At 52.9% G+C, this 57,384-nt stretch carries 55 protein-coding genes and 1 rRNA gene (1 of these 56 only partly in view); 40 read left to right on the top strand and 16 right to left on the bottom strand.

Annotated features, from left to right (window positions below):
- Both ftsX and rpoH read left to right on the top strand, forming a co-directional pair.
- Positions 1-908, top strand: the 3' portion of a protein-coding gene (gene ftsX, locus EX31_RS14820; RefSeq protein ID WP_013577471.1) for a permease-like cell division protein FtsX. The gene continues 73 nt to the left of window position 1, outside the view; 908 of the gene's 981 nt are visible here — the last part of the coding sequence; its start codon lies beyond the left edge, outside the window; it ends in the stop codon at positions 906-908.
- A gap of 317 nt (positions 909-1,225) precedes the next feature.
- Entirely contained in the window at positions 1,226-2,083 is an 858-nt protein-coding gene (rpoH, locus tag EX31_RS14815) for an RNA polymerase sigma factor RpoH (RefSeq protein WP_013577470.1), read from the top strand.
- Between the two features lie 77 nt (positions 2,084-2,160).
- Here the strand turns inward: rpoH and panM are convergent, their stop codons facing one another.
- Entirely contained in the window at positions 2,161-2,541 is a 381-nt protein-coding gene (gene panM / locus EX31_RS14810) for an aspartate 1-decarboxylase autocleavage activator PanM (protein ID WP_013577469.1), read from the bottom strand.
- Positions 2,542-2,944: 403 nt separating this feature from the next.
- On the opposite strand from panM, the gene EX31_RS14805 reads away from it, so the two are divergent.
- From EX31_RS14805 to ugpQ, 14 genes are all read left to right on the top strand, one after another.
- Positions 2,945-4,057: a branched-chain amino acid ABC transporter substrate-binding protein gene (locus EX31_RS14805; RefSeq protein WP_013577468.1), complete on the top strand. Its 1,113-nt coding sequence runs from the start codon at positions 2,945-2,947 to the stop codon at positions 4,055-4,057.
- 161 nt (positions 4,058-4,218) lie between these two features.
- A complete protein-coding gene (gene livH / locus EX31_RS14800; protein ID WP_037035405.1) occupies positions 4,219-5,145 on the top strand; it encodes a high-affinity branched-chain amino acid ABC transporter permease LivH in 927 nt (308 codons plus the stop codon).
- A complete protein-coding gene (locus tag EX31_RS14795) occupies positions 5,142-6,431 on the top strand; it encodes a high-affinity branched-chain amino acid ABC transporter permease LivM (RefSeq protein ID WP_037035404.1) in 1,290 nt (429 codons plus the stop codon). The genes livH and EX31_RS14795 overlap by 4 nt, the downstream gene beginning before the upstream one ends.
- Entirely contained in the window at positions 6,428-7,198 is a 771-nt protein-coding gene (gene livG, locus EX31_RS14790) for a high-affinity branched-chain amino acid ABC transporter ATP-binding protein LivG (RefSeq protein ID WP_013577465.1), read from the top strand. The genes EX31_RS14795 and livG overlap by 4 nt, the downstream gene beginning before the upstream one ends.
- A 27-nt stretch (positions 7,199-7,225) precedes the next feature.
- Positions 7,226-7,927 carry a high-affinity branched-chain amino acid ABC transporter ATP-binding protein LivF gene (gene livF / locus EX31_RS14785; protein ID WP_013577464.1) on the top strand — a complete coding sequence of 234 codons (702 nt, stop codon included), beginning with the start codon at positions 7,226-7,228 and terminating at the stop codon, positions 7,925-7,927.
- Positions 7,928-8,058: 131 nt separating this feature from the next.
- Complete coding sequence (locus tag EX31_RS14780) at positions 8,059-9,246, top strand: aminotransferase-like domain-containing protein (protein ID WP_037035403.1); 1,188 nt, start codon at positions 8,059-8,061, stop codon at positions 9,244-9,246.
- Between the two features lie 344 nt (positions 9,247-9,590).
- The gene (locus EX31_RS14775) at positions 9,591-10,205 is read left to right on the top strand and encodes a hypothetical protein (protein ID WP_072012278.1); all 615 of its coding nucleotides are present in this window, start codon (positions 9,591-9,593) and stop codon (positions 10,203-10,205) included.
- Positions 10,192-10,452, top strand: a complete 261-nt coding sequence (locus EX31_RS14770; protein ID WP_037035401.1) for a hypothetical protein — start codon at positions 10,192-10,194, stop codon at positions 10,450-10,452. Before EX31_RS14775 ends, EX31_RS14770 begins: the two co-directional genes overlap by 14 nt.
- Before the next feature lie 2 nt (positions 10,453-10,454).
- Positions 10,455-10,934: an Hcp family type VI secretion system effector gene (locus EX31_RS14765; RefSeq protein WP_013577460.1), complete on the top strand. Its 480-nt coding sequence runs from the start codon at positions 10,455-10,457 to the stop codon at positions 10,932-10,934.
- A gap of 202 nt (positions 10,935-11,136) precedes the next feature.
- Entirely contained in the window at positions 11,137-12,450 is a 1,314-nt protein-coding gene (ugpB, locus tag EX31_RS14760; RefSeq protein WP_013577459.1) for a sn-glycerol-3-phosphate ABC transporter substrate-binding protein UgpB, read from the top strand.
- A 182-nt stretch (positions 12,451-12,632) separates the two neighbouring features.
- Positions 12,633-13,520: a sn-glycerol-3-phosphate ABC transporter permease UgpA gene (gene ugpA / locus EX31_RS14755; protein ID WP_013577458.1), complete on the top strand. Its 888-nt coding sequence runs from the start codon at positions 12,633-12,635 to the stop codon at positions 13,518-13,520.
- The gene (gene ugpE / locus EX31_RS14750; protein ID WP_013577457.1) at positions 13,517-14,362 is read left to right on the top strand and encodes a sn-glycerol-3-phosphate ABC transporter permease UgpE; all 846 of its coding nucleotides are present in this window, start codon (positions 13,517-13,519) and stop codon (positions 14,360-14,362) included. Before ugpA ends, ugpE begins: the two co-directional genes overlap by 4 nt.
- Positions 14,363-14,368: 6 nt before the next feature.
- Positions 14,369-15,442, top strand: a complete 1,074-nt coding sequence (locus EX31_RS14745; protein ID WP_037035400.1) for a sn-glycerol-3-phosphate import ATP-binding protein UgpC — start codon at positions 14,369-14,371, stop codon at positions 15,440-15,442.
- 2 nt (positions 15,443-15,444) lie between these two features.
- On the top strand, positions 15,445-16,185 hold the full coding sequence (gene ugpQ / locus EX31_RS14740; RefSeq protein WP_037035399.1) for a glycerophosphodiester phosphodiesterase: 741 nt from the start codon (positions 15,445-15,447) through the stop codon (positions 16,183-16,185).
- A gap of 51 nt (positions 16,186-16,236) precedes the next feature.
- On the opposite strand, the gene EX31_RS14735 is transcribed toward ugpQ, so the two are convergent.
- Positions 16,237-16,911: a hypothetical protein gene (locus EX31_RS14735; protein WP_013577454.1), complete on the bottom strand. Its 675-nt coding sequence runs from the start codon at positions 16,909-16,911 to the stop codon at positions 16,237-16,239.
- 253 nt (positions 16,912-17,164) lie between these two features.
- Complete coding sequence (locus EX31_RS14730; RefSeq protein ID WP_037035398.1) at positions 17,165-17,467, bottom strand: DUF2756 domain-containing protein; 303 nt, start codon at positions 17,465-17,467, stop codon at positions 17,165-17,167.
- Between the two features lie 213 nt (positions 17,468-17,680).
- On the opposite strand from EX31_RS14730, the gene EX31_RS14725 reads away from it, so the two are divergent.
- Positions 17,681-18,580 carry a carboxylate/amino acid/amine transporter gene (locus tag EX31_RS14725; RefSeq protein WP_013577452.1) on the top strand — a complete coding sequence of 300 codons (900 nt, stop codon included), beginning with the start codon at positions 17,681-17,683 and terminating at the stop codon, positions 18,578-18,580.
- Here the strand turns inward: EX31_RS14725 and metR are convergent.
- On the bottom strand, positions 18,486-19,421 hold the full coding sequence (gene metR / locus EX31_RS25370; protein WP_072012277.1) for an HTH-type transcriptional regulator MetR: 936 nt from the start codon (positions 19,419-19,421) through the stop codon (positions 18,486-18,488). The genes EX31_RS14725 and metR overlap by 95 nt on opposite strands.
- A gap of 104 nt (positions 19,422-19,525) precedes the next feature.
- Between metR and metE the strand changes: the two genes are divergently transcribed.
- Positions 19,526-21,805: a 5-methyltetrahydropteroyltriglutamate--homocysteine S-methyltransferase gene (gene metE / locus EX31_RS14710; RefSeq protein ID WP_037035396.1), complete on the top strand. Its 2,280-nt coding sequence runs from the start codon at positions 19,526-19,528 to the stop codon at positions 21,803-21,805.
- Between the two features lie 66 nt (positions 21,806-21,871).
- Here the strand turns inward: metE and EX31_RS14705 are convergent, their stop codons facing one another.
- Genes EX31_RS14705 through EX31_RS14695 form a run of 3 tightly spaced genes read right to left on the bottom strand, consistent with a single transcriptional unit; the run spans position 21,872 to position 23,126 of the window.
- Positions 21,872-22,174, bottom strand: coding sequence for a hypothetical protein (locus EX31_RS14705; RefSeq protein WP_051931038.1), 303 nt, complete (start codon positions 22,172-22,174; stop codon positions 21,872-21,874).
- Positions 22,171-22,623: a hypothetical protein gene (locus EX31_RS14700; protein WP_051931036.1), complete on the bottom strand. Its 453-nt coding sequence runs from the start codon at positions 22,621-22,623 to the stop codon at positions 22,171-22,173. Before EX31_RS14700 ends, EX31_RS14705 begins: the two co-directional genes overlap by 4 nt.
- Complete coding sequence (locus EX31_RS14695) at positions 22,620-23,126, bottom strand: lysozyme (protein ID WP_051931034.1); 507 nt, start codon at positions 23,124-23,126, stop codon at positions 22,620-22,622. Before EX31_RS14695 ends, EX31_RS14700 begins: the two co-directional genes overlap by 4 nt.
- A gap of 255 nt (positions 23,127-23,381) precedes the next feature.
- Between EX31_RS14695 and EX31_RS14690 the strand changes: the two genes are divergently transcribed.
- Positions 23,382-24,245, top strand: coding sequence for an AraC family transcriptional regulator (locus EX31_RS14690; protein WP_037035424.1), 864 nt, complete (start codon positions 23,382-23,384; stop codon positions 24,243-24,245).
- A gap of 3 nt (positions 24,246-24,248) precedes the next feature.
- Here the strand turns inward: EX31_RS14690 and EX31_RS14685 are convergent, their stop codons facing one another.
- The 5 genes from EX31_RS14685 to EX31_RS14665 are packed head-to-tail and all read right to left on the bottom strand — an operon-like array spanning position 24,249 to position 29,211.
- Entirely contained in the window at positions 24,249-24,593 is a 345-nt protein-coding gene (locus EX31_RS14685; RefSeq protein ID WP_013577448.1) for a PTS fructose-like transporter subunit IIB, read from the bottom strand.
- Between the two features lie 24 nt (positions 24,594-24,617).
- The gene (locus EX31_RS14680) at positions 24,618-25,505 is read right to left on the bottom strand and encodes a [formate-C-acetyltransferase]-activating enzyme (RefSeq protein WP_037035395.1); all 888 of its coding nucleotides are present in this window, start codon (positions 25,503-25,505) and stop codon (positions 24,618-24,620) included.
- The gene (locus tag EX31_RS14675; RefSeq protein ID WP_037035393.1) at positions 25,471-27,768 is read right to left on the bottom strand and encodes a formate C-acetyltransferase; all 2,298 of its coding nucleotides are present in this window, start codon (positions 27,766-27,768) and stop codon (positions 25,471-25,473) included. The genes EX31_RS14680 and EX31_RS14675 overlap by 35 nt, the downstream gene beginning before the upstream one ends.
- A 16-nt stretch (positions 27,769-27,784) precedes the next feature.
- On the bottom strand, positions 27,785-28,114 hold the full coding sequence (locus EX31_RS14670) for a PTS fructose-like transporter subunit IIB (protein ID WP_013577445.1): 330 nt from the start codon (positions 28,112-28,114) through the stop codon (positions 27,785-27,787).
- 17 nt (positions 28,115-28,131) lie between these two features.
- On the bottom strand, positions 28,132-29,211 hold the full coding sequence (locus EX31_RS14665) for a PTS fructose transporter subunit EIIC (protein ID WP_037035392.1): 1,080 nt from the start codon (positions 29,209-29,211) through the stop codon (positions 28,132-28,134).
- Between the two features lie 366 nt (positions 29,212-29,577).
- On the opposite strand from EX31_RS14665, the gene ptsP reads away from it, so the two are divergent.
- Positions 29,578-32,082: a phosphoenolpyruvate--protein phosphotransferase gene (gene ptsP, locus EX31_RS14660; RefSeq protein WP_037035391.1), complete on the top strand. Its 2,505-nt coding sequence runs from the start codon at positions 29,578-29,580 to the stop codon at positions 32,080-32,082.
- Positions 32,083-32,093: 11 nt separating this feature from the next.
- Positions 32,094-32,756, top strand: a complete 663-nt coding sequence (fsa, locus tag EX31_RS14655; RefSeq protein WP_037035390.1) for a fructose-6-phosphate aldolase — start codon at positions 32,094-32,096, stop codon at positions 32,754-32,756.
- Positions 32,757-32,846: 90 nt separating this feature from the next.
- Here fsa and EX31_RS14650 read toward each other — a convergent pair whose 3' ends face one another.
- Complete coding sequence (locus EX31_RS14650) at positions 32,847-33,677, bottom strand: dienelactone hydrolase family protein (RefSeq protein WP_037035389.1); 831 nt, start codon at positions 33,675-33,677, stop codon at positions 32,847-32,849.
- A 183-nt stretch (positions 33,678-33,860) separates the two neighbouring features.
- Here EX31_RS14650 and katE point away from each other — a divergent pair, with 183 nt between their 5' ends.
- The 11 genes from katE (at position 33,861) to tatD (ending at position 45,280) form a co-directional block, all read left to right on the top strand.
- Positions 33,861-36,143, top strand: a complete 2,283-nt coding sequence (katE, locus tag EX31_RS14645) for a catalase HPII (RefSeq protein ID WP_197060731.1) — start codon at positions 33,861-33,863, stop codon at positions 36,141-36,143.
- A 223-nt stretch (positions 36,144-36,366) separates the two neighbouring features.
- The gene (gene udp, locus EX31_RS14640) at positions 36,367-37,128 is read left to right on the top strand and encodes a uridine phosphorylase (protein ID WP_013577439.1); all 762 of its coding nucleotides are present in this window, start codon (positions 36,367-36,369) and stop codon (positions 37,126-37,128) included.
- Between the two features lie 165 nt (positions 37,129-37,293).
- A complete protein-coding gene (locus EX31_RS14635) occupies positions 37,294-37,821 on the top strand; it encodes a DedA family protein (RefSeq protein ID WP_013577438.1) in 528 nt (175 codons plus the stop codon).
- 157 nt (positions 37,822-37,978) lie between these two features.
- Positions 37,979-39,520 carry a DNA recombination protein RmuC gene (gene rmuC, locus EX31_RS14630; protein WP_037035386.1) on the top strand — a complete coding sequence of 514 codons (1,542 nt, stop codon included), beginning with the start codon at positions 37,979-37,981 and terminating at the stop codon, positions 39,518-39,520.
- Between the two features lie 141 nt (positions 39,521-39,661).
- Complete coding sequence (ubiE, locus tag EX31_RS14625) at positions 39,662-40,417, top strand: bifunctional demethylmenaquinone methyltransferase/2-methoxy-6-polyprenyl-1,4-benzoquinol methylase UbiE (protein ID WP_013577436.1); 756 nt, start codon at positions 39,662-39,664, stop codon at positions 40,415-40,417.
- A gap of 13 nt (positions 40,418-40,430) precedes the next feature.
- Positions 40,431-41,039 (top strand): ubiquinone biosynthesis protein UbiJ, encoded by a 609-nt coding sequence (locus tag EX31_RS14620; RefSeq protein WP_013577435.1) that lies wholly within the window; start codon positions 40,431-40,433, stop codon positions 41,037-41,039.
- A complete protein-coding gene (gene ubiB / locus EX31_RS14615) occupies positions 41,036-42,667 on the top strand; it encodes a ubiquinone biosynthesis regulatory protein kinase UbiB (RefSeq protein ID WP_013577434.1) in 1,632 nt (543 codons plus the stop codon). Before EX31_RS14620 ends, ubiB begins: the two co-directional genes overlap by 4 nt.
- A 73-nt stretch (positions 42,668-42,740) precedes the next feature.
- On the top strand, positions 42,741-43,007 hold the full coding sequence (tatE, locus tag EX31_RS14610) for a twin-arginine translocase subunit TatE (RefSeq protein ID WP_013577433.1): 267 nt from the start codon (positions 42,741-42,743) through the stop codon (positions 43,005-43,007).
- A 3-nt stretch (positions 43,008-43,010) separates the two neighbouring features.
- Positions 43,011-43,658, top strand: a complete 648-nt coding sequence (gene tatB / locus EX31_RS14605) for a Sec-independent protein translocase protein TatB (RefSeq protein WP_013577432.1) — start codon at positions 43,011-43,013, stop codon at positions 43,656-43,658.
- Between the two features lie 2 nt (positions 43,659-43,660).
- The gene (tatC, locus tag EX31_RS14600) at positions 43,661-44,428 is read left to right on the top strand and encodes a Sec-independent protein translocase subunit TatC (protein WP_013577431.1); all 768 of its coding nucleotides are present in this window, start codon (positions 43,661-43,663) and stop codon (positions 44,426-44,428) included.
- A 60-nt stretch (positions 44,429-44,488) separates the two neighbouring features.
- Complete coding sequence (tatD, locus tag EX31_RS14595) at positions 44,489-45,280, top strand: 3'-5' ssDNA/RNA exonuclease TatD (RefSeq protein WP_037035383.1); 792 nt, start codon at positions 44,489-44,491, stop codon at positions 45,278-45,280.
- Positions 45,281-45,341: 61 nt separating this feature from the next.
- Here tatD and rfaH read toward each other — a convergent pair whose 3' ends face one another.
- A complete protein-coding gene (rfaH, locus tag EX31_RS14590; RefSeq protein ID WP_015690568.1) occupies positions 45,342-45,830 on the bottom strand; it encodes a transcription/translation regulatory transformer protein RfaH in 489 nt (162 codons plus the stop codon).
- A 172-nt stretch (positions 45,831-46,002) separates the two neighbouring features.
- On the opposite strand from rfaH, the gene pepE reads away from it, so the two are divergent.
- From pepE to fre, 3 genes are all read left to right on the top strand, one after another.
- Positions 46,003-46,728, top strand: a complete 726-nt coding sequence (gene pepE, locus EX31_RS14585) for a dipeptidase PepE (RefSeq protein WP_037035380.1) — start codon at positions 46,003-46,005, stop codon at positions 46,726-46,728.
- A gap of 194 nt (positions 46,729-46,922) precedes the next feature.
- Positions 46,923-48,413, top strand: coding sequence for a 4-hydroxy-3-polyprenylbenzoate decarboxylase (gene ubiD, locus EX31_RS14580; protein ID WP_037035378.1), 1,491 nt, complete (start codon positions 46,923-46,925; stop codon positions 48,411-48,413).
- 48 nt (positions 48,414-48,461) lie between these two features.
- The gene (gene fre, locus EX31_RS14575; protein ID WP_013577426.1) at positions 48,462-49,163 is read left to right on the top strand and encodes an NAD(P)H-flavin reductase; all 702 of its coding nucleotides are present in this window, start codon (positions 48,462-48,464) and stop codon (positions 49,161-49,163) included.
- A gap of 116 nt (positions 49,164-49,279) precedes the next feature.
- Here fre and fadA read toward each other — a convergent pair whose 3' ends face one another.
- Both fadA and fadB read right to left on the bottom strand, forming a co-directional pair.
- A complete protein-coding gene (gene fadA, locus EX31_RS14570; protein ID WP_037035376.1) occupies positions 49,280-50,443 on the bottom strand; it encodes an acetyl-CoA C-acyltransferase FadA in 1,164 nt (387 codons plus the stop codon).
- 11 nt (positions 50,444-50,454) lie between these two features.
- A complete protein-coding gene (gene fadB, locus EX31_RS14565; RefSeq protein ID WP_037035373.1) occupies positions 50,455-52,647 on the bottom strand; it encodes a fatty acid oxidation complex subunit alpha FadB in 2,193 nt (730 codons plus the stop codon).
- A gap of 189 nt (positions 52,648-52,836) precedes the next feature.
- Here fadB and pepQ point away from each other — a divergent pair, with 189 nt between their 5' ends.
- The 5 genes from pepQ to EX31_RS14540 all read left to right on the top strand — a co-directional run.
- Positions 52,837-54,168, top strand: coding sequence for a Xaa-Pro dipeptidase (pepQ, locus tag EX31_RS14560; protein ID WP_013577423.1), 1,332 nt, complete (start codon positions 52,837-52,839; stop codon positions 54,166-54,168).
- Complete coding sequence (locus EX31_RS14555) at positions 54,168-54,779, top strand: IMPACT family protein (protein WP_037035370.1); 612 nt, start codon at positions 54,168-54,170, stop codon at positions 54,777-54,779. The genes pepQ and EX31_RS14555 overlap by 1 nt, the downstream gene beginning before the upstream one ends.
- Positions 54,780-54,816: 37 nt before the next feature.
- Positions 54,817-56,268: a Trk system potassium transporter TrkH gene (gene trkH / locus EX31_RS14550; protein WP_037035367.1), complete on the top strand. Its 1,452-nt coding sequence runs from the start codon at positions 54,817-54,819 to the stop codon at positions 56,266-56,268.
- 22 nt (positions 56,269-56,290) lie between these two features.
- The gene (gene hemG / locus EX31_RS14545; RefSeq protein ID WP_037035365.1) at positions 56,291-56,830 is read left to right on the top strand and encodes a menaquinone-dependent protoporphyrinogen IX dehydrogenase; all 540 of its coding nucleotides are present in this window, start codon (positions 56,291-56,293) and stop codon (positions 56,828-56,830) included.
- A gap of 432 nt (positions 56,831-57,262) precedes the next feature.
- Positions 57,263-57,384: ribosomal RNA gene (locus EX31_RS14540) — 16S ribosomal RNA — on the top strand; the annotation flags it as partial.

Raw genomic sequence — 57,384 nt, 5'->3', positions numbered from 1 at the left:
GCTGGCGCGAACAGTGGCGCTATGCCTGGATGAACGCGCTGGCTGACATGCTGCGTCAGCCACTGGCAACGCTGCTGACGGTGATGGTAATCGCCATTTCCCTGACGCTGCCGAGCGTGTGTTATCTGGTGTGGAAAAACGTCAGTACGGCGGCGGAGCAGTGGTATCCGACGCCACAACTGACCGTTTATCTCGATAAAGCGCTGGATGATGACGCCGCAGAAAACGTGGTCAAAACCCTGAAAACCGAAGCGGGCGTGGATAAAGTTAATTATCTGTCCCGTGAAGAGGCGATGGGTGAATTCCGCAACTGGTCAGGCTTTGGCGGCGCAATGGATATGCTGGAGCAAAACCCGTTGCCAGCGGTGGCGATCATCACGCCTAAAATGAATTTCCAGGACTCTGCGACACTCAGCACGTTGCGTGACCGCGTGGCGGCTGTACATGGCGTTGATGAAGTGCGGATGGACGACAGTTGGTTTGCCCGTCTTGCGGCGCTGACCGGTCTGGTCGGGCAGATTGCGGCGATGATCGGCATTCTGATGGTGATCGCCGTCTTCCTCGTTATTGGTAACAGTGTGCGACTGAGCATCTTCAGCCGCCGCGATACCATTAACGTGATGAAGCTAATTGGCGCGACCGATGGCTTTATTTTGCGGCCGTTCCTCAACGGTGGCGCGATGCTCGGTTTCACCGGTGCATTGTTATCACTCATCCTCTCGGAAGTGCTGGTGTTGCGGCTTGAGAGCGTGGTGACGCAGGTTGCGCAAGTCTTCGGCACCACCTTTGACCTGCACGGTCTGGGCTGGGACGAAAGCCTGTTACTGCTGATCGTTTCCGCGATGATTGGCTGGATTGCCGCCTGGCTGGCGACGGTTCAACATTTACGGCGATTTACACCACAGTAGTGAGAATTTGCTATAATGTCCCCCTGCGGCTCAGTAATTGTGTCTCAGGGGGAAGCTGTTTCAGGTCAGCCCGCCACATCATTTTCCTGCTTTCCCCGTAATGGCACAAATTCACTATCCAATAGTCAGTCTGTCACTTACAGTCTTCAGACTGTTGATTCTTTCCGTGAACTTTATGTAAAATTCGTGGTCGTAGAGCAGCGAATATGAAGGGCTCGGCGTTGCTTTGTTGTCGCCTTTAAGGCCAGCAATGTCGCGGTATCATCCCGCAGCAACGTGGTATAAAACCTGCATTACGTCATACATGAGAGGCTTTAATGACCAAAGAAATGCGCACTTTAGCATTAGTACCCCAAGGTAGCCTGGAAGCCTATGTTCGGGCGGCCAATGCCTATCCTATGCTCACCGCAGAGGAAGAACGGGCGCTGGCTGAACGGCTGCATTACAACGGTGATCTGGAAGCAGCGAAAGAGCTGATCCTGTCTCACCTGCGCTTTGTTGCTCACATTGCCCGCAACTATTCAGGCTACGGTTTGCCTCAGGCAGACCTTATCCAGGAAGGGAATATCGGCCTGATGAAAGCGGTTCGCCGTTTTAATCCGGAAGTCGGTGTCCGTCTGGTATCCTTTGCTGTGCATTGGATCAAAGCGGAAATTCACGAATATGTGCTGCGTAACTGGCGCATCGTGAAAGTCGCTACCACCAAAGCGCAGCGTAAGCTGTTCTTCAACCTGCGTAAGAACAAACAGCGTCTGGGCTGGTTCAGCCACGACGAAGTCGAGCACGTCGCCCGCGAACTGGGTGTGACGAGCAAAGATGTGCTGGAAATGGAATCACGCATGGCCGCACAGGACATGACGTTTGATCCGACGCCGGATGATGAACCACGCGACGGCGCAGCGATGGCACCGATGCTGTATCTGCAAGACAAGAGTTCTGACTTTGCAGAAACTATCGAAGAAGATAACTGGGATCAGGATGCCACCGACAAACTTTCCTCTGCAATGGAAGGTCTGGACGAACGCAGTCAGGATATCATTCGTGCCCGCTGGTTAGACGACGAAAACAAATCGACCCTGCAGGAGCTTGCCGATAAATACGGTGTGTCTGCAGAACGTGTTCGTCAGCTGGAAAAGAACGCGATGAAAAAACTGCGTATGGCGATCGAAGCCTGATCCCCGCAACGCAAAACGAAAAAGCGACCTTCGGGTCGCTTTTTTTATGACTGAAAATCCGCGCGGGCAGGCTGTGCTCAGGATTTTTTCCAGACATTGCCTTCACGTACAAAACCGCACGCCAGCATAAATGCATCCAGCACGGGCTCCGGATCCGCTTTCATCGTCCAGCTTTCCACCTGCGGCAGTTGCGCCTGTACATCTTCCATCAGATACAATCCGACACCGCGACGGCGCGTGACTTCGCGCACCAGCAAATCACTCAGTTCAGCCTGATTACCGTCGAGCCTGATTTTCACTGCGCCCAGAATGCGTTCATTAAACACCGCAGCGAACAGCGCACGGTTATTTTGCAGGCTGGCTTGCCAGTCACTTTCAGTTTGCTCCGGCCAGATTTTTGCCAGGTCGATCAGGTCCTGCACGCTGAGCGACGTCAGTTTTTGGATAGTTAATTTCATGATGCGCAAGGTCAGAAAAAGGGAGCGTCAGTGTAGCGGAATCCACTAGAAATCGGGCGTAACTTTTTTTGTACAGTAACAGGTCGAAAAGTTTTTTAGTGATCTCTGCATAAGCGATAAATGTTGGCTTTAATCAATAAAGCCAGTGTTAACGACTGATTGTTTAAATCTACACCGCCTTTTCAGCCAAATAAAATTCTGTTTACACCTCATATTTCTGATTGTGCTATTTGATTTGCAGAAGAAAATTCCTGTTTAATGATATGAATTATAAAGTCTTATTCGAAAATAAGACGAAATAAGCCGGTAACTCGTTATTACTTATACTAAATTTCCAAAGTGATGATGTTTTGAACAGGCAACAAAGAGCAAACCACAACACACACATGAACGGGGTAATCGGATGAAAGTAACAAAGGGTAAGATCTGGCTGGCAGGGTGTATTGCATTAGCAATGAGTCAGGCGGCGTTCGCAAAAGACATCAAAGTCGCCATTGTCGGTGCTATGTCAGGTCCGGTCGCCCAGTACGGTGACATGGAGTTTACGGGGGCAAAACAAGCGATCGCTGATATCAATGCCAAAGGCGGCGTGAAGGGCGATAAACTGGTTGGCGTGGAATATGACGATGCCTGTGATCCGAAACAAGCCGTTGCGGTTGCCAACAAAGTGATCAACGACGGTATTCGTTACGTGATCGGCCACCTGTGTTCTTCTTCTACTCAGCCTGCTTCCGACATCTATGAAGATGAAGGCGTGCTGATGATCACCCCGGCGGCGACTAACGCTGACCTGACCACCCGTGGTTATAAAATGGTGATGCGCACTACTGGCCTGGATTCTGATCAAGGCCCGACCGCAGCGAAATACATCCTCGACACTATCAAACCAAAACGTATCGCCGTGGTGCATGATAAACAGCAATACGGTGAAGGCCTGGCCCGTTCTGTACAGGATGCACTGAAAAAAGGCGGCGGCAACGTTGTCCTGTTTGAAGGCGTGACCGCAGGCGACAAAGACTTCTCCACACTGGTGGCGCGTCTGAAGAAAGAAAACGTCGATTTCGTTTATTTCGGCGGCTATTACCCGGAAATGGGGCAGATCCTGCGTCAGTCAAAACAAGCCGGTCTGGCAGCTAAATTCATGGGCCCGGAAGGTGTGGGCAACTCCTCACTGTCTAACATTGCCGGTGATGCTTCTGAAGGCATGCTGGTGACCCTGCCAAAACGTTATGATCAGGTGCCGGCTAACCAGCCAATTGTGGATGCCCTGAAAGCCAAGAAACTGGATCCAACCGGTCCGTTCGTCTGGACGACTTACGCCGCATTGCAGGCGCTGACTACCGGTATGGAACGCAGCGGCAGCATGGAACCGGCAGATATCGCCAAAAACCTGAAATCAGCGCCAGTGGATACCGTGATGGGCCCGCTGAGCTGGGATGCAAAAGGTGACCTGAAAGGATTCGAATTCGGTATTTTCGAGTGGCATAAAGACGGCACGTCTACCCCAATCAAATAAAACCGCACCAAAGTGGTTCTCCGCTCCCTCCCCTGCGAAGGGGAGGGCTGGGGTGGGGTATTAATGGCAACGGCGTTGTTTGCAAAACCCCCTCCCAACCTCCCCTTCGCAGGGGGGGGAGTAGCACAAGTTATCAAACCCTTGATTAATAAGGATAGGGTATGTCAGAGCAGCTCCTCTATTTCATTCAGCAAATGTTCAACGGTGTCACGTTGGGCAGCACTTATGCGCTGATCGCCATTGGTTACACCATGGTTTACGGCATTATCGGCATGATCAACTTCGCCCACGGCGAGGTGTATATGATCGGCAGTTATGTCTCCTTTATCGTTATCGCCGCCCTGATGATGATGGGTATCGACGCCAGCTGGTTGCTGATCGGTGCCGGTTTTATCGCCGCGATTGTAATTTCCAGTGCCTATGGCTGGAGTATTGAACGCGTGGCGTATAAGCCGGTGCGTAACTCCAAGCGTCTGATTGCACTGATTTCTGCCATCGGGATGTCAATTTTTCTGCAAAACTACGTCAGCCTCACGCAGGGCTCACGCGATCTCGCCTTACCGAGTCTGGTGACCGGCCAGTGGAAACTGGGTGAAACCAACGGCTTTGCGGCGACCATCAGCACCATGCAGCTGATTATCTGGGTCGTCACGTTTGTCGCGATGCTGGCGCTGACGCTGTTCATCCGTTATTCGCGTATGGGTCGCGCCTGTCGTGCCTGCGCCGAAGACCTCAAAATGGCCAGCCTGCTGGGGATCAGCACTGACCGCGTGATTTCGCTAACCTTCGTCATTGGCGCGTTAATGGCGGCCGTAGCGGGTGTTCTGCTCGGTCAGTTCTACGGCGTAATCAATCCGTATATCGGCTTCATGGCCGGTATGAAAGCTTTCACCGCCGCGGTTCTTGGTGGGATCGGCAGTATTCCGGGGGCGATGATCGGTGGCCTGATTCTGGGCGTGGCTGAAGCGCTGACCTCAGCGTATCTGAGCACCGAATACAAAGACGTGGTTTCCTTTGCACTGCTGATCGTCGTGTTGCTGGTGCTGCCGACCGGTATTCTGGGTCGTCCGGAGGTTGAGAAAGTATGAAGCGCCTGAATCTGTTAAATGCGCTGGTCTCCGCTTTCGTCCTGCTGGTGCTGGCAGCATTCATCATGGGATTGCAACTGAGCCTCGACGGCACAAAACTGGTGGTCAACGGCGCCGGTGAAGTGCGCTGGACGTGGATTGCCATCGGCTGCGCCATCGTGTTCGTATTCCAGCTATTCCGCCCGATGGTCAGCAGCGGCCTGAAAAAGGTCTCGGGTCCGGGCTGGGTTTTGCCGAGCTTTGATGGCTCGACGCCGAAACAAAAACTGCTGGCGCTGGTGCTGATTATCGCCGCTATCGCCTGGCCGTTTATCGTCTCGCGCGGCACGGTGGATATCGCCACGCTGACGCTCATCTACATCATGCTCGGTCTGGGGCTGAACGTGGTAGTCGGATTGTCCGGCCTGCTGGTGCTGGGTTACGGCGGCTTTTATGCCATCGGCGCTTACACCTACGCGCTGCTCAATCACTATTACGGCATCGGATTCTGGGAAGCCTTACCGCTGGCTGGTCTGGTATCGGCGGCGTTTGGTTTCCTGCTTGGCTTCCCGGTTCTGCGGCTGCGTGGTGACTATCTGGCGATTGTGACGCTGGGCTTTGGGGAAATCGTCCGCATCCTGCTGCTCAATAATACCGAACTGACCGGCGGACCGAACGGCATCAGCCAGATCCCGAAACCGACGCTGTTCGGGCTGGAATTCAGCCGTACACCGCGCGACGGCGGCTGGGATACCTTCAGCAACTTCTTTAATGTTACGTATGATCCCAGCGACCGCATTATCTTCCTGTACATGGTGGCACTGCTGCTGGTGATCGCCACATTGTTCATCATCAACCGTTTGCTGCGTATGCCGCTCGGCCGTGCATGGGAAGCCTTGCGTGAAGATGAAATTGCCTGCCGTTCACTGGGCCTGAACCCGACCCGCATCAAACTGACCGCGTTCACCATCAGCGCTGCGTTTGCCGGTTTCGCCGGTACGCTGTTTGCGGCGCGTCAGGGCTTTGTCAGCCCGGAATCCTTCACCTTTGCGGAATCCGCCTTCGTGCTGGCTATCGTCGTGCTCGGCGGGATGGGCTCGCAGTTTGCAGTCATTCTGGCGGCTATTTTGCTGGTGGTGTCCCGCGAACTGATGCGTGATCTCAACGAGTACAGCATGTTGCTGCTCGGCGCATTAATGGTGCTGATGATGATCTGGCGTCCGCAGGGATTACTGCCGATGAAGCGCCCGCAACTGAAACTGAAGCTGTCTAAGCAACAAATCGCGGATCAGGGGGAAAAGGCATGAGTACGCAACCTCTGTTAGCGGTTGAAGGGTTGATGATGCGTTTTGGCGGCCTGCTGGCGGTCAACAACGTGGCACTGAATCTCAATCAGGGCGAAATTGTTTCGCTGATCGGCCCGAACGGTGCCGGTAAAACCACGGTATTTAACTGCCTGACCGGTTTCTACAAACCGAGCGGCGGCACCATTAAACTGCGTGATCAGCATCTGGAAGGTTTACCGGGGCAGAAAATTGCCCGCATGGGCGTGGTACGTACTTTCCAGCACGTGCGTCTGTTCCGTGAAATGACGGTGATCGAAAACCTGCTGGTCGCGCAGCATCAGCACCTGAAAAGCGGCGTGCTGGCTGGGCTGTTCAAAACGCCGGGCTTTCGTCGCGCTGAAGCCGATGCTTTGGATCGCGCTGCTGACTGGCTGGAACGTGTCGGATTGCTCGAGCTGGCAAACCGTCAGGCGGGTAATCTGGCTTACGGCCAGCAACGCCGGCTGGAAATTGTCCGCTGCATGGTGACGCGTCCTGAAATCCTGATGCTCGACGAACCGGCGGCCGGTCTTAATCCGCGTGAAACCGAAGAGCTTAACCAGCTGATTGCCGAATTGCGTAACCAGCACAACGTGTCTGTTCTGCTGATTGAGCACGACATGAAACTGGTAATGGGTATTTCCGACCGCATCTACGTGGTGAATCAGGGCACGCCGCTGGCACAAGGCACACCGGCTGAAATTCGTAATAATCCTGACGTGATCCGCGCCTATTTAGGCGAAGGTTAATGGGCGAAGGCTAAGGGACAGAACAAGATGTTGTCATTTAATCAGGTATCCGCCCATTACGGCAAAATTCAGGCGCTGCATGAAGTCAGCCTGAGTATTAATAAAGGGGAAATCGTCACGCTGATCGGCGCGAACGGCGCGGGTAAAACCACACTACTTGGCAGTTTATGTGGCGAACCACGTGCGACGAATGGCTCGATTATTTTCGAAGGAAAAGACATCACGCAGTGGCAGACCGCCAAAATCATGCGTGGCGATATCGCGATTGTGCCGGAAGGCCGCCGCGTGTTCTCACGCATGACGGTGGAAGAGAATCTGGCGATGGGCGGTTTCTTTGCCACACGCGATCAGTATCAGGAACGGCTGGAGCGCGTGTTTACGTTGTTCCCGCGCCTGAAAGAGCGTCGTGTGCAGCGGTCAGGCACCATGTCCGGCGGTGAGCAACAGATGCTGGCGATTGGCCGTGCGCTGATGAGCCAGCCACGTTTGCTGCTGCTCGATGAGCCGTCGCTGGGGCTGGCGCCCATCATCATCCAGCAGATTTTCGATACTATCCAGCAATTGCGCGAAGAAGGAATGACCATCTTCCTGGTCGAGCAAAACGCCAATCAGGCGCTGAAACTCGCTGATCGTGGTTACGTTCTGGAGAATGGTCATGTGGTGCTGGAAGATACCGGTGCGGCATTGCTGGCGAACGAAGCGGTGCGTGCGGCCTATCTCGGCGCATAAATTGGCTTCGTATTTTAAAAATCTGTGTTAAATCTAACAAACCGCACGGCAAGCGCTTTGCGGTTTTTATTTTGTCTATAAATTAACATCTCTTACATTCGTATAACTTTGCACATCATCAGGAACATGTCATGAACACAGAAGGTTTACTCGCCGCCCGTATGGTCAGGCTTAAAAGTTCAGCCATCCGGGAATTGCTGAAACATAGCAAGATGGAAGGCGTTATTTCGCTGGCGGGTGGTATTCCTTCTTCGGCGCTTTTTGATTTCGACGGCCTGCGTGAAGCCACACAGCTGGCCATTACTGAACAGCCGGAACATGCGTTCCAGTATGGTCTGACCGAAGGCAGTTATACGCTGCGTGAGCGTATTGCTGAGCTTTGTCAGGAGCGTGGTGTGGTTGCGCAGCCTGAAGATATCGTGGTCACTGCAGGCTCCCAGCAGGCGCTGGATTTGGTGATGCGCGCCGTGGTGAACCCCGATGATGTTTTCGTGGTGGAGCGCCCGACCTATCTGGCGGCGTTACAAACCCTGGAACTGGCCGAAGCTAAACTGCTGTCCGTCGGTTCTGACGGCGACGGCATGATTGTTGATGAGCTGGCGGAACGGCTAAAAACGCAGAAGATTAAAGGCGTGTATCTGGTGCCAACGTTCGGAAACCCGAGCGGCGTAACCCTGAGCCGTGCCCGTCGTGAGCAACTGGTGAAACTGGCAGCACAGCACGAATTCCTGATTGTAGAAGATGACCCGTACGGCGAACTGCGTTTCACCGACGAACGCCAGCCGACGCTGTTTGAGCTGTCGAAAGCGATGTTTGGTCACGCGGATAACATCATCTATACCTCAACGTTTTCCAAAATTCTGGCACCGGGCCTGCGTCTGGGCTGGGTGATTATGCCTGACTGGCTGCTGCACAAAGTTGCCATCATCAAACAGGCCGCCGATCTGCACGCCAGCGCGCTGTCGCAGAGCATTGCGGAATACTATCTCGGCCTGGGTCGTCTGCCGAAGCAGATCGAAACCATCCGTGCGGCGTATAAAAATAAATGCGAGATCATGGCCGGACTACTGGAACGCGAGCTGGGCGATGTGCTGACGTTTGAATATCCGAAAGGCGGCATGTTCCTGTGGGCGCGTTTCCGCGAGCCGCGTAACTGCGCTGACTGGATGAAAAAGACGCTGGAGCAGGGCGTGGTGTTTGTCCCGGGTGAATTCTTCTATGCAGATAATCCGGATCACTCGACCTTCCGTCTGTCATTCGCCACCGCGACCGAGGAGCAAATGCACGAGGCAGTCGCCCGCCTGAAACGCGCCCTGTAATTTTCCCGTATTTCTCATCTAAGGCGCTTTGTTTATACAAGGCGCTTTATTTTTGCTCCGTCGCTCTGGCGCCAGAAAAAGTGGGGTCGTTTAAGGGTAAACCTCTATCTGCCAGACAGCCAGGGTCAGTTGCTGGCAAGTACAGTACCTCATTCATATTGCTCCCTGATATTCCGCGGTATACCCCACATTTAATAGAAAAATTGAATTTATAACACTTGTTCATTTAACCCTTAATGTATTAAGGTCATATCAACACGAAATCAGGGAGGTTTATCGTGGCAGATATCGATAACATTTCAAGTGATATAGATGATGTTGCAAATAGAATTTCAGATATCATAATGTCCCCAGCCACAATTACCGGATTAATAAATGGTGCGCTTACCGTTCCTTTAGATATGGGTTACCTGGCCATAGGATATTTTGATACAGATTCCCGTTTTGCACATCAGACACAGCGTTTTCGTATGGCTGAAGCAATACATAATGACATACTCAATTACAAGCATATAACAAATGCGGTAGAGATCATATTTAAAGAATTCGATAAATATGCTTCAGTGACCAAACAAAATAATGTCTATCGTGGCGTGGTATCCTCGATTGCCGGGCGTTTACTTACCGCGAAACTTATTGCGGTGATTGGTGCTGCTGTGCTGGCGAGAGTGTCATTTATCGGTGCACAAAGTGCCAAAAACTGGATTGGCAGGGTGACGATGATTTTGCTTATAGGGGGAATGAGTGAGCGCTCAATAAGAAAATCAGAAAGCCTTGCCATCGAAGCACCGGAGATTTACTGGCTCCTTCGACCCCATGATTATGACCTTACCTACTTTCTTTTTGAACCCGCTGTTAAGCCGTTCATTGATGCGGTGCACATAGGTGCTACGCGCGGACAGCCTGCGTTTGACAGGATAATCGATGCTGTAGGGCGAAAACTGCATGTCACACAATAAACCGCTTCTTGTTGTCGCAAAAGGCGCAGCGAAATGGGTGATATTTGCCGTCGTCAACGTATGGGATTTTTTTGAATCTGTGCTTTTTGTTGGCGGGTTAATCGGAAGCCTTATGCTGCCAGTTGTGTGGCCTATGAAATTCGTTTATGCCGCAGGATGGCTGGTTTGTTTCTTCTGTGTATCAAAGTGCATCGGAAAAATAGAAGGCTATAGGAAAAAAAGCCGAAACATTAAATTAAGGAAATAAAAATGTCTAATCCTGCTTATTTGTGGTTAACGGATGAAAATGGTTCTCCTGTTATCGGAAGTTGTAATGTTCACGGGCGTGTGGGTTCTATTGAAGTGAAATCACTTTCACACCACCTGACAGTTCCGACGGATAGAAATACTGGGAAATTGACAGGTACGCGTATTCATACACCGATATTATTTCAAAAGGAATTTGATCGCACGACGCCAATACTTTACCGTACGATTAGTCAGGGAATTACGCTTAAATCCGCTGAGTTTAAGATGTATCACATATTAGACGCGGGTGTAGAAGCAGAGTATTTCAACATTCGCATGGAAAATGTGAAGATCACCGGAATTACTCCTAGCCTTCATCCCGGTTCGGGAACAGGAACGCATCTGGAAAATATTGAAATGCGCTATGAGTCAATTCAATGGAAATATGTCGATGGGAACATAATATTTAAAGACAGTTGGAATGAACGCACCGTAGCATAAATCTAATAAGATAAGCCGTCCTGCGGACGGTTTTTCCTAACGTTTAACCGGCATGAACCTAATTTTTTGCCATCTGCCTGTCATCCCCGCTTAACTTTCCCGTAACCTTATTGTCATTTTTCCGTGTCATTTTACCTCCCGACTCTACCCGGCATACTTCAGGCTGCACTTGCAGCACACCAGCAGAATTCAGGAGACAGGCATGTTCATCAACCTCAAAAAAACGGTCATTGGCACCGCGCTGACGCTGGCTTTCAGCGCCAATGCCTTCGCTGTGACAGAAATCCCTTTCTGGCACTCTATGGACGGCGAGTTAGGCAAAGAAGTGAACTCGCTGGCCGACCGTTTTAACCAGACGCACCCTGATGTCAAAATCATGCCTGTCTACAAAGGCAAATACGATGAAAGCCTGGCGGCCGGTATTGCCGCGTACCGCACCGGTAATGCGCCTGCGATTTTGCAGGTTTACGAAGTTGGCACCGCGACCATGATGGCCAGCAAAGCCATCAAACCGGTTTACGAAGTGTTCAGCGATGCGGGCATTAAAGAAGACGTTTCCCAGTTCGTGCCGACCGTTTCCGGTTATTACTCCGATTCCAAAGGCCGTCTGCTGTCCCAGCCTTTCAACAGCTCCACGCCGGTGCTGTATTACAACAAAGATGCCTTTAAGAAAGCCGGTCTGAACCCGGATCAGCCGCCGAAAACCTGGCAGGATATGGCTGCGTACACCGAGAAATTGCGTGAAGCGGGCATGAAATGTGGTTACGCCAGCGGCTGGCAGGGTTGGATCCAGATTGAGAACTTCAGCGCCTGGCACGGTCTGCCAATCGCCACCAAAAACAACGGCTTCGATGGCACCGATGCGGTTCTGGAATTCAACAAACCCGAGCAAATCAAACACATCCAGATGCTTGAAGATATGAACAAGAAAGGTGATTTCACCTATTTTGGTCGTAAAGACGAATCCACCGCCAAGTTCTATAACGGCGATTGCGCGATGACTACCGCGTCTTCCGGTTCACTGGCTGACATCCGTCAGTATTCTAAATTCAACTACGGCGTAGGCATGATGCCTTACGACGCAGACATCAAAGGCGCACCGCAAAACGCCATCATCGGCGGTGCAAGCCTGTGGGTGATGAACGGCAAAGACAAAGACACCTACAAAGGCGTTGCCGAATTCCTGCAATTCCTGACCACGCCGGAAATCGCAGCCGAATGGCATCAGAAAACCGGTTATCTGCCGGTGACGACTGCCGCGTATGAGCTGACCAGGAAAGAAGGCTTCTACGAGAAGAACCCGGGTTCTGACGTCGCCACCCGCCAGATGCTGAACAAGCCACCGTTGCCGTTCACCAAAGGTCTGCGTCTGGGCAACATGCCTCAGATCCGTACCATCCTGGATGAAGAGCTGGAAAGCGTATGGAGCGGCAAGAAAACGGCCAAAGAAGCGTTAGACACTGCAGTACAGCGCGGGAACTTACTGTTACGTCGCTTCGAAGCTTCTACTAAGTAATCCAGTTTTGCTCCCTCCCCTGCGAAGGGGAGGGCTGGGGTGGGGTATTAAAGACAACTCAGTCGCTTGCCAAACCCCCTCCCAACCTCCCCCTTCGCAGGGGGGGGGGGCAAAAGCCAAATTCAAAACCAACCTGGTTTGCTCCCTTTCGGGGAGTCTTTTATATCAACGAGTAAACCATCATGAGTTCACACCGTCCCGGTTTTGGTTGCAGCTGGTTGCCCTACGCGCTGGTTTTGCCGCAGCTGTTAATCACCGCGATATTCTTCCTGTGGCCTGCCGGTCAGGCGCTGTGGTATTCGGTGCAGACGCTGGATCCGTTCGGCTTATCCAGTACCTTTGCCGGTCTGACTAACTTCGTGCAGCTTTTTCAGGACTCGTACTATCTCGATTCTTTCTACACCACGCTGAAATTCAGTTTTATGGTGGCGTTTATCGGGCTGGCCGTTTCGCTGTTTTTCGCGGCACTGGTCGATCACGTTGTGCGCGGCAGCCGGATTTATCAGACGCTGATGATCCTGCCATACGCCGTTGCGCCTGCGGTGGCCGCCGTCTTGTGGATGTTCTTGTTCAGCCCCGGTCTGGGCCTGATTACTCATTTCCTCGGCTCGATAGGCTACAACTGGAACCACGCGCAAAACAGCGGTCAGGCGATGTTCCTGGTGGTACTGGCATCGGTCTGGAAGCAAGTCAGCTACAACTTCCTGTTCTTCCTGGCGGCGTTGCAGTCGATTCCTAAATCGCTGGTGGAAGCAGCGGCTATCGATGGCGCAGGCCCGGTTCGCCGTTTCTTCAATCTGGTATTGCCGCTGATTTCGCCGGTCAGTTTCTTCCTGCTGGTGGTCAATCTGGTGTACGCCTTCTTCGATACTTTCCCGGTGATTGATGCTGCGACGGCCGGTGGCCCGATGCAGGCGACCACTACCCTGATTTACAAAGTGTATCGCGAAGGTTTCTCCGGTCTGGACTTGTCCAGTTCTGCCGCCCAGTCCGTGATTCTGATGCTGCTGGTTTGCGGCCTGACGTTCATTCAGTTCCGCTTTGTCGAGCGTAAGGTGCGTTATCAATGATTGAAAACCGCAGAGGGCTGGATATCTTCAGCCACATCATGCTGCTGCTCGGCGTGCTGGTGATTCTCTTTCCGCTGTACGTCGCGTTTGTGGCAGCGTCGCTGGACAATAAACAGATTTTTGACGTGCCGATGACGCTGATCCCGGGCACGCACTTGTGGGAAAACATCACCACGATCTGGACGCAGGGGGCGGGTAACAGCAGTCCGGCATTCGGACGGATGCTGATCAACAGTTTCATCATGGCGATGGTCATCACCGTCGGTAAAATTTCGGTGTCGATGCTCTCGGCTTACGCCATTGTCTACTTCCGATTTCCGCTGCGTAACCTGTTCTTCTGGCTGATTTTCATGACGCTGATGCTGCCGGTGGAAGTGCGTATTTTCCCGACCGTCCAGGTGATCGCCAATCTGCATATGCTCGACAGTTACACCGGCCTGACGTTGCCGCTGATGGCCTCGGCGACCGCCACCTTCCTGTTCCGCCAGTTCTTTATGACCTTACCGGATGAGCTGCTGGAGGCGGCGCGTATCGACGGCGCGGGCGCGATGCGCTTCTTCTGGGACATTGTGCTGCCGCTGTCGAAAACCAATCTTGCGGCACTGTTCGTCATTACCTTCATCTATGGCTGGAACCAATATTTGTGGCCGATCCTGATCACCAGCGATGTCTCGATGGGCACGGCGGTGGCGGGGATTAAAAGCATGATTTCCTCCGGCGACGGCTCGACCCAATGGAATCAGGTGATGGCGGCCATGATCCTGACCTTATTGCCACCGCTGGCGGTGGTGCTCCTGATGCAGCGCTGGTTTGTGCGCGGTCTGGTAGACAGTGAGAAGTAAACTGAAATGGCAAATTTGAAATTACAGGCAGTGACCAAATCCTACGACGGCAAAAACCAGATTATCCAGAGTATTGATCTGGATGTCGCCGACGGCGAATTCATCGTGATGGTCGGGCCGTCGGGCTGCGGAAAATCCACCCTGCTGCGTATGGTGGCCGGGCTGGAGCGCACTACCTCCGGTGATATCTATATCAACGACCAGCGCGTCACCGAACTGGAACCGAAAGATCGCGGTATTGCGATGGTGTTCCAGAACTATGCGCTGTATCCGCATATGAGCGTGTTCGACAACATGGCATATGGCCTGAAAATTCGCGGCTTCGGTAAAGCGCAGATCCTCGCCCGCGTCGAGGAAGCGGCCCGCATTCTTGAACTCGGCCCGTTGCTGAAACGCAAACCGCGTGAGCTTTCCGGCGGGCAGCGTCAGCGTGTAGCGATGGGACGCGCTATCGTGCGTGAACCGGCGGTATTCCTGTTTGATGAACCGCTGTCCAATCTCGACGCTAAACTGCGTGTGCAGATGCGCCTTGAACTGCAACAGCTTCACCGCCGTTTGCGTACCACCAGTTTGTACGTCACGCACGATCAGGTCGAAGCTATGACGCTGGCGGAGCGCGTGATCGTGATGAACAAAGGCATTGCCGAACAAATCGGTACGCCGTCTGAAGTTTACCGCCGTCCGGCAAGTCTGTTTGTCGCCAGCTTTATCGGCTCTCCGGCCATGAATTTATTGCCGGGCCAACTGACCACTGACGGTACATCGCTGGTAATGGAAGGCGGATTCGAACTGCCGCTGCCGGTTCCACGCCCGGAATGGGGAGGACGCGAACTGACAGTGGGCATCCGTCCTGAACATATTCATCTGACTGATGATTCGCAGAAGGGGATCCCGATGGTGTTGAATACGCTGGAACTGCTGGGCGCGGATAATCTGGCGCACGGCAAACTGGCGGACAGCGGTGTCGTGGTGCGTTTGTCGCATGAAGTGTTCCCGACAGCAGGCTCGTTGTTGCGCTTGGATTTCCCGGCGAAAGCGTTACACTTTTTCGATACTCACAGCGGATTACGGATGGAATAAACATGAAAGCCTGGCCATATCCTCGCATTGTGGCACACCGTGGTGGCGGCGCACTGGCACCGGAAAATACACTGGTAGCCATCGACACGGGCGCCAGATACGGTCACACCATGATCGAATTTGACGCCAAACTGGCGCAAGGCGGGGAAATCTTCCTGTTGCATGACGATACCCTGAACCGCACCAGCAACGGCTGGGGCGTGGCCGGTGAATTGCCGTGGGAAAAACTCGAAAAGCTCGATGCCGGTAACTGGTACAGCGCCGCTTTTAAAGGCGAGAAATTACCGCTGCTGGCGCAGGTAGCCGAACGCTGTGCGCGCCATCACATGATGGTGAATATTGAGATCAAACCCACCACCGGAACCGATGAGAAAACCGGCACCGATATCGCGCTGGCCGCCCGGGAGTTGTGGAAAGATCAGGCCGTTCCGCCGTTGCTTTCCTCGTTTGAATTCGACGCGCTGGTTGCCGCCAAAAAAGCCGCACCGGAATTACCGCGTGGCTTGCTGATCGACGAATGGCACGAAAACTGGAAAGCGCTGACTGACGAACTGGAATGCGTTTCCCTGCATCTTAATCACAAATTGCTCAACGAAGAACGCGTTAAAGCCATCAAAGACGCCGGGCTGCATATTCTGGTGTACACGGTGAATAATCCGGCGCGTGCCCGCGAATTGCTGGGCTGGGGCGTGGACTGTATTTGTACCGATAAGATTGATGTGATCGGGCCGGATTTTATCTGACAGGAATAAGGCGCGGATCCCGCGCCTTAATTATTTTACCGCTGAGAATACTCAGTGTTTGAGCAGGCGCGGGAGTTGGTTATCCAGTTCCAGCAGGCAGGAATCCATATATTTCTCTGTGGTTTTGGTGACCAGCGCATAGTTATTTGCCTGCCAGTCAGCAAGCGGGGCGGTCACGACAGTTGGCGTACATTCTGCAATAACCCATGCGGAGAACATATTCGCATCTTCAGGCTTTTTATAGAATTTAATGGTGTAACGCAACTCGTAGTCCGAGTTGGCGCTGGAGAGGTCTTTATAAACCAGTAACCACTGTGCAGCCACAATATTCAGATTGTTTTTATACTGATAGCCGTTGCCATTTTTTTGCAGCCAGTTTGTGATGAGCGGCCTGGCCCGGGGTGTCAGATAGTTTTTCGTCGGTTCAGGCAGGGTTTTGATTTCAGACCCTTTCAGGTTTTCCTTACTGAAAGTATTCACGGCAATACCGCCGGCAAGCACAGAAGTCAGGACATTAAGTCCAACGCCCGCAGCGGTGTAAGAGGGCGTGACTTCACGCAAATACACATCAGGCGAGCGGTTATTATTCATATCTGCGGAGGCAAAACCTGAGTACAGGCCAATAGTGCTGCCATTAGCGGCAGAGATCTTTTCAGATTGGGTCGTCGCACAGGCGGATAATAATAAACTGGCAGCCACTACGGTAATCCCTGTTGAAACTTTCATGCAATAATTTCCCTTTTAATTTTATAAAACACTATTAATGCGTCTTCAGGTGCGGATCCTGTTTTATTAGCCGCGCTGATTCAGGGGCAGAAAGACTTTATTCTTATCGGTCGGGAATAATAAAAGCATTAATAATAAATGCAAGGGGAGGGATATTTTTATTGTTTCTGGTGGTGATATTACCGGAGGTAAATAGTCAGTGCAGCATTACGGCGATGAGGAATTTAAGAGGCACTGAGTGCCTCCCGGAATATTAAGGTGTCTGATTCAGCTTCTGCCCCAGCGTCTGGTTATTCTGCTGGATCTGCAATCGTTGCTGATTGCTCTGGATTTGCGACTTCAGCTTGAGCTGCTGTTGCTGCTGGCTGTTGCGTAAATCCTGCTCCTGCTGACGTTTCTGCATTTGCTGATTGTTTTGCTGTTGTTGTTGCATGCGCTGTTGCGACGGATTGGTCAGCAACGGATCGTTAGGGTTCGGCACCTTTTCGACTGCACTGGCGGTCTGAACGGCAAACAGCAGCGGCAGCGCGGCGAGCATTCCATATAAACATTTCATCAGTTCATCCTCCGTTTCCAGTCATACGTTAAGTGTATGCCATCATGCCCCCGGACGGGGTATTTGAGCGCACGTTTCCCTCAAAGCGTGGCATTGCTCTCGTTTGCTCTATAATTGAACAAATGTAAACCACCTTCACACTTCGTGGTTTTCCCCATTCCGTTACAATCGTGCATCTTTCACACTTATCACTGACAACAGGGCTCAATTGCCGTGCCTTTACTCATAATCACCACTATTTTGTGGGCTTTTTCCTTCAGCCTGATTGGCGTGTATCTGGCCGGACAGGTCGACAGCGTATTTTCTGTGTTAGTCCGTTTAGGGCTGGCGGCGCTGGTTTTCCTGCCGTTTCTGCGCTGGAAAGGCCATCAGCTTACGACCATTCTGTTGTATATGGCGGTGGGGGCAATGCAGCTCGGGATCATGTATCTCATCAGCTTCGAGGCGTACCTGTATCTGTCGGTGCCGGAATTCCTGCTGTTTACGGTCATGACGCCGCTGTACGTCACGCTGATTTATGACCTGATCAGTGGCCGCAAAATCCGTATCGGTTATGCGCTCAGTGCGTTACTGGCGGTGGCGGGTGCAGCGATTATCCGTTACGACCACATCAGCGAACATTTCATTATTGGCTTATTACTGGTGCAGGCGGCGAATATCTGTTTTGCCATCGGACAGGTGGGCTATAAACGCCTGATGGAAACCCGGCCGATGCCACAGCACACGGCGTTTTCCTGGTTCTATATCGGCGCGTTGCTTTGCGCGGTGGTGGCGTGGTTCCTGTGGGGCAATCCGCAAAAACTGCCGACCACTGACCTGCAATGGGGCATTCTGGTGTGGCTGGGGATCGGCGCTTCAGGGCTGGGATATTTCATGTGGAACTACGGTGCGACGCAGGTCGATGCGGGAACGCTGGGGATTATGAACAACTTTCACGTCCCGGCCGGGCTGCTGGTTAACCTGGCCATCTGGCAACAGCAGCCGCACTGGCCGAGCTTTATTATCGGTGCCGCTGTGATTATGTCCTCACTGTGGGTACACCGGCGTTGGGTCGTGCCGCGTCGCGCACAAACGGCAGATGATCGCACGCGTGCTGCCGCGCCGAACGAATAAAGGCTTCCGTCACCGGCTGGCGCTGTTCACCGTCACGTACGGCGGCGTACAGGCGGCTCCATAAGCCATCGCCCAGGGTTTTGGTTACCACCAGACCCTGGCGCTCAAAACTCTCTACTACCCAGTGCGGTAACGCCGCAATTCCCATTCTCGCCGACACCATCTGAATTAATAACAACGTGTTATCGACACTTTTCAGTGACGGGCTGACGCCTGCCGGTTGCAGGAAATGACGCCAGATATCCAGACGCTGGCGTTGCACCGGATAAATCATCAGCGTTTCAGTGCTGAGATCTTCCGGCGTGATCACCGTTTTGGTCGCCAGCGGATGATCCGGTGCCAGCACCAGACGCACTTCAAAATCGAACATCGGGGAATAGTGCAAACCGCTGCGCGGCAGGATGTCAGAGGTTAATACGATGTCCAGCTCGCCCTGTTGCAGGGAGGGCTGCGGGTCGAACGTCACGCCGGATTTGAAATCCATTAACACCTGCGGCCAGTTCTGATGGAAGTTATCCAGTGCAGGCGTCAGCCACTGAATACAACTGTGGCATTCAATCGCGATACGCAGTGAAGTCTGGTGCGGCTCATTGCATGCCTGCAATGCCTGTTGAATTTGCGGCAGCACCTGTTCTGCCAGATTCAGCATGATTTCGCCCTGCGGGGTAAAACGCAGAGGCTGACTTTTTCGCACGAACAACCTGAAACCGAGGCGTTGCTCAAGGTCACTGAACTGGTGCGACAGGGCCGATTGGGTCTGATGAAGCTGCGAGGCGGCTGCGGCCAGTGACCCGGTGTTGCGCAGTGCTTGCAACGTTCGCAGGTGTTTCAGTTCGATCATGAGAGTCCTTCACTGTGTCATGAATAATTTGCGCTTGTGGAATATACACTACCTGCGGATTATGGATGTGTAAACATCTGGATGGCTAAACAGGAATTTAAAAGATGACGATACTGAATCACACTCTGGGTTTTCCACGCGTTGGTCTGCGTCGTGAACTTAAAAAAGCACAAGAAAGCTACTGGGCAGGCAATTCCACTCAGGAAGAACTGCTGGCAACCGGACGTGAACTTCGCGCCCGTCACTGGAAGCAACAAGCTGAAGCAGGCGTGGATTTGGTGCCGGTGGGCGATTTCGCCTGGTACGATCACGTACTGACCACCAGCCTGTTGCTGGGCAACGTACCGGCCCGTCATCAGAATGCCGACGGCTCTGTTGATCTCGATACTTTATTCCGCCTTGGCCGTGGCCGTGCACCGACCGGTAAACCGGCTGCCGCGGCGGAAATGACCAAATGGTTTAACACCAACTATCACTACATGGTACCGGAGTTCGTGAAAGGTCAGAAATTCAAACTGGCCTGGACACAACTGCTGGAAGAAGTGGACGAAGCGCTGGCGCTCGGCCACAAAGTGAAACCTGTTCTGCTGGGGCCGCTGACCTATATGTGGCTCGGCAAAGTGAAGGGCGAACAGTTTGACCGTCTTTCCCTGCTCAACGATATTCTGCCTGTATATCAGCAGGTTCTGGCTGAACTGGCAAAACGCGACATCGAATGGGTGCAGATTGACGAACCGGCTCTGGTTCTGGAACTGCCGCAGGAATGGCTGGATGCGTACAAACCGGCTTACACCGCGCTGGAACAGAGCAAAACTAAACTGCTGCTGACCACTTATTTCGACAGCGTCGGGCACAACCTCGACACCCTTCGCCAGTTACCGGTTCAGGGGCTGCATATTGATGCTGTTGCCGGTCGTGACGATCTGCAAACCGTCATCAACGCGCTGCCAAAAGACTGGCTGATTTCTCTGGGGGTCATCAATGGCCGTAACGTCTGGCGCGCGGATCTCAGTACCTGGTTTGACCGTCTGAAGCCACTGGTTGAAGACCGTAAAATCTGGATTGGCAGTTCCTGTTCACTGCTGCACAGCCCGATCGACTTAAGCGTCGAAAGCCGTCTGGATGAAGAAGTGAAAAGCTGGTTCGCCTTCGCCCTGCAAAAATGTGCCGAACTGGCGTTGCTGACCGCTGCCCTGAACAATCCCACCGCCGAAGCGCAGCAAAAACTGGCGGAATACAGCGCGCCAATCCGCGCCCGTCGTGAATCCACCCGAGTAAACAATGCGGCCGTCGGTAAACGTGTTGCCGCGATTACTGCTGCGGATATTGAGCGTCAGCATGTTTACACCGAACGCGCCAAAGCGCAGCGTGCCCGTTTCAACCTGCCGGCATGGCCGACCACAACCATCGGTTCATTCCCGCAAACCACGGAAATCCGCGGCCTGCGTCTGGACTTTAAACAAGGCCGTCTGGATAACACTAAATACCGTACCGGTATCAGTGAGCATATTAAGCAAGCCATCAAAGAACAGGAACGTCTGGGTATCGACGTGCTGGTTCACGGCGAAGCTGAACGTAACGACATGGTGGAATACTTCGGTGAACATCTGGACGGTTTTGTATTCACGCAAAACGGCTGGGTACAGAGCTACGGTTCACGTTGTGTGAAACCTCCGGTCATTATCGGCGACGTCAGCCGCCCGGAAGCGATCACCGTAGAGTGGGCGAAGTACGCGCAGTCTCTGACCGAAAAACCGGTGAAAGGCATGCTGACCGGCCCGCTTACGATCCTGTGCTGGTCCTTCCCGCGTGAAGATGTCAGCCGCGAAACGATCGCCAAACAAATCGCGCTGGCACTGCGTGATGAAGTCGAAGATCTGGAAAAAGCCGGTATCGGCATCATCCAGATTGACGAACCGGCACTGCGTGAGGGCCTGCCACTGCGTCGGTCTGAATGGAATGCGTACCTGCGCTGGGCAGTGGATGCGTTCAAACTCAATGCCGCAATTGCCCGTGACGACACGCAGATCCATACCCACATGTGTTACTGCGAGTTCAACGACATCATGGATTCCATCGCCGCGCTGGATGCTGACGTGATCACCATCGAAACCTCGCGTTCCGATATGGACTTGCTGGAGTCGTTTAAAGATTTCGAATATCCGAACGAAATCGGGCCGGGCGTTTACGACATTCACTCGCCAAATGTGCCCAGTGTGGAATGGATTGAAGACCTGCTGCGTAAAGCTGCAGATCGTATTCCGGCAGAACGCCTGTGGGTCAACCCGGACTGCGGCCTGAAAACCCGTGGCTGGCCGGAAACCCGCGAGTCGCTGGAAAACATGGTGAAAGCCGCCAGGCGTCTGCGTGCTGAGAAAGCCTGAGTGAACGCTCTCTAGATTTACGTTGTGTTGTTGCTGAAACGTTTGGGGCACTCCGGTGCCCCCTTTTTATTTCAGTTTTTTGCGTCCCCGGATGATCTGCCAAAAATAATGCGTCGCTACCAGGGTGATGCCGATATCTTTCAACCCCCGGAAAAACAGCTGATGGGTATCCATGACGGTGCCATTGCTCAGGTAATATAGACCCGAGGCGCTTTGTGCGGCAAAGCCCAGTGCAGCGGCGATCAAACCCGCCCGATACCACACCGGCATCAGCAGCATCCGCTTATTGAAAGCACAGATAAAAATGACGCTGACGGTGAGCATATCCATCACGGTCAGCGCCAGCAGGCCGATCCATTCCACCGTCATGGTTTATCTCCTGTGTCGGGTTTCATGCGGGTCCGGGAACGAGGCTTTTTCAGTGGCGTGTGCTGATGCTTTTTATTGAAGCCAAAAGCAGCACGTTGAAGTTCCTCGGCAATCTCCAGAATGTCGTCGTCTTCCCGGCGGTTGAAGAAATTCGCCAGCCAGGCAATCATGCCGACGCTGACGACGCCAAGCCCGTACCCCAGCCCCATCGCATTCACCGCCTGATTAAAATTCATCCCCAGCCAGCCGGAAACCAGCCCGCCCAGTGCAAATGCTGCACCTACGCTGATACTGCTGATGATGACACCAGCCGACACCGGGCCATGCTGATGCAGCCTTTTAGGTTGCCAGAAAAAAGAGAGACTTAGTCCGCCGAACAGACCGGCGAAAGAGGCCAGGATCTGGCTGAGCAGAAAGCTTTCTGTGGTTTCAAATACGATGGGTGTCATGTTGATACCCCCTTAAACCAGTTCCAGAGCTTGCAGATGATGCCTGTCGCTGGCGAGTCCGAATCCATGAACAGATCACGTTCCGCTTCGCGACGGACCAGCAATCCATGATCCGGGAGATCGCCCACTTTGTCCCAGTTCAGAAACTCACCAGCGGCCTGCTGAAACTGACCTTCGTTGAGATATTTCAGCAGGTGAGAGCTTTCCAGCGAGCCGACGCCAAGGTTGTAGGTAAACGACACCAGCGCATCAAATTGATTTTGTGTCAGTTCAACGGTCACCAGGTTATTCACGCCTTTTTCACTGATCCCAACATCGTTACGCAACAGCGCTATGGCTTTCGCCTGCGTGATGCCATGAGGAAATGCTTCATTCGGGAGGATCAGGTGCCCGTAACCAATGGTCAGCCTGTTTGCCTGATCCCGATATTCGTTTAAACGTAGCCCTTCGAACTTTTCAATCAGCCCGAGTTCGTTCTGACTTACCGACATTGATTCACGCATTGGTTGTGCCCTCAGTGGATACCTGCAGGTTCTGACCCGGCGTCCCCGTGCCATTGCCGCATCAGTCCGTCCTCTGAAAGTGACACATGCCCGTGACGCTTTACAGGTGGAACCCTTCCGCCTGAAGGCTGCACCGGATGTGCAACGCCTGGCGGGGCGGAATTTCCATCTTCTTCCGCAAATTTTGGTCTTGTTTTTCTTTCTCCGGCGCAGATTCGCTATCATGGTGTGATTCTGCTGAAAGGTAGCCTGACCATGACCCATCTGCTTTTTCCCCTTTTAACGCCAGTACTTGAACATCCGCACGGTATCCGCCAGGTGTATTTTGCCGGTGCTCAGCATTCCGTGCCTGAACTGTCCTATCAGGTCGATTTCCCCCGGCTGGAACTGATTCTGGAAGGGGAGCAGATGATGAAATGCGAGGACGAACAGGGGAACAATCAGGATGTCCGCATGCTGGCGGGCGATGTGTTGTTCATTCCCGCTAAAGGCTGGAACAGCCCGCAATGGCAAGAACCGGTACGCACGCTGACTCTGTTATTTGGCAAGCAGCAACTGGGCTTTAGTCTGCTGAACTGGGATGGCGCGCAGTTTACGTCCGGCGAAAAAGGCAATGTGGGCAGACGCGGGCCGCGCGTGGGGGCGTTTATGTTGCAGGCATTAAACGAACTGGCCTGGCACCGCAGCGATCAGACTACGGCGCAGTTTCTGGTGAAAGGGTTGTTGAGCCACGCGCTGGACTTGTTCAGTTCCTTTGTGAAAACTGCCTCGCGCAGTCAGGCGCTTTTTGAGGCCGTTCGCCAGTATATCGAAGAACATTACCGCGAGCCGCTGACCCGCGATTCTGTCGCTAAGGCTTTCTATATTTCGCCAAATTACCTGTCGCATTTATTCCAGAAAAGCGGCGGTATCGGGCTGAACGAATACCTGAATTATGTCCGCCTTGAACAGGCGAAGAACTTGTTGAAAGGCTACGACATGAAAGTGAGGGAAGTGGCGCACGCCTGTGGCTTTGTCGACAGTAACTATTTTTGCCGCCAGTTCAGGAAAAGCACTGAGCGTTCTCCGTCAGAATACCGGCGGCAATACCGTAGCCAGTTGGAAAATAGGACGTCGTAATCGTCAGGGCAGAACGATTTTCGTTCCCTGAGGCGAGGTGGCGAGTTTCTTTACGGCAGCCATCACTTTCTCCGGCGTGCGTAAAAAGGTGTGGATGCCGGTCTGGACGCAACGGCTGTGCGCAAATCGCTCACCGTTTTCCAGTTGAATTTCAGTGACTAAAAGCACAACATCGGCCTGAGCAATGTCGGTTTCTGACAGTGCATTTTCGAGGCCCAGCGCACCCTGAGTTTCAACTTTTACCGGCCATTTTTCGTGCTGACACAGTTTTTCCAGCTTTTCTGCCGCCATATAAGTATGCGCCACACCGCTGATACAGGCGGTTACTGCGACCAGTTTGAGCGACATAGTGTTTCCCCTGATTAAGAAAATTTATCCACCGAGCGTCACGGTATAACCGTATTTTTCGGCCATCGCATAAAACGGCGCAATAGCTGCGGCATCCGGTGCCGTCGTCTTATACATTGAATACGCTTTATCCAGTAACGGATACTTCGCTTCGCCGTATTTGTGAAAGGGCAGCAGATGGATTTCAGTTAAATTGAAGGGCTGCAGGAAATCCAGAATTTGTTGCATATTTTCAAGAGTTAACGTGAAACCGGGGATCAACGGCAGGCGGGGCAGCAGCTTAACGCCGCGTCGTGCCAGCGCCGTGAAATTCTGCAACACACGCGGCTGATCCATATTGAGCACTGCTCGTGCCTGAGCGGGATCCATTATCTTGAAGTCATACAATACCTGATCGCAGTGATCGGCGAGCGCCAACAGGTGGCCCAGCGGTGCATCGCCCGCCGTTTCGATCGCTGTCGGAATGCCTAAGGCCTGCAATTCCCTGAGCAACTCACCGGCAAATGTGTATTGCATCAGCACTTCGCCGCCGGAAAGCGTGACACCACCGCCCGACGAGCGGAAAAAAATCTCATCCTTGAGCAGGCGCGTCATTAAGTCCGGCAGCGTAATATCTTCGCCGACATACTCCATTGCACCACTCGGACATTCGTTCGGATCCTGCAAACAGGTGCGGCAGTTCAGGCATTTTGCCTGCCTTTTGATGACCTGAATGCGTGGTGACATCGATTCAGGGTTGGCGCACCACGGACAGCGGTGGGGGCAACCTTTGAAGAAAACCAGGGTACGGATACCCTGGCCATCATTGAGTGAAAAACGCTGAATGTTGAAGATGCGCCCGCGTCTTTCCGTTGCTTCCATAACAGGGATCCGCAGGTCAGAGCTGGTGCGCGGTGCGGCCGATAATGTCATCCTGGATCTCCTTTGACAGCTCAACAAAGAACGCGCTGTATCCCGCCACCCTGACGACCAGCCCCGCAAAATCCTGTGGACGTTTTTGCGCTTCGCGAAGCTGCTCAGCATTCACCACGTTGAACTGAACATGCTGCAACTTCAGACGGGTGAACGCACCGAGGAAATCGGCCAGTTTATTCAGCCCCTGCGGGCCTTCAAGCGTTGATGGCGTGAACTTCACATTCAGCAGCGTACCGTTGGAGAGCAGTGTATTGTCGAGTTTACTGACGGATTTCAGTACCGCCGTTGGCCCCTGATGATCCTGGCCCAACATTGGCGAAAGTCCGCCATCTGCCAGTTGTTCACCGGCAAAACGGCCATCCGGCGTTGCACCGACTACCGCACCTAAAGGTACGTGTGCGGAAACAGTATAAGAACCCGGCGTAAACTGACCACCGCGTGGATTGCGATACTGCTCGACTTCCTTACAGTAAAAACGCAGCAAATCTGCACTGATCAAATCGACTTCATCAATGTCGTTGCCATACTTCTCAAAGCGGTTGATCAGACGGGCACGAATGGCGCGGCCTTCCTCGCTGGCAAAATTCTCTTTCAGCGAAGCCAGTAATTCATCAAAGGTCAGGCGTTGCTGATCAAACACCATGCCTTTCAGCGCATGCAGGGAATCGCTGAGGTTGGCGATGCCGATGCCCTGAACACCGGAAAAATTATAACGTGCGCCGCCAGCGGTAATGTCTTTGCCGCTGTCCAGACAACCTGTAATAAAGGAGGACAGCAGCGGAACCGGTGCCCAGTCGCGGTGGCCGATATCGCAGATATTGCTGCCCTGCGCCATCAGCCTGACGTAATGGCTGATTTTCCGGCGGATCTGTTCCACCAGCTCAGGATAAGTAATCGCGGTGTTTCCTTCATTTTCATGCAGCGTCAGTTCCATGACTTTCAACAGGTTAAACATGGCAATATCGTGCAGCCCGTAGGTTTTGCCAGGGATGGATAATTCCACGCAGCCTACTACCGCATAATCCCGCGCATCCTCGAGGCGCACGCCACGATTGAGAAATGCCGGAACCACCACTTCATCATTAAAAATTTGTGGAATGCCGGTGCCGAGGCGGATTGTTTCGGCGGTTTTCAGCAGGAACGGGCGGTCGATCAGTTCATTGACTCTCACGCCAAGGTTGGGCTGTGGCAGACAAATACTCTGATAGGCATCCAGGCACAGGAACGACAGCACATTGACGGCGCTGCGTCCGGTGTCGGTCAGACCGCCGAGTAAAATGGTGTAACCCGTCGGGAATCCGGCGAAGTAACGTGCGCTGGACGACGAGCGCAGCAGCACGATGTCGTTGCATTTAACCCACAGGCTTTCCAGCAGTTCTTTAAGAAACGCCGGGGATTCGCCGTGGGACAGCGAGTGCTGATAGAACGGCAGCATGTACTGATCGAAGCGCCCGAGGGACAGCGAACTGGCATTGGATTCGTATTGCAAAATGATATTCATATACCAGAACAGCTGGCAGGCCTGATAGAAATCCTGCGGCTTATGGCCGGAAATATGTCGCGAAATGCGGGCAATACGCGCCAGTTCTTGTTTTCTTGAGTCGTTCTGACAGACTTCTGCTAACTCTTCTGCCAGCGCGGCGTAGCGCAAAATATGCCGCTGTGCTGCCTGCAGTGTAATCAGCGCTGCCTGATAAAAGGCATTATCCGGTGCGCCGGCAACGTGTTGCTGAAGTTCTGAAACTAAGTTATCCAGGCCCGAATTCAGCAGACGGGGATAATCGATAATGATGTGCCCCTGACCTTTGTCAGTCTGGTTGATACTGAAAATCTGCGTCTGAGTGGCCGCTTTCACTTCTTCCGGCATCTGGCTGTTAATGAAATCCTTCATCGAATGCGATTCCCAGTAAGGGAAAAGCTGCCTGCGGTAAATCTGTTTATCCTGCTCAGAAATGTTGAAACGGTCCTGCGGACGGGTGGGAAACGTGTCCAGCTCTTTCAGCAGCCAGCAGGGGTCCATTTCAGGGGAGATGATCCCCGCACGTGGTTTGACCGTACGGTTACCGACAATCAGCTCGTCTTCACGCAAGGCAATCTCAATGTTATCCAGAATGTATGCCGTGGCTTTCGCGCGGCGCAAAAGCGTGGGTTCGCCTTCTGTGCTGCGGTGACTTTCGGTATACAGCAGGGCACGTTCCAGCGAGATTTCACGCGGGCTGGCGAAAAGTGCGGCTTTAAGACGTTCTGTGCGGGAAGTCATCTCGTTCTCCTTGGGATCAATCCGTGACAGCAGCTTTGGCGAGATGCGCTGCGATTTTTTCCATGATGGCATCTGCGCGTTTTACAGCATCGCTGATGGCCACGCGCACCGTCACTTTGCCTTTGAAACGCTCTTCCTGTTTGATACCGATGTCTTTGGTCAGGATCACGATGTCGGCGGCCGCCACATCTTCCGGCGTCAGTTCGTTTTCCAGACCGATTGAACCCTGCGTTTCAACTTTGCATTCCCAGCCTTTAGCTTTTGCCGCACGTTCAATCGCTTCAGCCGCCATATAAGTATGAGCAACACCGGACGGGCACGCGGTGACAGCAATAATGTGAGTCATGATGTTTTCCTTTGGGTTCAGTTAATTTCGAAGTCCAGATCAAGGTCAGATTCCTGACGCGTTTTTGCCGACTGCTTTTTGGCGGCCAGATATTTCAGCGTGTTGACGCACAGTGCAGTGACAACCATGCCGACCAGCAGCGCGCCGATATACCCCAGTTTTTCCTGCACGACCGGCAGTACAATCAGCCCGCCCCAGCCGGCATAGCATTGCGCGCCAACCAGGGCGGCAGTCACCGCCGCACAAGCAGAACCGAACATGATGGAAGGAATGACACGCAACGGATCAGCGGCGGCAAAAGGTATGGCGCCTTCGGTGATACCGACACAGCCCATCAGCATGGCGGCTTTGCCCGCTTCGCGCTCTTCGGTGGAATAGTATTTACGGCCAATCAGCGTGGCAAAGCCCAGCCCCAGCGGCGGTGTTGCGATAGCCACGGCGGCAATCGCCACCACGGTATACACGCCCTGTGCCACGCAAATCAGCATGAAAGCGTAGGCCACTTTATTAACAGGCCCGCCCATGTCGAAGGCCAGCATCAGCCCCATGATGATGGCGAGCACAATAATGCTGCCCTGCTGCATGCCTTGTAGCCAGTGAGTCAGGGAGGTGGTCAACAAACCAACCGGTTCGCCCAGTCCCCACATCATGACTCCCGCAGTCAGCAGGGTGCCGATAATCGGGATCACGAAGATCGGCATCACCGAGCGCAGGATCTTCGGTACGCGGATCTTCTTAAGATAGAAAACGATAATGCCGCCCAGCAAACCGGCGATGATCGCGCCAAAAAATCCTGCGCCGAATGAGGCGCCGACCCAGGCGCCGATTGCCGAAGGGGCGAGCGCGGAACGGTCAGAGATGGAATAACCGATATAAGCCGCCAGAAAAGGCACCATCAGGGTTAAACCGGCGACGCCGATATCAAATAACTTTTTCAGGTTCGGATCGGTTGCCGCGTCCGGTACGGCACCTTTGCCATACAGCATCACCGAGACCGCCAGCAAAATGCCACCCGCGACCACAAAGGGGATCATATGAGACACGCCAGTCATCAGATGCTGGCGGGTATTTTTTAGAATATTGAGTAAGTCTTTCATGATGAACTCCACGAAAACCGGTGTCGGGCTGAAAATCGCAAATATCAGGGTTTCATTTCAAAAACCGCAGATACAGAAAGGCTATCGACCTCAACAATAGGCTGCTGGCTGTGGCGCTCATAGTGGACAAATTTGTGTTTTACTGGACTTTTGTAATGTCCTCACAAAAATGCGAGCCGGTTCAAATAACCCGAGACAATACGCGGTTTAGTGACGGTAGTGGCGCGTGAGCTGGCTCGCAAAAAACGATACACATTACATTTATCCAGTGTTTGTCATTTTTGTCTGGTAGCTATCGAATCCGCCTGACTCTTATGCTGCAAGGAGCCGGTGCATTACACCGGAATTTGGGATGAGGATTCAGAAATGGCCAAGAAGTTGAGCTTCACCTGCATGTTGGTAAATGGTGTTCACGCCCGCCCGGCCAGCCATATTGAAACGCTGTGCAACAGTTTCGGGTCTGGATTTAAGTGGCACAATGGGCGTACTGACCGCATTGCAGATGGTAAAAGTGTCCTTTCACTGATTGGTGCCGATATTCTGTTTAACGATGAATGTCACGTGACCATTGAAGGGAATGACGAAGATGCCGCACATGCTGCGCTGGCACATTTCATTAAACATCAGTTGCCTCATTGCGATGAAGCCCTGCCTGAGCCTGATGAAAACGCTGAATTTGAGCCGCTTCCTGAATCCCTGATGCATCTTTCTCCGCTGGTTTTCCGCGCCCGTTCAGTCAGTGAAGGCTGTGCGCTGGGGAAACTGGTCAGCCTGTCGAATGTGAATCTGGCGACACTCAGGGATCTACCGGAATCTCAGGGTAAAGATAAAGAACAAAGTCTGCTTTCCACCGGAATGGCACAGCTTGAAAAATCACTCGAATTACAGCTGATGGCGGACAACGGGACGATCACGGCAGTGCTGGAAGCGCACCGTTCTTTGCTGCGTGATAACAGCCTGCGGGAAGCCTTGCTGAGCCGCGTGGCGCAAGGCCGGAGCTGTGCGCAAAGCATTGTCGACACCGCCGCGCATTTCAGCTTGCAGCTCGCACAATCCTCCAGCGCCTATTTGCGTGAACGCGAGCTGGATATTCGTGATGTCAGCTTCCAGCTTTTGCAGCAAATCTATGGCGAGGAGCGTTTTCCTTCCCAGCAGGCACTGAGCGAAGCCAGTATTTGTCTGGCAGATGAACTGACGCCAAGTCAATTTCTCGAACTGGATAAAGCACACCTGAAGGGGCTGTTGCTCGGCAGCGGAGGCAGTACGTCGCATACCGTGATCCTTGCCCGATCGTTCAATATTCCTGCACTCGTTGGCGTTGATCCACAGCCACTTCAGGCTTATTTGCAGCAGAATGTGCAGATCGACGGCGATCTCGGGCTGATTGTCTGTGCGCTCAGCGAACCGGTGCGCCGTTATTATCGTCAGGAACAGGCGGTGCATCAGGCGCTGCGTGAACAGCAAAGTGAGTATCTCAATAAACCGGGGTATACCGCTGACGGTGTGCGCCTTGAAGTGGCGGCCAATATTGCCCACTCGGTCGAAGCCAGCGCGGCGTTTGGCAATGGGGCAGAAGCTGTCGGACTGTTCCGTACAGAAATGCTGTATATGGATCGCGCCAGCGCTCCTTCCGAAGATGAGTTGTACAACATTTATTGTCAGGCTACGGATGCGGCCAACGGCAAAACCATCATTATCCGCACCATGGATATCGGTGGCGATAAACCAGTTCATTATCTGAACATTCCTGCCGAAAACAACCCGTTCCTCGGTTATCGCGCCGTGCGTATTTATCAGGAATACCTGCCGTTATTCCATACGCAGTTGCGCGCGATCCTGCGCGCCTCGGCGCACGGATCGCTGAAAATCATGATCCCGATGATCTCCTCTATGGAAGAGATCTTATGGGTGAAAGATCAACTGGCTGAAGTCAGGCAGTCGTTGCGCAGTGAGCAAGTGCCTTTTGATGAAAAAATTCAGCTTGGGATCATGCTGGAAGTGCCGTCGGTGATGTTCATCATCGATCAGTGTTGCGAAGAGATTGATTTCTTTAGCATCGGCAGTAATGACCTGACGCAGTATCTGCTGGCGGTCGACCGTGATAACGCGAAAGTGACACGCCATTACAACAGCCTGAATCCGGCCTTCCTGCGCGGCCTCGACCACGTTGTGCGCGAAGTGCATCGCCACGGTAAATGGATTGGTTTATGCGGTGAACTGGGCGCGAAAGGCTCGGTATTGCCGCTGCTGGTCGGGCTGGGGCTTGATGAAATCAGCATGAGTGCACCGTCGGTTCCTGTGACCAAAGCACGGCTGGCCAAACTCGACAGCCGCGAATGTCGGCTGCTGCTGAACCGCGCCATGCAGTGTCGCACGTCGCTGGAAGTCGAACACCTGCTGGCGCAGTTCAGGATGGCGGTCAACGATGCCCCGTTGATTACGGCGGAATGTGTGGCGCTTAATGCTGACTGGCGCAGTAAAGAAGAAGTGATTAAAGGCATGGTGGATAACCTGATGCTGGCAGGGCGTTGCCGTTATCCGCGCAAACTCGCCGCCGATGTCTGGGCGCGCGAAGCCGTATTTTCCACCGGCCTCGGGTTTGGCTTTGCGATACCGCACACCAAATCAGAACACATTGAGCAATCGACTATCAGCGTCGCGAAACTCCCGCAACCGGTGCGGTGGGGCGATGAAGAAGCGCAGTTTGTCATCATGCTGACTCTCAATAAACACGCTGCAGGCGATCAGCATATGCGGATTTTCTCAAAGCTGGCGCGACGGATTATGCATGACAGTTTCCGTGATGCGCTGATGCATTCCACCACCGCAGCACAGATTGAAGCGCTGCTTAAACAAGAACTGGAACTCTGACAGGAGAGAATATGGAACTTTATCTGGATACGGCTGATATCAGTGCAGTAAAACGTTTATCGCGGATTTTACCGTTACAGGGTGTGACCACCAATCCGAGCATTGTGGCTAAATCGCAGACTTCCCTGTGGGAGGTTTTGCCCGCGCTTCGTGATGCATTAGGTGGTGAAGGGAAACTGTTTGCACAAGTGCTGGCGAATCAGACCGAACAGATAGTGGAAGAAGCTGAACTGCTGCATTCCCGCGTGCCGGGGCTGGTGGTCAAAGTGCCCGTCACCGCCGCCGGGCTGGCAGCGATTAAGATCTTACGTACCCGCAAAATTCCAACGCTGGGAACCGCGGTGTATGGTGCCGGGCAGGGACTCCTGTCGGCGCTGGCCGGGGCAGAATATGTCGCGCCGTATGTTAACCGGCTGGATGCCCAGGGGGGAGATGGCATTGCGATGGTGACGGAGTTGCAGCAATTGCTGTCCCTGCATGCGCCGCATGCCAAAGTGCTGGCCGCCAGTTTTAAAACGCCGCGTCAGGTTCTGGCCTGTCTGCTGGCAGGTTGTCAGTCGGTCACTATCCCGGTGGACGTAGCGGAGCAATTTATCAGTGCGCCTGCGGTACAGGCGGCTGTCGATAAATTTGAACAAGACTGGCAGGGTGCCTTTGGGCAGTTGTCGCTGTAACGGGTTAACTTCCCGTAAAAAGCCCGGCAGGAAAAACCTGTCGGGCTTTTGTCATTCTGGTCCGTGTCCTTTTACTGCACGCCATACTTTTTATTGCTTAACCCCATACTGCGCAAAGAAATCCAGCATCCGTTGCCAGCCGTCGGCGGCGGCTTCAGCGTGGTAACTCGGGCGATAATCGGCGTTAAACGCGTGGCCCGCTTCCGGATATACCACGATTTCCGCCGTAGCATTGGCTGCGCGAATGGCCTGACGCATGGTTTCAATGGTATCCAGAGGAATGCTGGAATCTTCTGCGCCGTATAAACCCAGAACCGGTGCATCCAGCGCGGCGGCGCGGTCAACCGGATTTGACGGGCTGGTCAGCGTTTTATCGCCGACCAGTTTGCCGTACCACGCCACGCCCGCTTTCAGCTGCGGATTGTGCGCCGCGTACAGCCAGGTGATGCGCCCGCCCCAGCAGAAACCTGTGATGCCTAATTTAGAAATGTCCCCGCCATGTTGTGATGCCCAGTGTGCAGTGTGATCGAGATCTGCAAGCACCTGCTGATCCGGCACTTTACTGACCAGTTTAGCGAAAAGCTCACTGATTTCAGTGTAGTCACGCGGGTCACCCTGCCGGAAGTACAACTCCGGCGCGATGGCCATATAACCCTGTTTCGCCAGACGGCGGCAGATATCCTGAATGTGTTCGTGTACACCAAAAATCTCCTGCACCACCAGCACGATCGGCAATTTACCTGTGAACTGCTCCGGACGGGCGAGGTAGGCGGGCATATCTTCGCCCTGCGAGGGTATGGTGGTCTGGCCTGCGTGCAGCCCGTCGGTATCGGTATGGATAGTGGTGCTGGCGACGGGAGTGACGGCAGGGGCAAAGCTGGTCGGAGCCTGTTTCAGGGTAAGCAATTCTTCTTTTTTCATTGGGGTCTCCAGGCAAGTGTCCATACGAAAATCTGTGGCTATGGATTAAAACTATAGCCGGAAAGCATGAACAGCAAGGCGCAAGAGATGTTCTATAGTTAAAAGTTAATCAGGAAAGTCATCATGGAAGATTTACAGAACGTCTACAGAACACCCGAAACCTTTGTCGAGGAGCTATGTTCAATGTCAAAATCACCCTCTAAAGTGACCAAGAAAAGCGAGTCAAAATCGGTAAGCCGCGCCCCCGCCACGGGCATTGAATCTTCACAGCCAGGCCTGGGGGATCTTGCGCCCGGCGATCGTATTTATCAGCCTTCACCACAACCGACACCGCCAGGAAAAGAACCGACAGCGTCCGGCAGTGCGAAGAGTCCGGAAAATACCAATGCCAAACTCGATGCATTAGAACGCCACCGCAAAAATGGTGAAAAACAGCCGCTGACCACCAATCAGGGCACCAAAATCTCTGATGATCAGAACTCGCTGAAAGCCGGAAACCGTGGCCCGACACTGCTTGAAGATTTCATTCTCCGTGAAAAAATTACTCACTTCGACCATGAGCGGATTCCCGAACGTATCGTTCATGCGCGGGGCGCTGCGGCGCACGGTTATTTCCAGCCCTATCGCAGTATGAAGGCAGTGACCAAAGCCAGCTTCCTCTCTGATCCTAAAAAGAAAACGCCGGTATTTGTGCGTTTCTCTACCGTTCAGGGTTCCCGCGGTTCGGCAGATACCGTGCGTGATATCCGCGGCTGGGCGACCAAGTTTTATACCGATGAAGGCATTTACGACCTGGTCGGTAACAATACACCGGTGTTCTTCATTCAGGATGCCCATAAATTCCCTGATTTTGTGCATGCGGTAAAACCCGAACCGCATAACGAAATCCCGCAGGGGGCGAGTGCGCACGATTCCTTCTGGGATTACGTGTCCCTGCAACCGGAAACCCTGCATAACGTGTTCTGGGCGATGTCTGACCGGGGCATTCCGCGCAGTTACCGCACGATGGAAGGTTTTGGCATCCATACTTTTCGTTTCGTGAATGCGAAAGGCAAAGCCACTTTTGTGCGTTTCCACTGGAAACCGCTGGCCGGAAAAGCCTCTTTGTTATGGGATGAAGCGCAGAAACTGGCCGGGAAAGATGCCGATTTCCACCGCCGTGATTTGTGGGAAGCCATCGAAGCCGGAGATTATCCGGAATACGAACTGGGTGTGCAGTTGATCCCGGAAGAAGATGAATTCAAATTTGATTTCGACCTGCTCGACCCGACCAAACTCATCCCTGAAAAACTGGTGCCGGTAGAACTGATCGGCAAAATGGTGCTCAACCGTAACCCCGATAATTTCTTTGCTGAAACCGAGCAAGCCGCGTTCCACCCGGGGCACATTGTGCCGGGCATAGATTTCACCAATGATCCGCTGTTGCAGGGGCGACTGTTCTCTTACACCGACACGCAAATCAGTCGTCTGGGCGGGCCTAATTTCCATGAAATTCCGATTAACCGGCCGACGTGCCCTTTCCATAACTTCCAGCGTGACGGCATGCACCGTCAGGACATTGATACGAATCCGGCGAACTACGAGCCGAATTCCATCAACAATAACTGGCCGAGGGAAACACCTCCGGCAGCGTCCGGCGGTGGCTTTGAAAGTTATCCTGAACGGGTTGATGCAGAAAAAATCCGTCAGCGCAGCCCGTCATTTGCCGAATATTATGCCCATCCTCGCCTGTTCTGGCTGAGCCAGACAACAGCGGAGCAGGATCATATTATCGGCGCTTTCTCATTTGAATTATCGAAGGTGGCGCGGCCGTATATCCGCGAGCGGGTCGTGGATCTGTTAGCGCATGTTGATCAGACGCTGGCGCAGAAAGTGGCGAAAAATCTGGGTATTACCCTTTCCGCTGACACCCTGAAGATCAAACCGCCGAAGCCCGTGAATGGGCTGAAAAATGATCCGTCGCTGAGTTTGTATGCCAGCGGTAAAGGCACGATCAAAGGGCGGCAGGTGGCGATATTGCTGGGTGAAGGTGTGAATGCGGCGGATGTTCTGGAAACCTTACAGGCACTTCAGGCCGCTGGCGTTCACCCTAAGCTGCTGGCCAGTCATTTAGGGAGTGTGACTGCCGATGATGGTTCTACGTTGCCGGTTGATGCGACGTTTGCCGGATCGCCTTCCATCACCGTTGATGCAGTGATTGTTCCGCATGGGCATATCGACGCACTGCTGATGAATGGCGATGCACGGCATTATGTGCTCGAAGCCTACAAACACCTGAAAGTGGTGGGGCTAAGTGGCGATGCACGCCGCTTCAAATCGCTGCTGGGGCTGACGGACGATGTGCCGGAAGAGGGCGTTGTGGAAGGTGAAAAAGCAGAAGGAGCGTTGCTGAAGGCGTTTCTGAAAGACATGCTCAAACACCGGATCTGGTCGCGCAGTGCGGCGGCAGATGCCGTTCCTGCCTGATTAACTGTAACTGATAAACAGGCAATCCCCGGCAGCGGAGATTGCCTGTTTAAAATTCCCTCACCCCTCCTTATTTTGTGACTTGAATCACAAAATAAATGTATGTGAAATTCCCGTTGTTACATCATAGTGACGACCGTCACGAAATAACGTCACAATGTTCAGTACAGTTGCCGGGTGTTCCTCCTGCCAATAAATGACCTTACACACAGAGGAGTTTGTTATGTCTCAGCCTGAAGTTTTCCATCTTGGCCTGGCCAAAAAAGATTTAAACGGCGCGACGCTGGCGATTGTTCCCGGCGACCCTGAGCGCGTGGAAAAAATTGCCAAATTGATGGAGAACCCGGTTCGTCTGGCTTCCCACCGCGAATTTACCTCATGGCGTGCTGAGCTTGATGGCAAATCTGTGATTGTTTGCTCAACCGGTATTGGTGGCCCTTCGACCTCTATTGCGGTTGAAGAACTGGCGCAACTGGGGATCCGTACTTTCCTGCGAGTCGGCACAACTGGCGCTATCCAGCCACACATCAATGTCGGTGACGTTCTGGTCACGACCGCTGCCGTTCGCCTTGATGGCGCGAGCCTGCACTTTGCGCCGATGGAATTCCCTGCAGTAGCCGATTTTGCCTGCACCACCGCGCTGGTTGCGGCGGCAGAAGCCGTGGGTGCCGCGACGCACATTGGCGTTACCGCCTCTTCTGACACCTTCTATCCGGGTCAGGAACGTTATGACACTTACTCTGGCCGTGTTGTCCGTCGCTTCAAAGAATCGATGAAAGAGTGGCAGGAAATGGGCGTCATGAACTACGAAATGGAATCCGCGACTCTGCTGACCATGTGTGCAAGCCAGGGCCTGCGCGCGGGGATGGTGGCGGGTGTTATCGTGAACCGCACGCAGCAGGAAATCCCTAATGCGGAAACCATGAAAAAGACTGAAAGTCATGCGGTGAAGATTGTTGTAGAAGCAGCCCGCAGGCTTATTTAGTCCCTATAAAACTAAAACAACCACATCACATCATCACATCAATGGGCTGCCTCTGGCGGCCCATTTTTTTGCCCTGCTAAGCAGATCTGTTAAGGTCATGTTAGTAATCCATCTGGAATAATTGATGAATCTCCTCCCGGAACTCTGACAAAAGGAACTGCATTTTTGACTGTTCACGACCTTCTTGAGTACACCACTACCTTCATCCGTGCCCATCAGGTGTGGGCTGCACCGATCGTTTTCTTTCTGGCTTTTGGTGAGTCTCTGGCATTCCTTTCCCTGCTGCTCCCGGCGACGTTTATCTTGCTGGGACTCGGCGCGCTGATTGGCGAAACCGGTATTCCGTTCTGGCCCATCTGGGCTGCTGCCGCCGCAGGCGCTTTCCTGGGAGACTGGCTTTCTTACTGGATTGGTGCCCGTTATCAGGATCGGGTTGGCAATTTCTGGCCTTTCTCCCGCCATCCGCAAATGCTGGTTCGTGGACATGCTTTCTTTGAAAAATGGGGCATGCCCGGGGCTTTCATTGGCCGCTTCTTTGGCCCGCTTCGTGCCGTTGTGCCACTGGTTGCCGGTATCTGCGGTATGCCGCAAAAATATTTCCAGATTGCGAATGTGACGTCTGCACTCATCTGGGCTTTCGGCATCCTGGCGCCAGGTGCTTTCGGCATTCAGTGGCTGAGCCGCTGGTTTTGAATGCTGCTCTCTGTGGCTGGCTATCGCAAGGGGGCAAATACAGAGAAATTCCTTTTTGGAAGACGTCTCGCAAAGGCTCAATGCAACAGAAAATAGACTGGACATCCATACAGCCTGACATTACCTTGGCCGCAAGAGACTTTAAGAGGGAAATCGCGTGGATATCAGCATCCTGACAGCCCTGGGGGCGGGGTTAATGGGCTTACTCGTAGGTTGGCTTATCGCCAGCCTGCGCCAACAGCAACAGCAGACGGAGTATGAAACGCAGCGCCGTTTGCTGGAACAATCGCTGGAACAGGCTAAAGCGGAAAATGATACGCACAAAAGCGAGCGGCAATCAGGGCAGCAGCAACTGCGCGAGGCTGAACTTGAGCTGCGCAAACTGCATAGCCTGCAGGCGGCCAGTCAGGAAAAATTACAACTGCTTGCCCACTGGCAAAACGAGTGTGAGCAACTGAATCAGGAACTGCGTGCGCAGCGGGAAATCAACAGCGCGCAGGAAGCAGAGTTGCGTGAGGTTTCAACCCGTCTGGATGAAACCCGCATGGCGGCTGAAGAAAAGCAGCGTCTGCTGATTAACAGCGAACAGCGCCTGAGCAGCCAGTTTGAAAATCTGGCTAACCGGATTTTCGAACAAAATGGCCGTCGTGCCGACGAACAGAACAAGCAAAGTCTCGACAAGTTACTGTTGCCGTTGCGCGAGCAACTGGATGGTTTCCGTCGTCAGGTGCAGGACAGCTTTGGGCAGGAAGCCCGTGAACGCCATACGCTGGCGCATGAGATCCGCAATCTGCAGCAACTGAATGTGGAGATGGCCCGTGAAGCCGTCAACCTGACCAAGGCACTGAAAGGTGACAACAAAACGCAGGGCAACTGGGGGGAAGTGGTGCTGAGCCGCGTGCTCGAGGCTTCCGGTTTACGCGAAGGGCATGAGTACCAGACTCAGGTCAGCGTGCAGGTTGACAGCAACAGCCGGATGCAACCTGATGTGGTCGTCAGGTTACCGCAGAATAAAGACGTAGTGATTGATGCCAAAATGACCCTGGTCGCGTATGAGCGCTATTTCAACAGCGAGGATGACAGCGAGCGGGAAGCGGCACTCAATGAACATATTGCCTCGGTGCGCGGACATATCCGCCTGCTCGGGCGCAAAGATTACCAGCAACTTCCCGGTCTGCGCAGCCTCGACTATGTGCTGATGTTTATCCCTGTTGAGCCCGCTTTTCTGCTGGCTATCGACCGTGAGCCAGAATTGATTAGCGAAGCGCTCCGGCACAATATTATGCTGGTCAGCCCGACGACCCTGCTGGTGGCGCTGCGAACGATCAGTAACTTGTGGCGCTATGAGCATCAGAGTCAGAACGCCAAACGTATCGCCGACCGCGCGGCACGTCTTTACGACAAACTGCGGCTGTTTGTGGATGACATGGAGTCGATGGGACAAAGTCTCGACAAAGCGCAGGGAAGTTATCGATCCGCGATGAATAAACTCTCGCAAGGCCGTGGTAATCTTATCGGACAGGTGGAAAGTTTCCGCGCGCTGGGTGTTGAAGTTAAACGGCCTATCAGTCCGTCTCTGGCTGAAATAGCGAAAGCGGAAAATGAACCTGAAGACACCGCATCTCTGCCCGATACCTCTGATGCGGAAGAAGAACAGACGCTGAACCCGGGTGAGTTAACTCCCCACCAGCAGGCATAGCGGTTGAGAGGGCCTGCACTGTATTTGTGATTCAATGCATGAATTTTTGCAATATGTTGAATCACCATCGGTGATGGGGCTTTCGAACGGGTTCTGATACACTTCTCCCCAAGAGTTCGACTGAAAAAGCAGGCATAAATAATGGAAAAGCAGACGCCGGAAACCACCCATTTTGGTTTTCGTACAGTAGCCAAAGATGAAAAACAGGAAATGGTGGCAGAAGTCTTCCATTCCGTTGCGGCAAAATATGATTTGATGAATGATCTGATGTCTTTCGGTATTCATCGCATCTGGAAACGCTTCACTATTGATTGCAGCGGTGTCCGTCAGGGACAACGTGTGCTGGATCTGGCCGGGGGTACGGGCGATCTGACCGCAAAATTCTCCCGTCTGGTGGGTGAGAAAGGCGAAGTCGTGCTGGCGGATATCAATGATTCCATGCTGAAGATGGGCCGCGAAAAGCTGCGCAATCTTGGCATCGTCGGCAACGTCAGCTACGTTCAGGCGAATGCCGAGGCTCTGCCGTTCCCGGACAACTATTTTGACTGTATCACCATCTCTTTCGGTCTGCGTAACGTGACTGAAAAAGAGAAGGCGCTGCGTTCCATGTTCCGCGTACTCAAGCCGGGCGGGCGTCTGTTGGTACTGGAATTCTCCAAACCGGTGCTGAAGCCGCTGAGCAAAGCTTACGACACCTATTCCTTCCATATTTTACCGCGTATTGGCGAGCTGGTTGCACACGATGCCGAAAGCTACCGGTATCTGGCTGAATCAATCCGTATGCATCCGGATCAGGAAACACTGAAAGGAATGATGGCGGACGCAGGTTTTGAAAATGTGACTTATCACAACCTGACTGGCGGCATTGTGGCGTTACATCGGGGTTTCAAATTCTGATATGAGTATGCCGATGTTGTTAACGCCGTTACTGACTGCCGCTATCGAGACGCCGCTTAATTACCTGCTTTTCAGAGATCGCAGCATGAAGGCGGCGCGGACACGTCTGGCCGGTAAAGTTCTGCGTGTGGAATTGCAGGAACTGAGTACACCACTGACGTTTGTGTTCAGTGAACAGAAAATTGATGTGCTCGGGCAATGGGACGGCGCGGCAGATTGCACCGTCACCTCGAAACTGTCAGTGCTGCATAAGTTACGTGATCGCCAGCAGTTGTCGCCCATGATGCGCAGTGGCGAGCTGGTAGTTGATGGCGATATCGCCCTGGTTCAGCAGTTCTCTGCATTGCTGGATATGGCGGAAATTGAGCCTGCGGAATTTCTGGCACCCTATATCGGTGACATTGCGGCACAGGGGCTGAGTCAGACCGTGCAGGGCGTTTTCAGCTTTTTGCAAAAAGGGTTGAAACACCAGCAGAGCTATGTGGCGCAAACGCTGACTGAAGAGTGGAAAATGGCACCCGGTCCGCTGGAAGTTGTCTGGTTTAGTGATGAGGTTTCCGCACTGGTGTGTGAGCTGGATGCGCTGGATAAACGTATCAAAAAACTGGAGGACAAACCGTGACGCCTAGGGAAATGCGACGTTTATATCTGATTATCCGCATGTTTCTGATCTACGGCCTTGACGAACTGATCCCTAAAATCCGCTTAACGTTACCACTGAGAATTGGTCGTTATCTTTTTTTCTGGTTACCAAATCGTCATAAAGAAAAGCCGTTAGGTGAGCGCATGCGCCTGGCACTGGAACAGCTTGGGCCGGTTTGGATCAAGTTCGGTCAGATGATGTCTACACGCCGCGATCTTTTCCCCCCGCACATAGCCGATCAGCTGGCTTTGCTTCAGGACCATGTTCCGCCGTTTGATGGTGCGAAAGCCCGTCAGCAAATTGATGCCGCGCTGGGTGGCCCGCTGGAAACCTGGTTTGATGAGTTCGATCAGACGCCGCTGGCGTCTGCGTCTATTGCTCAGGTGCACACGGCGATCCTGAAAGAAAACGGCAAACCGGTGGTGCTCAAAGTTATCCGTCCGGATATTTTACCGACCATTGTTGCTGATATCCGTTTGATGTCGCGTCTTGCTGGCTGGCTACCGATTTTGTTACCGGATGGTCGCCGTTTGCGTCCGCGTGAAGTGGTACGTGAGTATGAGAAAACGCTGCTTGATGAACTGAATCTGTTACGTGAAGCCGCGAATGCCATTCAGCTTCGCCGTAACTTTGAAGGCAGCCCGATGCTGTATGTGCCGGAAGTGTACCCGGACTATTGCAGCGAACAATTGATGGTGATGGAACGTATTTACGGGATCCCTGTTTCTGATATTGAGGCGCTGAAAAAACAGGGCACCAATATGAAATTGCTGGCGGAGCGCGGTGTACAGGTCTTCTTCACTCAGGTTTTTCGCGACAGTTTCTTCCATGCGGATATGCATCCGGGCAATATTTTTGTGAGCTACGAAACGCCTGAAGATCCTTGCTACATAGGCATTGATTGCGGCATAGTTGGTTCGCTCAATAAGGAAGACAAGCGCTATCTGGCGGAGAATTTCATCGCGTTCTTTAACCGTGATTACCGCAAAGTAGCTGAATTGCATGTCGATTCCGGCTGGGTCCCGCGAGATACCAACGTTGAAGAATTCGAATTTGCAATTCGGACAGTGTGTGAACCGATTTTTGAGAAACCGCTGGCGGATATTTCCTTCGGTAACGTATTGTTAAATCTGTTTAATACGGCTCGCCGTTTTAATATGGAAGTCCAGCCTCAGTTGGTGTTGCTGCAAAAGACACTGTTGTATGTAGAAGGCCTCGGGCGTCAGCTTTATCCTCAACTGGATTTGTGGACAACGGCGAAACCTTTCCTCGAAAGCTGGGTTCGTGATCAGGTGGGTCTGCCGGCGATGATCCGCGCACTGAAAGAGCGTGCGCCGTTCTGGATTGAGAAAATGCCTGAACTGCCAGATTTGGTTTATCAGAGCCTGCATCAGCACAAGCTGTTGCAATACAACATTGAGAAGCTTTCCTCCCAGATCCATAACCAGAGTTCCCGTCAGGGGCAGTCTCGTTATTTGTTGGGAATGGGTGCGACGCTGTTGTTGAGCGGAACCCTCTTACTGTTGGGTGGCGTTAAGGTTTACCCCGCCTGCCTGATGGCAGCCGGTGTTGTTTCCTGGTTAATCGGATGGAAGCGCGCCAGCTGAACAAATTGTTTTAAATCGAATGCCGTTTGCGGACGGCAATAAATGTCGTTCCTTCCTGTTTGAGGTGAAAATAATGGGTGGTATTAGTATTACAAAAATCCTGATCCTCGTTGTTCTTGTGGTACTGCTGTTCGGTACGAAGAAACTGCGTGGTCTGGGGTCTGATCTGGGTGCTTCCATCAAAGGCTTCAAAAAAGCCATGAGTGACGACGACAGCCAGTCAAAAACTAAAGACGCTGACGTTTCTCCCACTGATGCTGATTTCGTAGCAAAGTCTGTTGAAAGCAAGCCAGAAGCGAAAGCAGAAGACACCAAGAGCCAAAACAAAGAGCAGGTATAAGCCGTGTTCGATATTGGATTTAGTGAACTGCTGCTGGTATTGGTGATTGGCCTGGTTGTCCTCGGGCCCGAGCGTTTACCTGTAGCAGTCAGAACAGTAGCAGGCTGGATCCGTACGCTTCGTGCCATGGCTGCTTCAGTTCAAAGCGAATTGTCGCAGGAACTGAAACTCCAGGAATTGCAGGATAGCCTGAAGAAAGCGGAAGAAGCCGGTCTGAAGAATCTCACGCCAGAAATCAAAGCGTCTATGGACGAGTTGAAAGAAGCCGCAGAATCTATGAAGCAGTCGATCAATTCAGGATTGAATCCTGCAGAGAAAGCTGTGGAAGAAGCCAAAGCGGAAGGCAACACCATCCACAACCCTGTTCTGGATGAAGCTGAAGCGCACCATGATGCGGGTGTCTCTCCTGCTGCTGCCGACAATGTGGTTTCTGCACCGGCAACGGCACCGCAAAGTGCTGTTGATGCCGCTCTGGCCTCAAATAAAACGGCGCATGTTGCGGCTGAAAAGCTGACGGCCTCGGCGGAACACGCGGCTGACGCTTCTGTTGACGTTTCACCGGTTGTGAAAACTGCTGCTGAAGCCCCTGTGGCTGAACCCGCAGCACCGGCTAAACCGGCTTCATCAACTCAAACGACAGGCGAGCGTTAAACATGGCAGTTGAAGATACACAACCCCTTATCAGTCATCTGATTGAGCTGCGTAAGCGCCTGCTAAATGCCATTATCTGCATTATTGTGGTGTTTTTAGCGCTGGTTTATTTCGCAAATGACATCTATCAGTTGGTGGCTTCACCGCTGATCAAACAAATGCCGCTGGGCGCGAGCATGATTGCGACTGACGTCGCGTCGCCGTTCTTTACGCCTATCAAACTGACCATGATTGTCTCGGTGTTTGTCTCTGCACCGTTCATTTTGTATCAGGTCTGGGCATTTGTGGCTCCGGCGCTCTACAAACACGAACGCCGTCTCATGATGCCGCTGCTGTTTTCAAGCTCCGCGTTATTTTATCTCGGTGTGGCTTTTGCTTATTTCGTCGTGTTTCCGCTGGCGTTTGCTTTCTTTGCGAAAACTGCACCGGCTGGCGTGCAGATAGCCACCGACATTAACAACTATCTCGATTTCGTGATGGCGTTGTTTATGGCGTTTGGCGTCTCCTTCGAAGTGCCTATCGCGATTGTGTTGCTTTGCTGGAGTGGTGTAACGACACCCGAAGACTTGAAAAAGAAACGTCCGTATGTGCTGGTCGGGGCTTTTGTGGTCGGGATGTTGTTAACACCGCCGGATGTGTTCTCGCAAACATTGCTGGCCATTCCAATGTACCTGTTGTTTGAAATCGGCGTGTTCTTTGCCCGTTTCTATGTCGGAGGCCGTCGCCGGTCGGACGTCGACAACGAGACCGATCCGGATCAGCCTGCTTAAAGTTTCTTTCGTTATACATAGAAACCGCCCTGTTGGGCGGTTTCTGTTTCAGGACTCCCCATGTTTGAAATCGGTATAAATCTCACCAGCAGTCAGTTTGATAAAGATCGGCTGCAGGTTGTGGAAAGAGCCAGAACTGCCGGTCTGAGCGGCATGTTGATCACCGGAACGTCAGCGCAGGAAAGTGTCGAAGCGCAGAAAATGGCGGATGAGCATCCTGATTTTTGCTGGTCGACGGCGGGCGTGCATCCGCATCAGGCAAGTCACTGGAATGCGCAGGTTGAAGCCGGTATCCGTGAGCTTGCAGTGTTACCCAATGTTGTGGCTATCGGTGAGTGCGGGCTGGATTTCAATCGCAACTTTTCTCCGGCAGATCGACAGGAAGCGGCTTTCACGGCACAGCTGGCGCTGGCGAAAGAATTACAGTTGCCGGTGTTTCTGCATTGTCGCGATGCAGGTGAGCGCTTCGCCGCGTTGCTGAAACCCTGGCTATCCGATTTGCCGGGCGGCGTGGTTCATTGTTTCACCGGCACCCGTCAGGAGCTTGAGTTGTATTTATCTCTCGGACTGTCGATTGGTATCACCGGTTGGGTGTGCGATGAGCGTCGTGGGCTGGAATTACGTGACATGCTGCCGTTGATCCCTGCGGACAGGTTAATGCTTGAAACCGATGCACCGTATTTACTGCCGCGTGATATGGAAAACAAGCCGAAAAACCGCCGCAATGAACCGGCTTTCCTGCCGCATATTGTTAAACAGGTCGCGCTGTGGCGCGGGGAAGATCCTCAGTGGCTGGCAGATATCACGGATGACAATGCACGTAAACTTTTTGCATTGTCCGCGCGCCGCTGAACCCAATGATAAAGGCACCTTTAACGGTGCCTTTATCATTTGTACTGGGCGGAGATGCCGGTCAGATTTTTTGGAAGTGGGTATTTTCGATACTCTGACGAACCGGCTGGTTGATGAGGTTAAGCATCAGCAGTGAACGTGCTTCGCCGTCCGGTTCAGTATAAATCGCTTCGATACCGGCAAAAATCCCGTCGGTAATCACCACCTGATCGCCTTCATACGGCGTATCAGGATCACGAATTTCAATTGTTGGTGGCTCCATCAACTGTTTGATGACATCAGGCTGGACGGTGGCCAGTTTCGCACCAAAGCGGATGAAGTGGCTGACGCCACGCGTTGCGTTGATCGTCGTGGTATGGATCCGCTCAGGGTCGAACTCGATGAACATGTAATTTGGAAACAGTGGCTCGCTGACCGCAGTGCGGCGTCCGCGCACCAGTTTTTCCAGTGTGATCATCGGCGTCAGGCAGTTAACGTTCTGGCGTTCAAGATGTTCTTTTGCGCGAAGAAGCTGACCACGTTTGCAATAGAGTAAATACCAGGATTCCATAGTTTCCCACATAAAAGCGTTGAGCGGGGCAGCATACCAAAAGCCGCTCATGAGATACAGACAGTGCAAGTCTATGCAGACGTTTGCTGATTGTCGGCCCGTTATCTTTTATTATCGGAGAAAAGCGCGTTCTTATCCCCTCTATTAATCCTATTTTATCAGGAGAAATCTCATGGAGCTGTTTTTACTGAGTAACGGCAAGCTTTCAGGTGAATCTGAGTTACTGGGTTACGCTAAAACGCGCATCCAGACTATGTTTGAGGCACACAATATCACCTCTGCCGTGCTGGTCCCCTACGCCCTGATCCGCAGTGATTACGATGCCCGCGCCTTGGAACTTTCTGATACGTTGGGCATTCGCGTCAGTAGTATTCATCATGCAAAAAATCCTGCTGAAGCTATTGCCGGCGCACAATGCATTTTGATCAGCGGCGGGAATACCTGGATGCTTAATCAGATGCTGCATGAACATAGCCTGATCGTACCGATTCAGCGGGCAGTGCGTGAGCGCAATGTGCCTTATGTTGGCTGGAGTGCGGGTTGTAATGTCGCCACGCCAAGCATCCGCACCACCAATGATATGCCTGTTCGCAACTCTGTGGTTCTGCCTGCTCTCGGCCTGTTCCCGGTGCAAATCAATCCGCATTACATCGATGCCCATTTAAGCGGTCATATGGGCGAAACCCGTGATGAGCGCATTGCGGAATTCTGCGCGGTTAACCCGTCTGAATCAGTGATTGCGTTGCGTGAAGGCAGCCTGTTGCAGGTGTCCGGCAATGATCTGAGTTACTTCAGTGCTAAAAATCAGGGGTTTAAGGTTTTCCGCCACGAGCAAGACACACAGGAATATCAGGATACTCAGGCGCTCCAGCCTCTGGTGTCTTTTAACTGCGTGTGATTGTCGTCGCGATATAACTTCCGCACCGTCAGACCAAAAATACCCGGGCTGACGGTTATACTGCTTTTTCGTTATCAGACTTTACTTACCAATAAGAAATTTACTGATAACAAACTTGCTGATAACAAAAAAGCAGCAACAACCCCGGAGAGGCTCTATAATGCTCTCCTTCAACCCGGCGACTCAGAATCAGCATGAAATACCGTGATTTACGTGACTTCCTCTCGTTACTCGAAAAGAGAGGCCAACTGAAACGCATTAGCCAGTCAGTTGACCCTTATCTGGAAATGACCGAAATTGCCGATCGTACCCTGCGTGCAGGCGGTCCGGCGCTTTTGTTCGAAAATCCTAAAGGCTACGACATGCCGGTTTTGTGCAATTTATTCGGCACACCTCAGCGTGTGGCGATGGGCATGGGCAAAGAAGATGTCAGTGCGTTGCGGGAAGTCGGTGAATTACTGGCGTTTCTGAAAGAACCCGAGCCGCCGCGCGGTTTTCGTGATTTATACGACAAAGCGCCGAAGTTTAAACAAGTGCTGAACATGCCGACCAAAGTGCTGCATTCGGCACCTTGTCAGCAGCAGATTTGGGAAGGCGATGCGGTCGATATCACCAAAATTCCGGTGATGCAGTGCTGGCCGGAAGATGCCGCGCCGCTCATCACCTGGGGCCTGACTGTGACTCGTGGCCCGAACAAGCCGCGTCAAAATCTGGGCATTTATCGTCAGCAGGTGTTGGGTAAAAATAAAGTGATCATGCGCTGGTTGTCCCATCGGGGCGGCGCGCTCGATTTCCAGGAATGGTGCCAGCAGAATCCGGGCCAGCGTTTTCCGGTTTCCGTGGCGCTGGGTGCCGATCCGGCAACGATTCTTGGCGCTGTGACGCCGGTGCCCGATACGCTTTCTGAATATGCCTTTGCCGGGCTGTTGCGTGGTAACAAAACGGAAGTAGTGAAATGTATTTCCAACGATCTGGAAGTGCCTGCCAGCGCCGAGATTGTGCTTGAAGGGTATATCGAGCCGGGTGAAATGGCACCGGAAGGCCCTTATGGCGACCACACCGGCTACTATAATGAAGTGGATAGCTTCCCGGTGTTCACCATTACGCACATGACGCAGCGTAAAGATGCCATCTATCATTCGACTTACACCGGCCGTCCGCCAGATGAGCCCGCAGTACTGGGTGTGGCGTTGAATGAAGTGTTTGTGCCGATTCTGAAAAAGCAGTTTCCGGAAATTGTTGATTTCTATCTGCCGCCTGAGGGTTGCTCCTACCGTCTGGCTGTCGTTACCATGAAGAAGCAATACGCCGGTCATGCTAAACGCGTGATGATGGGGGTCTGGTCATTCCTGCGTCAGTTTATGTACACCAAGTTTGTGATTGTGTGCGACGACGATGTGAATGCCCGCGACTGGAACGACGTGATTTGGGCGATCACCACCCGGATGGATCCCGCGCGGGATACGGTTCTGGTGGAAAATACCCCGATTGATTATCTCGATTTTGCCTCCCCGGTGTCGGGCCTTGGCTCGAAAATGGGGATGGACGCGACCAACAAATGGCCGGGTGAAACGCAGCGTGAATGGGGACGTCCGATTGTGAAAGACCCGGAAGTCACCGCGCGTATTGACGCTATTTGGGATGAACTCGCTATTCTTAATGATAAAGACGATGTGAAAAAATAATCGAATCTTTGTCCTACGCTTTGCTTTGACGACCCACAGAGGGAACGCATGACAACATTGAGCTGTAAAGTGACCTCGGTTGAGGCGATAACCGATACGGTGTATCGCGTCCGGCTGGTTCCGGAAGCGCCTTTCTCGTTCCGCGCGGGTCAGTATCTTATGGTGGTAATGGATGAGCGTGACAAGCGCCCGTTCTCGCTGGCCTCGACGCCGGCTCAACACAATGTGATTGAGCTGCACATCGGCGCGTCTGAACTGAATTTGTACGCGATGGCCGTGATGGATCGCATTTTGAAAGAACAGGCAATCACCGTTGATATTCCGCACGGCGATGCCTGGTTACGCGAAGATGGCGAGCGTCCGCTGGTATTGATTGCCGGCGGAACGGGCTTCTCTTACGTGCGTTCCATTCTGATCACAGCACTCGAGCAGCAACCGCATCGTGATATCTCGATTTACTGGGGGGGCCGTGAGCTGAAGCATCTGTATGATCTCGGTGAACTGGAAGCGATGAGCATCAATCATCCGAACCTGAAAGTTATCCCGGTGGTTGAACAGCCGGAAGAGGGCTGGCAGGGCAGAAGTGGCACTGTTCTGAGCGCGGTTTTACAAGATTTCTCTTCACTGGCTGAGTACGACATTTATATCGCCGGTCGTTTTGAGATGGCTAAAATCGCCCGTGAACGTTTTGTCGCCGAGCGCGGTGCGCAGGAAGACCGTCTGTTTGGTGATGCTTTCTCTTTCATCTGATTGAACAATGAAAAAGCCCGCCCCTGACAGGCGGGAAAACGGCAACTAAAACGGGTAAGACACATTGATGAAAGCGGGCTGAATGCCCGCTTTTTTGTTTTTGCAGAAAGGGATTGTCAGATGCGTTCGAAAACGGTCGCGATGCCCTGACCTAAACCGATACACATGGTCGCAACGCCAAACTGGACGTCGCGACGCTCCATCAGGTTCAGCAGCGTGGTGGAAATACGAGAGCCGGAACAGCCGAGCGGGTGACCGAGCGCAATGGCACCGCCGTTCAGGTTGACGCGATCCTCCATAGTTTCCAGCAGTCCCAAATCTTTCACACACGGCAAGGCTTGTGCGGCGAAGGCTTCGTTCAGTTCGAACAGACCGATGTCCTGCACGCTCAGTCCGGCGCGTTTCAGAGCCAGACGCGTTGCCGGCACCGGGCCATAACCCATAATGGACGGGTCGCAGCCCACCACCGCCATGGCGCGGATGCGGGCACGGGCTTTCAGACCTAAAGATTTGGCACGGGATTCACTCATCAGCAACATCGCCGATGCGCCGTCGGAGAGGGCAGAAGAAGTTCCCGCCGTGACAGTGCCATTCACCGGATCGAACGCCGGGCGTAAAGCTGCCAGTGTGGCGACCGTCGTTTCCGGGCGGATCACTTCGTCGAAATCATAACGGGTCAGAACGCCATCGGCGTTATGGCCTTCGGTCGGCACAATTTCGTTAGCGAAATGCCCGTCTACGGTGGCTGCATGAGCACGCTGATGTGAACGTGCGGCAAATTCATCCTGCATTTCACGGCTGATCTGGTGCATTTTTGCCAGCATTTCCGCCGTCAGTCCCATCATCCCTGCGGCTTTCGCTACGGTTTTGCTCAGCCCCGGATGGAAATCCACACCATGATTCATCGGCACATGACCCATATGTTCCACACCGCCGATCAGGCTGACCTGTGCGTCACCGACCATAATGGCGCGGGCGGCGTCATGCAGCGCCTGCATGGAAGAACCGCACAGCCGGTTGACCGTAGTCGCGGGAACACTGTGCGGTATTTCCGCCAGCAGCGCCGCGTTACGGGCAATGTTGAAGCCTTGTTCCAGCGTCTGCTGGACGCAGCCCCAGTAAATATCATCAATATCTTTGGCGTTCAGCGCCGGATTACGGGCCAGTACGGCACGCATCAGATGCGCGGAGAGATCTTCAGCCCTGACATGGCGGAATGCGCCGCCTTTTGAACGGCCCATTGGCGTGCGGACTGCGTCAACAATGACTACGTTTTCCATGATTTCGGTCCTTATGCCTGATTACCGGTGCTGAAGTTTTCCAGCGGAGCGGCAACCGGATAGTAACTTTCATTGGTTTGCGCTTTAGCGCGTAGCCCTTCCGGTGCCTGATACATCGGCCCCAGATGTGCGTACTGTTCGGTCATTTTCAGATACTCAGTGGTGCCGAGGGTATCAAGATAACGGAACGGGCCGCCGTGGAAAGGAGGGAATCCGATGCCGTAGACCAGCGCCATGTCGGCTTCGGCCGGGCTGGCAATAATGCCTTCCTCAAAGCAGCGCACCACTTCGTTAATCATCGGAATCATCATGCGGGCGATGATGTCCTGCGGTGAGAAGTCAGTGTGTGCTGGTTTCAGGTTGTCGGCCAGCAGACTGATCGCCTGTTCGTCAACTTCCTTGCGCGGCTTGCCTTTGCTGTCTTCGCTGTAACGGTAGAAACCGAGTTGATTTTTCTGCCCAAAACGACGGTTATCAAACAGCACATCAACAGCGTCACGGTAATCCCGTGCCATGCGCTCAGGGAAACCGGCGGCCATCACGGCCTGGGCGTGATGCGCGGTGTCGATGCCGACCACATCCAGCAGATAAGCCGGACCCATCGGCCAGCCGAACTGTTTTTCCATCACTTTGTCGATCTGGCGGAAATCAGCGCCATCACGCAGTAACAGACTGAAACCGGAGAAATACGGGAACAGTACGCGGTTGACGAAGAATCCCGGGCAGTCGTTGACCACGATAGGCGTTTTACCCATCGCCAGTGCGTAAGAAACGATGCGCGAAATCGTTTTGTCTGAGGTTTTCTCACCACGCACGATTTCGACCAGCGGCATACGATGCACCGGGTTGAAGAAGTGCATACCACAGAAGTTTTCCGGGCGTTTGAGCGAAGACGCTAACAGATTGATAGGAATGGTCGAGGTATTCGAGGCCAGAACGGTATCGGTGCCGAGCAGAGATTCCGCTTCCGCCAGCACCGCGGCCTTCACTTTAGGATTCTCGACCACGGCTTCAACGACCACGGAGGCACGTTCGATGCCGCTGTAATCCAGCGTCGGATGAATGGTCGACAGCACTTTAGCCATTTTCAGACCGTCGAGTTTACCGCGCTCCAGTTGCTTGTTGAGCAACTTGGCAGCCTCGTTCATGCCGAGCGTCAGGGACTGGTCGTTGATATCTTTCATCACAACCGGTACGCCTTTCAGCGCAGACTGGTAGGCGATCCCGCCGCCCATAATGCCCGCGCCCAATACGGCGGCCTGTTTCGGTTTTTCGCTGTCTTGCGCCAGTTTTTTGGCTTTGCTTTTCACAAACTGATCGTTAAGGAAAATACTGACCAGTGCGCGGGCTTCTTTTGATTGTGCGAGCGGCACAAAGCTGGCGGTTTCCAGCTGCAACGCTTCATCGCGACCCAGACGGGCCGCGGCTTCTATGGTTTTCACCGCGCTCATGGGCGCCGGATAGTGTTTACCGGCATTTTGCATGACCATACTTTTGGCGACGCTGAAGCTCATCGCCGCTTCAATCTGGCTGAGTTTCAACGGCAGACGTTTAGGATCACGACGGTTATGCCATTCCAGTTTGCCGTCAACGGCGTTTTTCAGCATGCTGATGCCGGCGTCGCGCAGTTTATCGGCTTCAACCACCGCATCGACCAGCCCGACTTTCAGGGCCTCTTTTCCACTGATATTTTTACCGGCGGCGATAATTTCCAGCGCACTGTCAGTACCAATCAGACGTGGCAGACGTACGGAACCGCCGAAGCCCGGCATAATTCCTAAACTGGTTTCCGGCAGGCCAATCCGGGCATCGGCAGTGCTGATACGAAAATCTGTCGCCAGCACGCATTCGCAACCGCCGCCCAGCGCATAACCGCTGATGGCAGAAAGTGTCGGTACCGGCAGGTCTTCCAGCCGGTTAAAAATGCTGTTGGCGAAATCCAGCCATTCATGCAGTTTTTCGGCTGGCGCGTTGAACAGGGATAAAAATTCGGTGATATCCGCGCCCACGATAAACGCTGGTTTGGCCGAACTGAGCAGCAGACCTTTCAGGTCAGACTGTTTTTCAAGTACTGCAATGGCTTCGCCCAGGCTGGCGACAGTTTGAGTGTCGAGTTTGTTAACCGAGCCTGGGGCATCAAACACCAGCTCCGCGATACCGCCGTCGAGCCAGTGCAGGTGTAGTGTTTCGCCTTGGTAGAGCATGTGTCTCTCCTGAATCATCTGGGATGATCTGGTATGACCAGATGTTTTGGAGTGTGGTTTTTATGTTAATAATTTGCAAATGAGATGTGTTTTATTTGCAGGCAAGATCACAAACCTTCCGGGACTATGGTCGCGGTGAGGCTGTGGTAAGATGCTGCATCGTCATTCAGGTGAAAAAAGGACAGTTGGATGGAATCGCTTACTACGCTTTATAAAGAACATATCGCCACGCTGCAGACGCGTGCCCGTGAAATTCTGCAACGTTCTCAGCTTGATGCGTTACTGATTCACTCCGGTGAGTTGCTGACGACCTTCCTTGATGACCACAGTTATCCCTTTAAAGTCAATCCGCAGTTCAAAGCCTGGGTGCCGGTCACCAAAGTGCCGAACTGCTGGTTGTGGGTGGATGGCGTGAATGCGCCGAAGCTGTGGTTCTATTCTCCGGTGGATTACTGGCACAGCCATGAGCCGCTGCCGGAGTCCTTCTGGACGAAAGAGATTTCCCTGACGCCGCTGGCCAACGCTGACGATATCAAAGGCCAGTTGCCCGTTGATCTCAAACGTGTGGGTTACATCGGTTACAGTCAGGAACGTGCGATCAGCATGGGTATCCCTGCGGCGAACGTGAATCCGAAAGTGGTACTGGATTTCCTGCATTATCATCGCGCTTATAAAACAGACTATGAACTGGCCTGTATGCGTGAAGCGCAGAAAGTCGCGGTCAGTGGCCATCGCGCGGCGAAAGAAGCGTTCCTTTCCGGCATGAGCGAATTTGATATCAATCTGGCGTATCTCACTGCTACCGGTCATCGTGATACCGATGTGCCTTACAGCAACATTGTCGCGCTCAATGAACACGCTTCCGTACTGCATTACACTACGCTCGATAATCAGCCGCCTGCCGAAATGCACAGCTTCCTGCTTGATGCCGGTGCAGAATATAACGGTTATGCCGCCGATCTGACGCGTACCTATGCCGCAAAACCTGACAGTGATTTCGCAGCACTCGTGAAAGATCTCAATACGGAAGAACTTGCGTTAATTGATACGATTAAAGCCGGTGTGCGCTATACCGACTATCATGTTCAGATGCATCACCGTATCGCCAAATTGTTGAAAGCGCATAAGCTGGTGGTGGATATCAGTGAAGACGCCATGGTGGAACAGAACCTGACCGGGCCTTTCCTGCCGCATGGTCTGGGGCATCCGCTGGGGTTACAGGTTCACGATGTTGCCGGGTTTATGCAGGATGATACCGGCACGCATCTGGCCGCGCCTTCGCAATATCCCTACCTGCGTTGTACCCGTGTGATTGAGCCAGGCATGGTGCTGACTATCGAGCCGGGTTTGTATTTCATCGATTCGTTGCTGTTACCGTGGCGCGAAGGGCAGTTTAGCAAACACTTTGCCTGGGATCGCATCAATGCCATGAAGTCATTTGGCGGCATTCGTATCGAAGACAACATTGTCATCCACGATAATCGTATCGAAAATATGACACGTGATCTGAAGCTGGCCTGATGCAGCCTTATCCCGTCCCCGCTGAGCCTGTCAGTTTCAGCGAAGAAATAAAGAAGAGTCGCTTCATCACCCTGCTGGCGAGAACTGAGGGAGTTGAAATGGCAAAGGCTTTTATTCAGGAGGTCAGAAACCAGCATCCGGCAGCGCGTCATCACTGCTGGGCGTTTGTAGCTGGCGCGCCTGCTGATTCTCAGCAACTGGGCTTTTCTGATGATGGCGAACCGGCGGGCACAGCCGGTAAACCGATCTTAAGTCAGCTGATGGGAAGCGGAGTCGGGGAGATCACCGCCGTCGTGGTGCGTTATTACGGTGGCATAATGCTGGGTACTGGCGGGTTAGTGAAAGCCTACGGCGGCGGTGTTCAGCAGGCATTGAAACAACTTATCGTGCAGCAAAAGGTTCCGCTGGCGGAGTTCGCGGTGCAGTGTGATTACAGCCAGTTACAGCTGGTGGAAACGCTGCTTTTGCAGGTTGGCGGCCATATTTTACGCAGTGAATACGGCGCGGCGGTGGATCTCGTTCTGGCGTTGCCTGCCGCAGATGCACCGGCAACCGTCAGCCATTTGTTCGATATCAGCCGTGGCACGCTAATCCTGCGTCCGGTTTCTTAAATTTTTCTATGGTTAATTCGCTGAGGAACGCACCAGCATGCATTTTCGTGCCATAACACGCATTGTGGGGGTGCTCGTCATCCTTTTCTCGGGAACGATGATTATTCCCGGTCTGGTCGCTTTAATTTACCGCGATGGTGCGGGGCGTGCGTTCAGTCAGACCTTCTTTGTCGCCCTGGCGATTGGGTTATTTCTCTGGCTGCCAAACCGGAAGCAGAAAAGTGAGCTGAAGCCACGGGAAGGTTTCCTGATTGTGGTGCTGTTCTGGACGGTGCTGGGCAGCGTCGGGGCATTGCCTTTTCTGTTCTCCGAGCGGCCGAATCTTTCCCTTACCGATGCTTTCTTTGAATCTTTCTCCGGCCTGACGACGACGGGCGCGACCACGCTGGTCGGGCTGGATTCTTTGCCGAAAGCGATTCTCTTCTACCGGCAGATGCTGCAATGGTTTGGTGGTATGGGGATCATTGTGCTTGCGGTGGCCATTCTGCCGATATTGGGGGTCGGCGGAATGCAGTTGTATCGCGCCGAAATGCCGGGGCCGCTGAAAGATAACAAGATGCGCCCGCGTATCGCCGAAACAGCAAAAACGCTGTGGCTTATCTATGTGCTGCTGACCATCGCTTGTGCGCTGTCATTATGGGGCGCGGGGATGCCGGTCTTTGATGCGATCAGCCATAGTTTCTCGACTATCGCCATCGGTGGCTTCTCGACGCATGATGCCAGCATCGGCTATTTCCATAGCGGAACGATTAATACCATTGTGGCGGTATTCCTGTTGATCTCCGGCTGTAACTACGGCCTGCACTTTGCGGTGCTGAGCGGGCGAAACCTCAAGGTATACTGGCGTGATCCGGAATTTCGCATGTTTATCGGCGTGCAGTTCACGCTGGTCGTCATCTGCACGGTGATTCTGTGGATCCACAATACCTACGGCTCGCCGCTGGAAACGCTCAATCAGGCATTCTTCCAGGTGGTATCAATGGCCACCACAGCAGGCTATACCACTGACAGTATTTCCAAATGGCCGCTGTTCCTGCCGCTTCTATTATTGTGCTCCGCTTTTATCGGTGGTTGTGCCGGTTCAACGGGCGGCGGTCTTAAAGTGATCCGTATTCTTCTGCTTTATTTACAGGGTTCACGCGAGCTGAAAAGGCTGGTTCACCCGAATGCGGTTTACACCATCAAATTGGGTAACCGCGCGTTGCCTGAACGTATCATAGAAGCGGTATGGGGTTTCTTCTCCGCTTACGCACTGGTGTTTATTGTCAGCATGCTGGCGATTGTTGCCACCGGTGTGGATAACTTCTCTGCCTTTGCTGCGGTTACCGCCACACTCAATAACCTTGGCCCGGGGCTGGGGGTGGTGGCTGATAACTTTGCTTCGATGAATTCCGTGGCGAAATGGATCCTGATCGTCACCATGTTGTTTGGTCGTCTGGAAGTCTTCACATTATTAGTGCTGTTCACGCCGACGTTCTGGCGGGAATGAGTTTTAAGAAAGGGAAACAAGTATGAAAGCGTTGATACTCTATTCAAGTCGTGACGGGCAGACACATGCTATCGCTTCTTATATAGCAAGTGAGCTGAAAGAAAAGTGCAACTGCGATGTTGTTGATCTGGTACATGCGGAACATGTCGATTTGAAAAGCTATGACCAGGTGATGATCGGCGCTTCTATACGTTACGGCCACTTTAACCCGGTACTGGATAAGTTCGTTAAAAAACACGCCGAAACCTTGAATCACATGCCGTCGGCTTTTTTCGGCGTCAACCTGACAGCGCGCAAACCCGAAAAACGTACACCACAGACTAATGCCTATGTACGTAAATTCCTGCTGGCATCCCCGTGGGAACCGGCAATATGCGGTGTCTTTGCTGGCGCATTACGTTATCCGCGATATCGCTGGTTCGATAAGGTCATGATCCAACTGATTATGCGGATGACAGGTGGTGAAACAGATACCCGTAAAGAAGTGGAATATACCGACTGGCAGCAGGTGGCCAAATTCGCTGAAGATTTTGGGCAAATATCGTATAAAAAATCGCACTAATGCGGGCTTAATAGACGTTCAGGCCAAAAAGAAAGCATTCAGAAAGTTTTTTGAAATTAGGGGTTGCGGCCTTCTGAGAACTCCCTATAATGCGCCTCCACTGACCGGGAACAACGACTCCTCTAACAAGAACCAAGTCGCCCAGTCAGGAAGAATCAACCCGGTGAAAACACCGCATCTTGTAAAAGAAAATGGTTGACTCTTCAGGGAGAAAGAGTATTATCTGCCTCCCACGTTGCTGAGTTAATTCTCGCGGCGTACGCTCTTTAACAATTTATCAGACAATCTGTGTGGGCACTCACAAGACGATATCAGCCACCTCGGTGGCAAAAAATATCAAGTCTTAGAGTGACCAAGCAGTAATTCATTTAGTTGAATTATTACGAAGTAATCTCTGAGCACCGCTTCACTTGTTGAAGCAAATCGAACTTTTAATTGAAGAGTTTGATCATGGCTCAGATTGAACGCTGGCGGCAGGCCTAACACATGCAAGTCGAGCGGCAGCGGGAAGTAGCTTGCTACTTTGCCGGCGAGCGGCGGACGGGTGAGTAATG

The organism is Rahnella sp. WP5 (genome assembly GCF_000745615.1).
In the GTDB taxonomy this organism is placed as follows: Bacteria; Pseudomonadota; Gammaproteobacteria; order Enterobacterales; family Enterobacteriaceae; genus Rahnella; species Rahnella aceris.
The sequence above is the reverse complement of the archived record's forward strand: the minus strand, read 5'-3'. Positions and strand labels throughout refer to the sequence as shown.

Bases quoted from the DNA above. Each gene is read 5' to 3' on its own strand.
- rpoH (WP_013577470.1), top strand. From the start codon at position 1,226: ATGACCAAAGAAATGCGCACTTTAGCATTAGTACCCCAAGGTAGCCTG.
- panM (WP_013577469.1), bottom strand. From the start codon at position 2,541: ATGAAATTAACTATCCAAAAACTGACGTCGCTCAGCGTGCAGGACCTG.
- EX31_RS14805 (WP_013577468.1), top strand. From the start codon at position 2,945: ATGAAAGTAACAAAGGGTAAGATCTGGCTGGCAGGGTGTATTGCATTA.
- livH (WP_037035405.1), top strand. From the start codon at position 4,219: ATGTCAGAGCAGCTCCTCTATTTCATTCAGCAAATGTTCAACGGTGTC.
- EX31_RS14795 (WP_037035404.1), top strand. From the start codon at position 5,142: ATGAAGCGCCTGAATCTGTTAAATGCGCTGGTCTCCGCTTTCGTCCTG.
- livG (WP_013577465.1), top strand. From the start codon at position 6,428: ATGAGTACGCAACCTCTGTTAGCGGTTGAAGGGTTGATGATGCGTTTT.
- livF (WP_013577464.1), top strand. From the start codon at position 7,226: ATGTTGTCATTTAATCAGGTATCCGCCCATTACGGCAAAATTCAGGCG.
- EX31_RS14780 (WP_037035403.1), top strand. From the start codon at position 8,059: ATGAACACAGAAGGTTTACTCGCCGCCCGTATGGTCAGGCTTAAAAGT.
- EX31_RS14775 (WP_072012278.1), top strand. From the start codon at position 9,591: ATGTCCCCAGCCACAATTACCGGATTAATAAATGGTGCGCTTACCGTT.
- EX31_RS14770 (WP_037035401.1), top strand. From the start codon at position 10,192: ATGTCACACAATAAACCGCTTCTTGTTGTCGCAAAAGGCGCAGCGAAA.
- EX31_RS14765 (WP_013577460.1), top strand. From the start codon at position 10,455: ATGTCTAATCCTGCTTATTTGTGGTTAACGGATGAAAATGGTTCTCCT.
- ugpB (WP_013577459.1), top strand. From the start codon at position 11,137: ATGTTCATCAACCTCAAAAAAACGGTCATTGGCACCGCGCTGACGCTG.
- ugpA (WP_013577458.1), top strand. From the start codon at position 12,633: ATGAGTTCACACCGTCCCGGTTTTGGTTGCAGCTGGTTGCCCTACGCG.
- ugpE (WP_013577457.1), top strand. From the start codon at position 13,517: ATGATTGAAAACCGCAGAGGGCTGGATATCTTCAGCCACATCATGCTG.
- EX31_RS14745 (WP_037035400.1), top strand. From the start codon at position 14,369: ATGGCAAATTTGAAATTACAGGCAGTGACCAAATCCTACGACGGCAAA.
- ugpQ (WP_037035399.1), top strand. From the start codon at position 15,445: ATGAAAGCCTGGCCATATCCTCGCATTGTGGCACACCGTGGTGGCGGC.
- EX31_RS14735 (WP_013577454.1), bottom strand. From the start codon at position 16,911: ATGAAAGTTTCAACAGGGATTACCGTAGTGGCTGCCAGTTTATTATTA.
- EX31_RS14730 (WP_037035398.1), bottom strand. From the start codon at position 17,467: ATGAAATGTTTATATGGAATGCTCGCCGCGCTGCCGCTGCTGTTTGCC.
- metR (WP_072012277.1), bottom strand. From the start codon at position 19,421: ATGATCGAACTGAAACACCTGCGAACGTTGCAAGCACTGCGCAACACC.
- metE (WP_037035396.1), top strand. From the start codon at position 19,526: ATGACGATACTGAATCACACTCTGGGTTTTCCACGCGTTGGTCTGCGT.
- EX31_RS14705 (WP_051931038.1), bottom strand. From the start codon at position 22,174: ATGACGGTGGAATGGATCGGCCTGCTGGCGCTGACCGTGATGGATATG.
- EX31_RS14700 (WP_051931036.1), bottom strand. From the start codon at position 22,623: ATGACACCCATCGTATTTGAAACCACAGAAAGCTTTCTGCTCAGCCAG.
- EX31_RS14695 (WP_051931034.1), bottom strand. From the start codon at position 23,126: ATGCGTGAATCAATGTCGGTAAGTCAGAACGAACTCGGGCTGATTGAA.
- EX31_RS14690 (WP_037035424.1), top strand. From the start codon at position 23,382: ATGACCCATCTGCTTTTTCCCCTTTTAACGCCAGTACTTGAACATCCG.
- EX31_RS14685 (WP_013577448.1), bottom strand. From the start codon at position 24,593: ATGTCGCTCAAACTGGTCGCAGTAACCGCCTGTATCAGCGGTGTGGCG.
- EX31_RS14680 (WP_037035395.1), bottom strand. From the start codon at position 25,505: ATGACATTATCGGCCGCACCGCGCACCAGCTCTGACCTGCGGATCCCT.
- EX31_RS14675 (WP_037035393.1), bottom strand. From the start codon at position 27,768: ATGACTTCCCGCACAGAACGTCTTAAAGCCGCACTTTTCGCCAGCCCG.
- EX31_RS14670 (WP_013577445.1), bottom strand. From the start codon at position 28,114: ATGACTCACATTATTGCTGTCACCGCGTGCCCGTCCGGTGTTGCTCAT.
- EX31_RS14665 (WP_037035392.1), bottom strand. From the start codon at position 29,211: ATGAAAGACTTACTCAATATTCTAAAAAATACCCGCCAGCATCTGATG.
- ptsP (WP_037035391.1), top strand. From the start codon at position 29,578: ATGGCCAAGAAGTTGAGCTTCACCTGCATGTTGGTAAATGGTGTTCAC.
- fsa (WP_037035390.1), top strand. From the start codon at position 32,094: ATGGAACTTTATCTGGATACGGCTGATATCAGTGCAGTAAAACGTTTA.
- EX31_RS14650 (WP_037035389.1), bottom strand. From the start codon at position 33,677: ATGAAAAAAGAAGAATTGCTTACCCTGAAACAGGCTCCGACCAGCTTT.
- katE (WP_197060731.1), top strand. From the start codon at position 33,861: ATGTCAAAATCACCCTCTAAAGTGACCAAGAAAAGCGAGTCAAAATCG.
- udp (WP_013577439.1), top strand. From the start codon at position 36,367: ATGTCTCAGCCTGAAGTTTTCCATCTTGGCCTGGCCAAAAAAGATTTA.
- ubiE (WP_013577436.1), top strand. From the start codon at position 39,662: ATGGAAAAGCAGACGCCGGAAACCACCCATTTTGGTTTTCGTACAGTA.
- EX31_RS14620 (WP_013577435.1), top strand. From the start codon at position 40,431: ATGTTGTTAACGCCGTTACTGACTGCCGCTATCGAGACGCCGCTTAAT.
- tatE (WP_013577433.1), top strand. From the start codon at position 42,741: ATGGGTGGTATTAGTATTACAAAAATCCTGATCCTCGTTGTTCTTGTG.
- tatC (WP_013577431.1), top strand. From the start codon at position 43,661: ATGGCAGTTGAAGATACACAACCCCTTATCAGTCATCTGATTGAGCTG.
- tatD (WP_037035383.1), top strand. From the start codon at position 44,489: ATGTTTGAAATCGGTATAAATCTCACCAGCAGTCAGTTTGATAAAGAT.
- rfaH (WP_015690568.1), bottom strand. From the start codon at position 45,830: ATGGAATCCTGGTATTTACTCTATTGCAAACGTGGTCAGCTTCTTCGC.
- pepE (WP_037035380.1), top strand. From the start codon at position 46,003: ATGGAGCTGTTTTTACTGAGTAACGGCAAGCTTTCAGGTGAATCTGAG.
- ubiD (WP_037035378.1), top strand. From the start codon at position 46,923: ATGAAATACCGTGATTTACGTGACTTCCTCTCGTTACTCGAAAAGAGA.
- fre (WP_013577426.1), top strand. From the start codon at position 48,462: ATGACAACATTGAGCTGTAAAGTGACCTCGGTTGAGGCGATAACCGAT.
- fadA (WP_037035376.1), bottom strand. From the start codon at position 50,443: ATGGAAAACGTAGTCATTGTTGACGCAGTCCGCACGCCAATGGGCCGT.
- fadB (WP_037035373.1), bottom strand. From the start codon at position 52,647: ATGCTCTACCAAGGCGAAACACTACACCTGCACTGGCTCGACGGCGGT.
- pepQ (WP_013577423.1), top strand. From the start codon at position 52,837: ATGGAATCGCTTACTACGCTTTATAAAGAACATATCGCCACGCTGCAG.
- EX31_RS14555 (WP_037035370.1), top strand. From the start codon at position 54,168: ATGCAGCCTTATCCCGTCCCCGCTGAGCCTGTCAGTTTCAGCGAAGAA.
- trkH (WP_037035367.1), top strand. From the start codon at position 54,817: ATGCATTTTCGTGCCATAACACGCATTGTGGGGGTGCTCGTCATCCTT.
- hemG (WP_037035365.1), top strand. From the start codon at position 56,291: ATGAAAGCGTTGATACTCTATTCAAGTCGTGACGGGCAGACACATGCT.